Source organism: Nocardia sp. CY41 (genome assembly GCF_009829325.1).
Classification (GTDB): Bacteria; Actinomycetota; Actinomycetes; order Mycobacteriales; family Mycobacteriaceae; genus Nocardia.
Window position 1 is genome coordinate 105,554 of the sequence record NZ_VUOS01000007.1, and the last position, 49,113, is coordinate 154,666.

At 66.2% G+C, this 49,113-nt stretch carries 83 protein-coding genes (1 of these 83 running past the window's edge); 70 read left to right on the plus strand and 13 right to left on the minus strand.

Features of this window, described 5'->3' with window-relative positions; translation table 11 throughout:
- Window positions 1-130 precede the first annotated feature (130 nt).
- On the plus strand, window positions 131-469 hold the full coding sequence (locus GVY64_RS37725; protein ID WP_236566720.1) for an HNH endonuclease: 339 nt from the start codon (window positions 131-133) through the stop codon (window positions 467-469).
- Window positions 470-1,026: 557 nt separating this feature from the next.
- Here GVY64_RS37725 and GVY64_RS09355 read toward each other — a convergent pair.
- Window positions 1,027-1,314, minus strand: a complete 288-nt coding sequence (locus GVY64_RS09355; protein ID WP_159840200.1) for a hypothetical protein — start codon at window positions 1,312-1,314, stop codon at window positions 1,027-1,029.
- Window positions 1,315-1,489: 175 nt separating this feature from the next.
- On the opposite strand from GVY64_RS09355, the gene GVY64_RS09360 reads away from it, so the two are divergent.
- From GVY64_RS09360 to GVY64_RS09515, 32 genes are all read left to right on the plus strand, one after another.
- On the plus strand, window positions 1,490-1,960 hold the full coding sequence (locus tag GVY64_RS09360; RefSeq protein ID WP_236566721.1) for a hypothetical protein: 471 nt from the start codon (window positions 1,490-1,492) through the stop codon (window positions 1,958-1,960).
- On the plus strand, window positions 1,947-3,017 hold the full coding sequence (locus GVY64_RS09365) for a terminase (protein WP_159840202.1): 1,071 nt from the start codon (window positions 1,947-1,949) through the stop codon (window positions 3,015-3,017). The genes GVY64_RS09360 and GVY64_RS09365 overlap by 14 nt, the downstream gene beginning before the upstream one ends.
- Complete coding sequence (locus GVY64_RS09370; protein WP_159840203.1) at window positions 2,995-3,600, plus strand: terminase; 606 nt, start codon at window positions 2,995-2,997, stop codon at window positions 3,598-3,600. Before GVY64_RS09365 ends, GVY64_RS09370 begins: the two co-directional genes overlap by 23 nt.
- 52 nt (window positions 3,601-3,652) lie before the next feature.
- Window positions 3,653-5,041: a phage portal protein gene (locus tag GVY64_RS09375; protein WP_236566722.1), complete on the plus strand. Its 1,389-nt coding sequence runs from the start codon at window positions 3,653-3,655 to the stop codon at window positions 5,039-5,041.
- A complete protein-coding gene (locus GVY64_RS09380; protein ID WP_159840205.1) occupies window positions 5,007-5,987 on the plus strand; it encodes a VG15 protein in 981 nt (326 codons plus the stop codon). The genes GVY64_RS09375 and GVY64_RS09380 overlap by 35 nt, the downstream gene beginning before the upstream one ends.
- 63 nt (window positions 5,988-6,050) lie before the next feature.
- A complete protein-coding gene (locus GVY64_RS09385; protein WP_159840206.1) occupies window positions 6,051-6,593 on the plus strand; it encodes a hypothetical protein in 543 nt (180 codons plus the stop codon).
- A 22-nt stretch (window positions 6,594-6,615) separates the two neighbouring features.
- A complete protein-coding gene (locus tag GVY64_RS09390) occupies window positions 6,616-6,984 on the plus strand; it encodes a head decoration protein (protein WP_159840207.1) in 369 nt (122 codons plus the stop codon).
- Window positions 6,985-6,999: 15 nt separating this feature from the next.
- Window positions 7,000-8,025 carry a major capsid protein gene (locus tag GVY64_RS09395; RefSeq protein ID WP_159840208.1) on the plus strand — a complete coding sequence of 342 codons (1,026 nt, stop codon included), beginning with the start codon at window positions 7,000-7,002 and terminating at the stop codon, window positions 8,023-8,025.
- Window positions 8,025-8,327 (plus strand): hypothetical protein, encoded by a 303-nt coding sequence (locus GVY64_RS09400; protein WP_159840209.1) that lies wholly within the window; start codon window positions 8,025-8,027, stop codon window positions 8,325-8,327. The genes GVY64_RS09395 and GVY64_RS09400 overlap by 1 nt, the downstream gene beginning before the upstream one ends.
- A complete protein-coding gene (locus tag GVY64_RS09405; protein WP_159840210.1) occupies window positions 8,308-8,694 on the plus strand; it encodes a hypothetical protein in 387 nt (128 codons plus the stop codon). Before GVY64_RS09400 ends, GVY64_RS09405 begins: the two co-directional genes overlap by 20 nt.
- Complete coding sequence (locus GVY64_RS09410; RefSeq protein WP_159840211.1) at window positions 8,691-9,086, plus strand: hypothetical protein; 396 nt, start codon at window positions 8,691-8,693, stop codon at window positions 9,084-9,086. Before GVY64_RS09405 ends, GVY64_RS09410 begins: the two co-directional genes overlap by 4 nt.
- A complete protein-coding gene (locus GVY64_RS09415) occupies window positions 9,083-9,259 on the plus strand; it encodes a hypothetical protein (RefSeq protein WP_159840212.1) in 177 nt (58 codons plus the stop codon). Before GVY64_RS09410 ends, GVY64_RS09415 begins: the two co-directional genes overlap by 4 nt.
- Complete coding sequence (locus GVY64_RS09420) at window positions 9,249-9,596, plus strand: HK97 gp10 family phage protein (protein ID WP_159840213.1); 348 nt, start codon at window positions 9,249-9,251, stop codon at window positions 9,594-9,596. The genes GVY64_RS09415 and GVY64_RS09420 overlap by 11 nt, the downstream gene beginning before the upstream one ends.
- On the plus strand, window positions 9,593-10,042 hold the full coding sequence (locus GVY64_RS09425; protein WP_159840214.1) for a hypothetical protein: 450 nt from the start codon (window positions 9,593-9,595) through the stop codon (window positions 10,040-10,042). Before GVY64_RS09420 ends, GVY64_RS09425 begins: the two co-directional genes overlap by 4 nt.
- 40 nt (window positions 10,043-10,082) lie before the next feature.
- Window positions 10,083-10,898: a hypothetical protein gene (locus GVY64_RS09430; protein ID WP_201297959.1), complete on the plus strand. Its 816-nt coding sequence runs from the start codon at window positions 10,083-10,085 to the stop codon at window positions 10,896-10,898.
- Window positions 10,898-11,344 (plus strand): hypothetical protein, encoded by a 447-nt coding sequence (locus GVY64_RS09435; RefSeq protein WP_159840215.1) that lies wholly within the window; start codon window positions 10,898-10,900, stop codon window positions 11,342-11,344. The genes GVY64_RS09430 and GVY64_RS09435 overlap by 1 nt, the downstream gene beginning before the upstream one ends.
- A gap of 23 nt (window positions 11,345-11,367) precedes the next feature.
- Window positions 11,368-11,733, plus strand: coding sequence for a hypothetical protein (locus tag GVY64_RS09440; protein ID WP_159840216.1), 366 nt, complete (start codon window positions 11,368-11,370; stop codon window positions 11,731-11,733).
- A gap of 4 nt (window positions 11,734-11,737) precedes the next feature.
- Window positions 11,738-16,279, plus strand: a complete 4,542-nt coding sequence (locus tag GVY64_RS09445; protein WP_159840217.1) for a phage tail tape measure protein — start codon at window positions 11,738-11,740, stop codon at window positions 16,277-16,279.
- Window positions 16,276-17,214: a phage tail protein gene (locus GVY64_RS09450; protein WP_159840218.1), complete on the plus strand. Its 939-nt coding sequence runs from the start codon at window positions 16,276-16,278 to the stop codon at window positions 17,212-17,214. Before GVY64_RS09445 ends, GVY64_RS09450 begins: the two co-directional genes overlap by 4 nt.
- Before the next feature lie 3 nt (window positions 17,215-17,217).
- Window positions 17,218-19,350: a Gp37-like protein gene (locus tag GVY64_RS09455; RefSeq protein ID WP_159840219.1), complete on the plus strand. Its 2,133-nt coding sequence runs from the start codon at window positions 17,218-17,220 to the stop codon at window positions 19,348-19,350.
- Between the two features lie 9 nt (window positions 19,351-19,359).
- Window positions 19,360-19,944: a phage gene 29 protein family protein gene (locus tag GVY64_RS09460; RefSeq protein WP_159840220.1), complete on the plus strand. Its 585-nt coding sequence runs from the start codon at window positions 19,360-19,362 to the stop codon at window positions 19,942-19,944.
- A 2-nt stretch (window positions 19,945-19,946) separates the two neighbouring features.
- Window positions 19,947-21,656 (plus strand): glycoside hydrolase domain-containing protein, encoded by a 1,710-nt coding sequence (locus tag GVY64_RS09465; protein ID WP_159840221.1) that lies wholly within the window; start codon window positions 19,947-19,949, stop codon window positions 21,654-21,656.
- Between the two features lie 14 nt (window positions 21,657-21,670).
- The gene (locus GVY64_RS09470) at window positions 21,671-21,904 is read left to right on the plus strand and encodes a hypothetical protein (RefSeq protein ID WP_159840222.1); all 234 of its coding nucleotides are present in this window, start codon (window positions 21,671-21,673) and stop codon (window positions 21,902-21,904) included.
- A gap of 41 nt (window positions 21,905-21,945) precedes the next feature.
- Window positions 21,946-22,269 (plus strand): hypothetical protein, encoded by a 324-nt coding sequence (locus tag GVY64_RS09475; RefSeq protein ID WP_159840223.1) that lies wholly within the window; start codon window positions 21,946-21,948, stop codon window positions 22,267-22,269.
- Window positions 22,269-22,433 carry a hypothetical protein gene (locus tag GVY64_RS09480; RefSeq protein ID WP_157227452.1) on the plus strand — a complete coding sequence of 55 codons (165 nt, stop codon included), beginning with the start codon at window positions 22,269-22,271 and terminating at the stop codon, window positions 22,431-22,433. The genes GVY64_RS09475 and GVY64_RS09480 overlap by 1 nt, the downstream gene beginning before the upstream one ends.
- On the plus strand, window positions 22,433-22,840 hold the full coding sequence (locus tag GVY64_RS09485; RefSeq protein WP_159840224.1) for a hypothetical protein: 408 nt from the start codon (window positions 22,433-22,435) through the stop codon (window positions 22,838-22,840). Before GVY64_RS09480 ends, GVY64_RS09485 begins: the two co-directional genes overlap by 1 nt.
- 3 nt (window positions 22,841-22,843) lie before the next feature.
- The gene (locus GVY64_RS09490) at window positions 22,844-23,509 is read left to right on the plus strand and encodes a hypothetical protein (RefSeq protein ID WP_159840225.1); all 666 of its coding nucleotides are present in this window, start codon (window positions 22,844-22,846) and stop codon (window positions 23,507-23,509) included.
- Window positions 23,510-23,523: 14 nt separating this feature from the next.
- Window positions 23,524-23,892 (plus strand): hypothetical protein, encoded by a 369-nt coding sequence (locus GVY64_RS09495; protein ID WP_159840226.1) that lies wholly within the window; start codon window positions 23,524-23,526, stop codon window positions 23,890-23,892.
- Complete coding sequence (locus GVY64_RS09500) at window positions 23,870-25,096, plus strand: hypothetical protein (RefSeq protein WP_159840227.1); 1,227 nt, start codon at window positions 23,870-23,872, stop codon at window positions 25,094-25,096. The genes GVY64_RS09495 and GVY64_RS09500 overlap by 23 nt, the downstream gene beginning before the upstream one ends.
- A 14-nt stretch (window positions 25,097-25,110) precedes the next feature.
- Window positions 25,111-25,527: a hypothetical protein gene (locus tag GVY64_RS09505; protein ID WP_159840228.1), complete on the plus strand. Its 417-nt coding sequence runs from the start codon at window positions 25,111-25,113 to the stop codon at window positions 25,525-25,527.
- Between the two features lie 9 nt (window positions 25,528-25,536).
- On the plus strand, window positions 25,537-25,983 hold the full coding sequence (locus tag GVY64_RS09510; RefSeq protein ID WP_159840229.1) for a hypothetical protein: 447 nt from the start codon (window positions 25,537-25,539) through the stop codon (window positions 25,981-25,983).
- A gap of 3 nt (window positions 25,984-25,986) precedes the next feature.
- Window positions 25,987-27,849 (plus strand): hypothetical protein, encoded by a 1,863-nt coding sequence (locus tag GVY64_RS09515; protein WP_159840230.1) that lies wholly within the window; start codon window positions 25,987-25,989, stop codon window positions 27,847-27,849.
- 155 nt (window positions 27,850-28,004) lie between these two features.
- On the opposite strand, the gene GVY64_RS38685 is transcribed toward GVY64_RS09515, so the two are convergent.
- The 6 genes from GVY64_RS38685 to GVY64_RS38690 are packed head-to-tail and all read right to left on the minus strand — an operon-like array spanning window position 28,005 to window position 29,042.
- A complete protein-coding gene (locus GVY64_RS38685; RefSeq protein ID WP_268895613.1) occupies window positions 28,005-28,133 on the minus strand; it encodes a hypothetical protein in 129 nt (42 codons plus the stop codon).
- A gap of 59 nt (window positions 28,134-28,192) precedes the next feature.
- Window positions 28,193-28,429, minus strand: a complete 237-nt coding sequence (locus GVY64_RS09520) for a hypothetical protein (RefSeq protein ID WP_159840231.1) — start codon at window positions 28,427-28,429, stop codon at window positions 28,193-28,195.
- Window positions 28,416-28,574: a hypothetical protein gene (locus GVY64_RS09525; RefSeq protein WP_159840232.1), complete on the minus strand. Its 159-nt coding sequence runs from the start codon at window positions 28,572-28,574 to the stop codon at window positions 28,416-28,418. Before GVY64_RS09525 ends, GVY64_RS09520 begins: the two co-directional genes overlap by 14 nt.
- A complete protein-coding gene (locus GVY64_RS09530; RefSeq protein WP_159840233.1) occupies window positions 28,571-28,753 on the minus strand; it encodes a hypothetical protein in 183 nt (60 codons plus the stop codon). Before GVY64_RS09530 ends, GVY64_RS09525 begins: the two co-directional genes overlap by 4 nt.
- The gene (locus GVY64_RS09535; RefSeq protein ID WP_159840234.1) at window positions 28,750-28,923 is read right to left on the minus strand and encodes a hypothetical protein; all 174 of its coding nucleotides are present in this window, start codon (window positions 28,921-28,923) and stop codon (window positions 28,750-28,752) included. The genes GVY64_RS09530 and GVY64_RS09535 overlap by 4 nt, the downstream gene beginning before the upstream one ends.
- Window positions 28,920-29,042: a hypothetical protein gene (locus tag GVY64_RS38690; RefSeq protein WP_268895614.1), complete on the minus strand. Its 123-nt coding sequence runs from the start codon at window positions 29,040-29,042 to the stop codon at window positions 28,920-28,922. Before GVY64_RS38690 ends, GVY64_RS09535 begins: the two co-directional genes overlap by 4 nt.
- A 212-nt stretch (window positions 29,043-29,254) precedes the next feature.
- Here GVY64_RS38690 and GVY64_RS09540 point away from each other — a divergent pair, with 212 nt between their 5' ends.
- Window positions 29,255-30,415, plus strand: coding sequence for a helix-turn-helix domain-containing protein (locus tag GVY64_RS09540; RefSeq protein WP_159840235.1), 1,161 nt, complete (start codon window positions 29,255-29,257; stop codon window positions 30,413-30,415).
- A 250-nt stretch (window positions 30,416-30,665) separates the two neighbouring features.
- On the opposite strand, the gene GVY64_RS09545 is transcribed toward GVY64_RS09540, so the two are convergent.
- The 5 genes from GVY64_RS09545 to GVY64_RS09565 form a co-directional block, all read right to left on the minus strand.
- Complete coding sequence (locus GVY64_RS09545) at window positions 30,666-30,941, minus strand: hypothetical protein (protein WP_159840236.1); 276 nt, start codon at window positions 30,939-30,941, stop codon at window positions 30,666-30,668.
- Between the two features lie 29 nt (window positions 30,942-30,970).
- A complete protein-coding gene (locus GVY64_RS37215) occupies window positions 30,971-31,444 on the minus strand; it encodes a hypothetical protein (RefSeq protein WP_201297960.1) in 474 nt (157 codons plus the stop codon).
- A gap of 140 nt (window positions 31,445-31,584) precedes the next feature.
- Window positions 31,585-31,794 carry a hypothetical protein gene (locus tag GVY64_RS09555; protein WP_159840237.1) on the minus strand — a complete coding sequence of 70 codons (210 nt, stop codon included), beginning with the start codon at window positions 31,792-31,794 and terminating at the stop codon, window positions 31,585-31,587.
- Window positions 31,791-31,940: a hypothetical protein gene (locus tag GVY64_RS09560; RefSeq protein WP_159840238.1), complete on the minus strand. Its 150-nt coding sequence runs from the start codon at window positions 31,938-31,940 to the stop codon at window positions 31,791-31,793. Before GVY64_RS09560 ends, GVY64_RS09555 begins: the two co-directional genes overlap by 4 nt.
- Window positions 31,937-32,266 (minus strand): hypothetical protein, encoded by a 330-nt coding sequence (locus GVY64_RS09565; RefSeq protein WP_159840239.1) that lies wholly within the window; start codon window positions 32,264-32,266, stop codon window positions 31,937-31,939. Before GVY64_RS09565 ends, GVY64_RS09560 begins: the two co-directional genes overlap by 4 nt.
- An 88-nt stretch (window positions 32,267-32,354) precedes the next feature.
- On the opposite strand from GVY64_RS09565, the gene GVY64_RS09570 reads away from it, so the two are divergent.
- Window positions 32,355-33,815 carry a recombinase family protein gene (locus tag GVY64_RS09570; protein WP_159840144.1) on the plus strand — a complete coding sequence of 487 codons (1,461 nt, stop codon included), beginning with the start codon at window positions 32,355-32,357 and terminating at the stop codon, window positions 33,813-33,815.
- A 692-nt stretch (window positions 33,816-34,507) separates the two neighbouring features.
- On the opposite strand, the gene GVY64_RS09575 is transcribed toward GVY64_RS09570, so the two are convergent.
- On the minus strand, window positions 34,508-34,837 hold the full coding sequence (locus GVY64_RS09575; RefSeq protein ID WP_159840145.1) for a helix-turn-helix domain-containing protein: 330 nt from the start codon (window positions 34,835-34,837) through the stop codon (window positions 34,508-34,510).
- 177 nt (window positions 34,838-35,014) lie between these two features.
- Here GVY64_RS09575 and GVY64_RS39080 point away from each other — a divergent pair, with 177 nt between their 5' ends.
- From GVY64_RS39080 to GVY64_RS09750, 35 genes are all read left to right on the plus strand, one after another.
- Window positions 35,015-35,257: a helix-turn-helix domain-containing protein gene (locus GVY64_RS39080; protein ID WP_159840146.1), complete on the plus strand. Its 243-nt coding sequence runs from the start codon at window positions 35,015-35,017 to the stop codon at window positions 35,255-35,257.
- Window positions 35,254-35,421, plus strand: coding sequence for a hypothetical protein (locus GVY64_RS09585; protein ID WP_159840147.1), 168 nt, complete (start codon window positions 35,254-35,256; stop codon window positions 35,419-35,421). The genes GVY64_RS39080 and GVY64_RS09585 overlap by 4 nt, the downstream gene beginning before the upstream one ends.
- Entirely contained in the window at window positions 35,418-36,197 is a 780-nt protein-coding gene (locus GVY64_RS09590; protein WP_159840148.1) for a phage antirepressor, read from the plus strand. The genes GVY64_RS09585 and GVY64_RS09590 overlap by 4 nt, the downstream gene beginning before the upstream one ends.
- Window positions 36,194-36,646, plus strand: a complete 453-nt coding sequence (locus tag GVY64_RS09595) for a hypothetical protein (RefSeq protein WP_159840149.1) — start codon at window positions 36,194-36,196, stop codon at window positions 36,644-36,646. Before GVY64_RS09590 ends, GVY64_RS09595 begins: the two co-directional genes overlap by 4 nt.
- Window positions 36,643-36,864: a hypothetical protein gene (locus tag GVY64_RS09600; protein ID WP_159840150.1), complete on the plus strand. Its 222-nt coding sequence runs from the start codon at window positions 36,643-36,645 to the stop codon at window positions 36,862-36,864. The genes GVY64_RS09595 and GVY64_RS09600 overlap by 4 nt, the downstream gene beginning before the upstream one ends.
- A 97-nt stretch (window positions 36,865-36,961) precedes the next feature.
- Window positions 36,962-37,444, plus strand: coding sequence for a hypothetical protein (locus GVY64_RS09605; RefSeq protein WP_159840151.1), 483 nt, complete (start codon window positions 36,962-36,964; stop codon window positions 37,442-37,444).
- A 73-nt stretch (window positions 37,445-37,517) separates the two neighbouring features.
- Window positions 37,518-37,745 (plus strand): hypothetical protein, encoded by a 228-nt coding sequence (locus GVY64_RS09610; protein WP_159840152.1) that lies wholly within the window; start codon window positions 37,518-37,520, stop codon window positions 37,743-37,745.
- Window positions 37,742-38,086 carry a hypothetical protein gene (locus tag GVY64_RS09615; RefSeq protein ID WP_159840153.1) on the plus strand — a complete coding sequence of 115 codons (345 nt, stop codon included), beginning with the start codon at window positions 37,742-37,744 and terminating at the stop codon, window positions 38,084-38,086. The genes GVY64_RS09610 and GVY64_RS09615 overlap by 4 nt, the downstream gene beginning before the upstream one ends.
- On the plus strand, window positions 38,083-38,328 hold the full coding sequence (locus GVY64_RS09620; protein WP_159840154.1) for a hypothetical protein: 246 nt from the start codon (window positions 38,083-38,085) through the stop codon (window positions 38,326-38,328). Before GVY64_RS09615 ends, GVY64_RS09620 begins: the two co-directional genes overlap by 4 nt.
- Entirely contained in the window at window positions 38,325-38,504 is a 180-nt protein-coding gene (locus GVY64_RS09625; protein WP_159840155.1) for a hypothetical protein, read from the plus strand. The genes GVY64_RS09620 and GVY64_RS09625 overlap by 4 nt, the downstream gene beginning before the upstream one ends.
- Window positions 38,501-38,842: a hypothetical protein gene (locus GVY64_RS09630; RefSeq protein WP_159840156.1), complete on the plus strand. Its 342-nt coding sequence runs from the start codon at window positions 38,501-38,503 to the stop codon at window positions 38,840-38,842. The genes GVY64_RS09625 and GVY64_RS09630 overlap by 4 nt, the downstream gene beginning before the upstream one ends.
- Window positions 38,839-39,210: a hypothetical protein gene (locus GVY64_RS09635; protein WP_159840157.1), complete on the plus strand. Its 372-nt coding sequence runs from the start codon at window positions 38,839-38,841 to the stop codon at window positions 39,208-39,210. Before GVY64_RS09630 ends, GVY64_RS09635 begins: the two co-directional genes overlap by 4 nt.
- Complete coding sequence (locus GVY64_RS09640) at window positions 39,197-39,379, plus strand: hypothetical protein (RefSeq protein WP_159840158.1); 183 nt, start codon at window positions 39,197-39,199, stop codon at window positions 39,377-39,379. The genes GVY64_RS09635 and GVY64_RS09640 overlap by 14 nt, the downstream gene beginning before the upstream one ends.
- 2 nt (window positions 39,380-39,381) lie before the next feature.
- Window positions 39,382-39,525 carry a hypothetical protein gene (locus tag GVY64_RS09645; protein WP_159840159.1) on the plus strand — a complete coding sequence of 48 codons (144 nt, stop codon included), beginning with the start codon at window positions 39,382-39,384 and terminating at the stop codon, window positions 39,523-39,525.
- Window positions 39,522-39,725 carry a hypothetical protein gene (locus tag GVY64_RS09650; RefSeq protein ID WP_159840160.1) on the plus strand — a complete coding sequence of 68 codons (204 nt, stop codon included), beginning with the start codon at window positions 39,522-39,524 and terminating at the stop codon, window positions 39,723-39,725. The genes GVY64_RS09645 and GVY64_RS09650 overlap by 4 nt, the downstream gene beginning before the upstream one ends.
- Window positions 39,725-40,084: a hypothetical protein gene (locus GVY64_RS09655; protein WP_159840161.1), complete on the plus strand. Its 360-nt coding sequence runs from the start codon at window positions 39,725-39,727 to the stop codon at window positions 40,082-40,084. Before GVY64_RS09650 ends, GVY64_RS09655 begins: the two co-directional genes overlap by 1 nt.
- Entirely contained in the window at window positions 40,081-40,440 is a 360-nt protein-coding gene (locus GVY64_RS09660; protein WP_159840162.1) for a hypothetical protein, read from the plus strand. The genes GVY64_RS09655 and GVY64_RS09660 overlap by 4 nt, the downstream gene beginning before the upstream one ends.
- Entirely contained in the window at window positions 40,437-40,928 is a 492-nt protein-coding gene (locus GVY64_RS09665) for a WhiB family transcriptional regulator (RefSeq protein WP_159840163.1), read from the plus strand. Before GVY64_RS09660 ends, GVY64_RS09665 begins: the two co-directional genes overlap by 4 nt.
- Window positions 40,925-41,176, plus strand: coding sequence for a hypothetical protein (locus GVY64_RS09670; protein WP_159840164.1), 252 nt, complete (start codon window positions 40,925-40,927; stop codon window positions 41,174-41,176). Before GVY64_RS09665 ends, GVY64_RS09670 begins: the two co-directional genes overlap by 4 nt.
- Window positions 41,173-41,358 carry a hypothetical protein gene (locus GVY64_RS09675; protein WP_159840165.1) on the plus strand — a complete coding sequence of 62 codons (186 nt, stop codon included), beginning with the start codon at window positions 41,173-41,175 and terminating at the stop codon, window positions 41,356-41,358. Before GVY64_RS09670 ends, GVY64_RS09675 begins: the two co-directional genes overlap by 4 nt.
- A 69-nt stretch (window positions 41,359-41,427) precedes the next feature.
- A complete protein-coding gene (locus tag GVY64_RS09680; RefSeq protein WP_159840166.1) occupies window positions 41,428-42,276 on the plus strand; it encodes a PD-(D/E)XK nuclease-like domain-containing protein in 849 nt (282 codons plus the stop codon).
- On the plus strand, window positions 42,273-42,968 hold the full coding sequence (locus GVY64_RS09685) for a hypothetical protein (RefSeq protein WP_236566719.1): 696 nt from the start codon (window positions 42,273-42,275) through the stop codon (window positions 42,966-42,968). The genes GVY64_RS09680 and GVY64_RS09685 overlap by 4 nt, the downstream gene beginning before the upstream one ends.
- Window positions 42,965-43,516 carry a hypothetical protein gene (locus GVY64_RS09690; RefSeq protein ID WP_159840167.1) on the plus strand — a complete coding sequence of 184 codons (552 nt, stop codon included), beginning with the start codon at window positions 42,965-42,967 and terminating at the stop codon, window positions 43,514-43,516. Before GVY64_RS09685 ends, GVY64_RS09690 begins: the two co-directional genes overlap by 4 nt.
- Entirely contained in the window at window positions 43,513-43,878 is a 366-nt protein-coding gene (locus GVY64_RS09695; RefSeq protein ID WP_159840168.1) for a hypothetical protein, read from the plus strand. Before GVY64_RS09690 ends, GVY64_RS09695 begins: the two co-directional genes overlap by 4 nt.
- Window positions 43,879-44,302: 424 nt before the next feature.
- A complete protein-coding gene (locus tag GVY64_RS09700) occupies window positions 44,303-44,995 on the plus strand; it encodes a DNA cytosine methyltransferase (RefSeq protein WP_201297958.1) in 693 nt (230 codons plus the stop codon).
- A complete protein-coding gene (locus GVY64_RS09705; RefSeq protein ID WP_159840170.1) occupies window positions 44,985-45,245 on the plus strand; it encodes a hypothetical protein in 261 nt (86 codons plus the stop codon). Before GVY64_RS09700 ends, GVY64_RS09705 begins: the two co-directional genes overlap by 11 nt.
- On the plus strand, window positions 45,242-46,255 hold the full coding sequence (locus tag GVY64_RS09710; protein ID WP_159840171.1) for a DNA cytosine methyltransferase: 1,014 nt from the start codon (window positions 45,242-45,244) through the stop codon (window positions 46,253-46,255). Before GVY64_RS09705 ends, GVY64_RS09710 begins: the two co-directional genes overlap by 4 nt.
- Window positions 46,252-46,884 (plus strand): hypothetical protein, encoded by a 633-nt coding sequence (locus tag GVY64_RS09715; RefSeq protein ID WP_159840172.1) that lies wholly within the window; start codon window positions 46,252-46,254, stop codon window positions 46,882-46,884. The genes GVY64_RS09710 and GVY64_RS09715 overlap by 4 nt, the downstream gene beginning before the upstream one ends.
- Before the next feature lie 18 nt (window positions 46,885-46,902).
- Window positions 46,903-47,301 carry a hypothetical protein gene (locus GVY64_RS09720; RefSeq protein ID WP_159840173.1) on the plus strand — a complete coding sequence of 133 codons (399 nt, stop codon included), beginning with the start codon at window positions 46,903-46,905 and terminating at the stop codon, window positions 47,299-47,301.
- 172 nt (window positions 47,302-47,473) lie between these two features.
- Window positions 47,474-47,815 (plus strand): hypothetical protein, encoded by a 342-nt coding sequence (locus GVY64_RS09725; RefSeq protein ID WP_159840174.1) that lies wholly within the window; start codon window positions 47,474-47,476, stop codon window positions 47,813-47,815.
- Entirely contained in the window at window positions 47,812-48,102 is a 291-nt protein-coding gene (locus GVY64_RS09730; RefSeq protein ID WP_159840175.1) for a hypothetical protein, read from the plus strand. Before GVY64_RS09725 ends, GVY64_RS09730 begins: the two co-directional genes overlap by 4 nt.
- Window positions 48,099-48,266, plus strand: a complete 168-nt coding sequence (locus tag GVY64_RS09735; RefSeq protein ID WP_159840176.1) for a hypothetical protein — start codon at window positions 48,099-48,101, stop codon at window positions 48,264-48,266. The genes GVY64_RS09730 and GVY64_RS09735 overlap by 4 nt, the downstream gene beginning before the upstream one ends.
- Before the next feature lie 119 nt (window positions 48,267-48,385).
- A complete protein-coding gene (locus GVY64_RS09740) occupies window positions 48,386-48,673 on the plus strand; it encodes a hypothetical protein (protein ID WP_159840177.1) in 288 nt (95 codons plus the stop codon).
- Window positions 48,670-48,933 carry a hypothetical protein gene (locus GVY64_RS09745; protein WP_159840178.1) on the plus strand — a complete coding sequence of 88 codons (264 nt, stop codon included), beginning with the start codon at window positions 48,670-48,672 and terminating at the stop codon, window positions 48,931-48,933. Before GVY64_RS09740 ends, GVY64_RS09745 begins: the two co-directional genes overlap by 4 nt.
- Window positions 48,930-49,113 carry the start of a hypothetical protein gene (locus GVY64_RS09750; RefSeq protein WP_159840179.1) on the plus strand. 197 nt of this gene lie beyond the right edge of the window, so 184 of the gene's 381 nt are visible here — the first part of the coding sequence; it begins with the start codon at window positions 48,930-48,932; the stop codon falls past the right edge of the window. Before GVY64_RS09745 ends, GVY64_RS09750 begins: the two co-directional genes overlap by 4 nt.

Here is a 49,113-nt window from a genome sequence, read left to right on the forward strand (position 1 = left end):
TGATGATGCAGTGGATTAACGGCTTCGGCCTGGAACACATGTCGCCATCGCAAGAGCAGGCGTACGAGGTGATCCGCACCTGTCGGTGTGGGCACGAGTGGGGCCAAGAGCCGATTCGGGGCGAATAGTCGTGGCAAGAGCCAGGCTTCGGATCTGCTCCGCCCCCGGATGTCCCAACGCTCAACCCGAGAGCCGATGCCCTGAGCATAGGGCAGAGCGTGACCGCCACTACCGCAAGACCACGCCCACCAAGGCCACACGAGACCACGCCGAGCGACAGCGTCGAGCCGAAGTCGTAGCCGACCATCGAGCAGCCCACGGTAATTGGTGCCCAGGCTGGCGTAGACCGGCTCACCCATCCGATGACCTCACCGCGGACCACACGCGCGCTGTAGCAGACGGTGGACGCCCGGACGGCCCATTGCAGGTGCTGTGCCGAGCATGCAACTCGGCCAAGGGTGCGAGCTAGACCGACTCGGCAGCCAATGGGTGCACTTTCAGGTGGCAGTGCAACAGTGCCTTCGCCTCATCTGGAGTGCACACGATGTACGTGAAATCGCCGTGTGTCCACGTGAGAGTTACCGACCATTCGCAGTCGACATGAGGGCACGCCTCTTTTGACAATGTTGGGTTGCATGTACTCAAGGCTACGGCTGTGAGTGATGACGACCAACGCTCACTGTTTGGTCAGGGCTTGACACGCGACGAGCTACCGCACTCACGATGTGGCGAGCATCCAGCAAACATCAGACAGGGATGCTGATCGGTAACTGAGTTTGTGAGTGTTGTTCATCAACGCTCACACTCGGCCCGCCCCCAGGGGGGTGACCCCTCGCCGGGCGGGCCGCGCCACCTTCGGGGAGGGCGCTACCCCCCGCGGAGGGTCCAGATATCCGGACCGGCGGTCCAGATGGGCCGGAGAGTGAGCGTTCGTCATCAACACTCACTAATCTGGACAGCACGTCCAGTAACCGTGCGGTAGCGGAATGGTAACCAGCTACCAGACCGGTTGCGCGGCAAACGATCTCACTCCTCGTCGCGGTTGCCGACCCGCTTACGGGGTGTCATCGCGGCCCACATGATGAACGTGCACACCACGATCACCACGCCGAGTATGGCCAGGTAGAAGCCCCTCGGCGAGGGGTCGCCGTCGCGGCAGCGAACGCCGTCCGGCCGGCCGAAGTACGCGGTGTGTGGTGTGCAGATCTGCTCGACGGTGCTGAAGTCGACGATGGCGACGACGATCCCGACCACCAGGGCCAAGGCTCCGATGATGGTCCCGATCCGGCAGGCCATCAGCTGGCTTCGTGTCATGTGCTCTCCCCATTCGGTTGCGAGTGGTCATTGTCCCGGTCCGGCGCGATGCCGGGGCGGGTTTCCGTCCAAGGCGGCGCGATGCTGCCAGGAGGTGATCGTGATGCGTGGTGGTGCACGGAATCGTTCCGGGCCGCCGGTGGATCCGAAGTCCGGTCGCTCGGATCGTCGTGGGTTGGCGTTCGTTGTGTTACCGGCTGAGGGCTACGCCGGCGAAGTGCCGGAGTTCCCGCTGCTGCCGCGGCGGGTGATGCGCTGGGAGCACGGCGAGAAGGGCGCCCGCTGGCAGGTTCTCGACGAGGAGTCCACCGAGGCCGTGCGTGAGCGCGAAGCCGAGCTGTGGGAGTGGGCGTGGGCTACCCCGCAGGCGGCCGCGTGGGCGAAGGAGCCGTGGCGGTGGCAGGCAGTGGCGCACTGGGTGCGCACGAGCGTGATCTGCGAATCGGATGAAGCGTCTGCGGCCGACCGCGGGTCACTGCACCGGTTCGCCGACCAGATCGGCCTGACTCCGGCGGGTTTGCGGGAGAACGGCTGGTCGATCGCCGCTGATGAGGTGGCGACGGCCCGCGAGGAGAAGAAGGCGAAGGCGCCGAGCTCGACACCGCCGGCGCGGCGGCTGAGGGCGGTGCCTGGTGGCGCCGACTGAGGGTTTCGTTGTCGATTTCCCGACCCTCGGCGACATCGGCGAGGCGTGGGTACGGCAGCATTGCCGGATCCCGGACGGTTTCCGCCGCGGAGGCGAGTTCGTCTGGTCGGATTGGCAGTTCTGGTGCGCGGCGAACTATTACCGGATCCGTCCGGGCGTTCAGTGGGTCGCTGACGATGAGCCGCTGCTGAATCAGGCGTTCACCTACCGCCGCGCGCAGATCGTCGCTCCGCAGAAGACGGGCAAGGGTCCGTGGGCCGCTTCAGTGACCTGCATTCAGGCCGTGGGCCCCGCAGAATTCCTCGGCTGGGCGAAAGAGGGCGACGGGTGGGCGTGCTCGGACTGGGGTTGCGGCTGCGGATGGGAGTACGAGTACTTTCCGGGTGAGCCGATGGCGATGCGCCATCCCTCGCCGGTGATCCAGCTGACCGCGACGAATGAGGACCAGGTAGGCAACGTCTACCGACCCCTCACCGCGATGATCAAGCTCGGTCCGCTGTCGGATGTGATGGCAGTGCGTGAGGGCTTTATCCGCATCCTGGGCTCGGTCGGCGACGAGGACTTAGACCGCATCGACGCGGTGACCTCGAGCGCGACCGGACGCGTCGGCAACCCGGTGTCGTGGGTGCTGCACGACGAGACCGGCCTGTACACGAAGACGAACAAAATGGTGGGGATCGCCGAGACGCAGCGCCGCGGCGCGGCAGGCATGAACGGCCGCACGTTGGAGACCACGAACGCGTGGGATCCGGCGGAGAACTCCACGGCTCAACGGACGTACGAGTCGCAGGCGCCGGACATCTGGAAGTTCTTCCGGATGCCTCCCGCTGGCCTGTCGTGGGGCAACAAGAGGGACCGCCGCAAGATCCTCCGCTACGTCTACGACGGCTCCCCGTGGGTGAACCTGGACTCCATCGAGGCCGAGGCGTTGGAGCTGAACGAGACCGATCCCGCGCAGGCGGAGAGGTTCTTCGGCAACCGACTCGTCTCCAGGGCGGGTACGTGGCTGCCGGATGGGCTGTGGGACAGCTGCTATGCCGAAGCTCTGGCTTCCTAACCCGCCGAGCGGCACAGCGATCTGTGTCGGCTTCGACGGTAGTGAAAACAATGATTTCACGGCGCTGCGCTGCGAAACCCGTGACGGATTCCAGTTCACGCCCCGCTATGGACCGGACCGTCGCCCGACGATCTGGAATCCGGCCGAGTGGAACGGCCGTATTCCCCGCGCAGAGGTGCACACCGCGGTCGATGAGGTGTTCAACACCTGGGACGTCGCCCGGTTGTACGCGGACCCGCAGGATTGGCGCTCGGAGATCGGCGATTGGGCACTGAAGTACGGCGAGGAGCACGTTTTCGAGTGGGCGACCAACCGGATCAGCCAGATGTACTCGGCGATCCGACGGTTCGAGACCGATCTGAAGACCAAACGCATCTCCCACGACGGGTGCCCGATCACCGAGACGCACATGGCGAACTGCCGCAAGGTGCCGAAGCCGGGCGACAAGTACGTGCTCGGCAAACCTACTGACCATCAGAAGATCGACGGTTCGATCGCGTCGATCCTTGTCCACGAAGCCGCCGAGGACGCCCGGGAAGCCGGGTGGGAAGAAGTCGACGGCCGAATGTTCTGCTTCAGCTGAGGAGGTGAGCGTGGTCGTACTGCGCACGAAGCTCACCGACGACGAGCAGAACATGGTCAACAAGCTGAGCGGCCAGTTGGGCAACCTGTCCCGGCAGGACAAGCTCCACAACGCCTACTACGAAGGCGCTCAACGTTTGAAGCACATCGGTCTCGCTGTCCCGGAGGAGTTTCGGATCTTCGAGCTGGTCGCGAACTGGCCGCGCATGTATGTGGACGAGGTCGCGCGCCGGCAGAAGGTGAAGGGCATCTACCGGCCGGGTCAGGGTAAGGCGGATCCGGACCTGCAGGAGGCGTTCACCGCGAACAACCTCGACGCTGAGATCCCCATCCTGGCCAAGGAAAACATGATCTTCGGCCGGATGTTCGCCACAGTGGGCACGAACGAAGACGACAAAGACCATCCGCTGATCACCATGGAATCGCCACGGCAGATGGCTTGCCTGGTGAACCAGCGCCGCCGCCGCATGGACGCGGCGATGCGGAAATTCCAGGAGCAGGACGGTACGCAGGTAGCGACCCTGTTCCTCCCGGACAAGACGATCCAGCTGGTGCAGTCGAGCGACGGCTGGGACATCGACATCGTCGGCGACGACACAGGCGTCGACCCGCACAACCTGGGCAAAGTGCCGGTGGTGCTGTTCCTGAACCGCAGACGGCTGGGGAAGTGGCACGGAACCACGGAGATGGCCGACGTCATCCCCCTGACCGACGCCTGCGCGCGCGCATTGACGGATCTGCAGTACGGCGTCGAGACGGTGGCTATTCAGAAGCGGTTCGCGATAGGCGTTTCCAGGGGAGATTTCGTCGACAAGGACGGCAACCCGCTGCCGGCGTGGCAGTCCTACTTCAATGCCCTGTGGGCGACGCAGAAGTCCCCGAAGGACGTCTCGATCGGTCAACTTCCGGCCGCGGACCTGTCGAATTTCCACAACACGGTGAAGCTGTACGCCGAACTCGCCAGCTCGGTGACCGGATTGCCGTTCCGCTACTTCGGCGCCAACACTGCCAACCCGGCGGCCGAAGGTGCGATCCGTGCGGATGAGTCCCGGATCATCTCCAACGCCGAGGAGAAGAACGCGCATTTGGGCGTTGGGTTGGGCTGGACGCTGGCGCTGTACGAGCGGCTCCGCACCGGTGAATGGCCGGAGGCGGGTGAGCCGTTTGCGGTGGATTGGCGCAACCCGGCCACGCCGACGAAGGCGGAAGAAGCTGACGCGATCCAGAAGCTGAACGGCGGCACGCCGGTGTTGTCGCGTGAGGGCTCCTGGGACGAAATGGGCTGGAACGAGGCCCGGAAGATCCGGGAGCGCGCCTACTTCGACGACGAGGCCCGCGATCCCGCGCTGGAGCAGTTCCAACGCGACCTCAACCAGCAGGGCAACCAGAATCCCGTGACGGTCCCGGATGCCGACGCAGACCCCGCCGCAAGCGGCGATTGATTTCGACGCCGAGCAGCGTCGGATCATCGTTCAGACGATCGAAGAGGTAGCCAGGCAGTGGGGCACCCTGCCGCCGGGTGACTTCGATGCCTGGTTCGGGCGCAACGCCGACCGACTTGTGCGGGCGGTGACCGCCGCGCAGCGCGCTGCGGTCTCCGGAGCCGACCAGTATGTGTCCGACGTCCTGGAGGAGCAAGGGACACCAGCGCGGAGGCTCGCGACTCCGAATCCGGAGCGACTGGTGGGTGTCGCCTCCGACGGCCGGACGATCGACGGCCTACTACAGCAGGCGATCGTGGGCGCGCACCAGCGCGTCGCCGCGGGCGAGCCGCCGTACAGGGCATGGCAGGCCGCCGGGCTGGACGCGCGGCTGTACATCCAGACCCAGGTCGCTGATGCCGGTAGGGCGGCGACAGGAGTCGGGATCACGTCCCGGCTGGGTGTCGGGTACACGCGGATGCTGGTCCCGCCCTCCTGTTCGCGCTGCGTTGTCCTGGCCGGGCGGTATTACCACTGGTCGGCGGGGTTCCGTAGACATCCGGGCTGCAACTGCAAGCACATTCCCTGCCGCGAAGACCATTCCGGGGACGTTCGGACCGAACCGCGGGCGTACTTCAACAGCCTCACCCCGATCGAGCAGGCGCGCACCTTCGGCGCGGCCGGCGCGCGGGCGATCCGCGACGGCGCCGACATCAGCCAGGTCGTGAACGCCCGTAGGGGTCTGGAGATCGTCGGCGGGCGCGCGGTTCGGCAAGAGGTATACGGCCGGAGTCTTCTCACTACCCGCGAGGGCGTCACCCGCCGCGGTGTCGCAGGCCGAACGATCCGAGCTCGAGGCCGAAACGCTCGCACCACGCCCCGCTTGATGCCCGAAGCGATCTACGAGATCGCCGAAAGCCGCGAAGCAGCGATCGAGCTGCTGCGCCAAAACGGCTACGTCCTGTAGCCCCACAAACTTCCGTCCGGCGCGAGGCCGGCCGGTATTTCCCCCGCGATGGAGGACCCAGTAATGACGGCACCTGCTACCGGAGCGCCCGCGCCCGCGGAATCCGGCACGACAGAGCCCACCGCGCCGCAGGCGCCTACACCGGCAGCAGAGCCCGCGACGGGCCCGGCCGACGGTGAACTCGGCGACGCCGGAAAGGCCGCGCTCCAGCGAGAGCGCGACGCCCGCAAGGCCGCCGAGAAAGCACAGAAGGCCCTCGAAGCTCGCGTCAAAGAGTTCGAGGACGCGCAGAAGACCGAGGCGCAGAAGACCGCCGAGCGCATTCAGAAACTCGAGCAGGACGCCGCGAAGGCGCTCCGCTACGAGGCTGCCGAGAAGGCCGAGTTGCCGCTGTCTCTGGCTGCTCGCCTGAAGGGCGACACGCTCGACGATCTGATCGCCGACGCCGCAGAGCTGAAGCAACTTCTCGGCGCTACCGCGCCCGCTGCTCCGGCTGCGCCCACAACGCCCAAGCCGGATCCCCGGCAGGGCGGTGGCCAGGCGGATGTCGGCGGAACGATGGCCGCCGGTGCGGCGGCGTACGAGGCGCGCAAGAACCGCAAATGACCCCCAGTAAAGGAGGGGAGTAATGGACCTGAATCTCAAGACCGAAACGTTCGGCCAGGACGATCAGTCGTGGCTGGCGTCGGCCGAGGGTACCGATCGTGCCCGCACGATCACCCTCGACCTGTCCACCTTCGTCGCCGGTGACTACTCCGACGGCTACCTGAAGTCCGGATGGACCCTGCGTCTGCTCGGCACCGGCAAGTACGGCAAGCGCAGCAACGGCGACACCGAAGGCATCGCCGGCCATCTGCTGACCGCGGTGCGTGTCCCTGCGGGCGCGACCAAGGTCGCCGGTGCCCTGTTGTGGCACGGCGCCGTCTACGCCGCGAAGGTTCCCAACCCGCCCAACGCTGCAGGCCAGGCAACGGCCGTGGCCGTCAGCTACTTCTGAGAGGAGGCGTAACCAATGGCACTCGTCATCAACTCTGATTACGTCACCCCCGCCGAGCTGACAGGCTACGTGCGTACGGCACTGGCGGATCAGCCGATCAACGACCTGTCGCTGATCGACAACTTGCTGCCGGACACGATGGTCGACGACGTCGAGTTCCGGGCGAACATCACCCAGCAGGGCCTGCGGCGCGCCGGTCGGTTCCGCAGCTGGGACACTGAGGCCCCCATCACCGGCCGTAAGGGCGTGACCCGGATCTCCGGTGAGTTGCCCCCGCTGTCGGAGAAGCGGCGCCTCGGTGAATACGACCGGCTGCGGTTGCGCAAGGCCGACACCCAGATCCGCGACCTCATCTTCAACGATGGCGTGGAACTGGCGCAGGCGCTGCGGACCCGCATTATCATGGCCAAGGCCGACGCCCTGGTGAACGGCAAGGTCACCCTCGCCGAGAACGGCCTGGACCTCGTCGCGGACTTCCAGCGGCTGGCCGGCCACACCGTGACCGCGTCGACCCTGTGGAACGTCACCGGCGCTGGCGCGGCGGACCCGATCTCCGACCAGGAGTCGTGGTTCTCCACCTTCCGGGTGACGAACTCCGGCAACCCGGTTCGGGCGATCACCTCCCAGCGGGTGATGTCGACGCTGATGCGTAACGACAAGATCCGCGCCTACGCGCTGCCCCCGGGATCGACGCAGGGCATCGTCACCCGCGAGCAGGTCAACGCGCTGTTCACCAGCTTCGGTCACCCCGCGTTCGAGATCTTCGACGCGCAGGTGGAGGACGCCAACGGCAACGCCACACGCCTGATCCCGGACGACCGGATCCTGTACGTCGGTTCGTCGAAGATCGGTGAGACCCTGTGGGGCACCACCGCGGAGGCGATCGAGCCGGAGTACGGTATCGACGCCAACCAGGCACCGGGCATCGTGGTCGGCTCCTACATCGACAACGACCCGGTGGCGCGCTGGACCAAGGCGAGCGGTATCGGCCTGCCGATGTTGCTGAACGCCAACGCCACGTTCATCGCGAAGGTCCTGTGATGAAGAAGCTCAACACGTTCGTGCACGTCCACAACGACGACGGCACCTCGCACGTGTTCGGCCCGAACGACACGGTCCCGGGTTGGGCGGTCAAGAAGATCACCAACCCGGGCGTATGGGCCGACGAGCCCGACGCGGAGCCTGAGCTCGAGGGCGAACCGTCGGAGTCGTGGACGGTCGCGCAGCTGCAGGCGTTCGCGAAGTCCAACGACATCGACCTCGGCGACGCGACGAAGAAGGCCGACATCCTCGCCGCGATCCAACTTGCCACCGAACAGGGCAATGGCGACACCCCTGCTTGAGCCGGCCGACGTCCAGGCGATCTCCGGCGAGACGTACGAGGGAGCCGAAGTCACTCAGGTGAATCGGTTGATCACGCTCGTCTCAGCGAAGCTGCGCAACCGTGTCTCCGGGCTCGATGAGCGGATCGCCGCCGGCACCCTCGATCCTGATCTGGTCAAGGGTGTCGGTGCGGTGATCGTCATTCGCTCCTTGGACACGCTGCGCCGCGGGCTCGGCGTGAAACGCGTCGAATACCCGGAGTGGTCCACCGAATACGCGTCCGCGAGCGATTCCGGGCGCCTGGTGTACATCACCGACGAGGACATCGCGGACCTGATCGACACCGCTGACACCGGTGACGCGTTCACCATCCGGGTTGGGCCGTGAGACTGCCCGAGCGTTGGACTCTGCTGCGTCCGGGGCCGGTCACCCAGGACCCGGTGACCGGTAACCGGATCCCCGGCACCCCAACCGAGATTCCGTGGTTCGGGCTGCTTCAGCAGCGGATCATCACCGACCCGACGGTGGACGAGTTCGAAGACGGGCATGTGGGTCAGCGATTGACCCTACTGCTCGAGCCCGGCCTGCCGGGCGGGACTACGCGCCGGGACGTGTGGCGGTTCGACGGTCCCGCCTCGGTGTCGGATCTGGTGGCCGTCAACGACACCGTCACCGTGCAGGGCACACCGCGGACCCGCCGGCCCGCGATCGGGTCTCGCCGCCCTGCCTACATCGCCGCCATCGTGCGGCACTCCAGCGACATGAGGGAGCCATCATGATCAAGTCCTGGACCGACTCGCACGGCGTGAAGAACTACGCCGACGAGCACTCCAAGGCATACCGCGACCGCGACGAGGCGAAGCCCGCCGAGCGCAGCGAGCCCGAGGAGGCGAAGCCCGAAGAGGCCAAGCCGAAGGCCCGCACCGTCACGTTGAAGACGGATGCCCAGTAGCAACTTCGTCGGAGGCGGCCGGGCCCGGCTGGAGATCTTCGAGGCGCAGACCTACCGGGAAGCCCGACGCGGGTCGACACCGGACCGCATCACCATGGCGCACCAGGCTGCCGCGAAGGCACGCCAGATCGCGCCGGTGGTGTCCGGCGCCTACCGCGACGGCGTGGATGTCGAGGTGGACGGCGACAAGGTGTTCCTCGTCGACAACGACCCGGACGCCTTCTACAAGGAGTTCGGCACCGTCGACACGCCCGCGCACGCCATCCTCACCGATGCCGCGCGGACGCTGGCCCGCTACAACGACCGCGGCGCGTTCCGCCGCAACACCGGGCTATGACGACCGCCCCGCTGCCGTTCATGCCCGGCGCGATCCGCGTGTTCCTGATCGCGCAACCGTCGTTCACCGAACTTCTTCCCGCTGAATCGTTGACGACACGCGATGTGCCGGATTCGATTGGCGGGCCGTTCGCGACGATCCGGGCACCCGGGAATGTGGGCGTGGACCCGCTGCTGCGGTCGCCGATGATCCAACTCGACGCGTGGGTGCCGAAGATCGAGATCCTCGGCGGCCTCACCGACCCCGAAGAACTCGCCTGGGATATCGCCGCGATGGCGGGCCAGTTGCTCGGCAGAGCCAGAGCGCAGGAGTTCCGAGGATCCACCTGGAAAGCGCGCTGGACCGATGGCCCGATCACCAGCGTGGACAAGACCCGCGGCGCAGACCAACCGCTGTTCCGCGCAACGGTGCGCTTCGAGGTCCACGTGCGCGCCCCCCGTACCTGAACTCTCGCTCTCTTGAGCACATCCCAGTAATGGAGGAAACGTGAGCACTCACGCCGATCCTGACAAGGCCTACGTGTGGCTGGACGGTGACGCCTACCGCGCACCGGCCGGCACCGGCATCCCCACCGACCCGTTCGCCACCGCCCCGGTCACCGGTTCGGTGAACTGGGATGCGTTCGGCGGTATCGAGGCCGGTTTCGAGCTGACCCCGACTCGGGACGTCACCCCGAAGCGGGTGTGGAACCGGCGCCTCGCCCCGTACAAGGTGATCAAGTCGCCGTCGGAGGAGCGAGTCAAGCTGCGGGCGGTGGACTTCTCGGTCGCGACCGCGCTGACCACCCTGCAGGGCGGCTCGATCTCCGAACTCTCCCCGGGGGTGTTCCGGTGGAACGCCGGCGACGATGAGGACTTCGCTGTTCTGCTGGCCTTGCGTGACGAGGCCGCGAACCAGGTGTTCTGGTCGCCGCGGGTCACCCTGACCACCCCGCCGCCGCGGACCTTCGGCCAGGAAGAGCTGGACGGGTTCGAGTTCGAGCTGCTCGCGTTGGAGCCGTTCGTTCCGCTGACCTCGTTCAACCCGCTGCAGGTCGCCTACACCGTGACCGTCCCGGCGGGCACCACGGCCGGTACGTTCCCGCTGACGTTCAACGGCCAGACCGCGAGCGGCATCGCCTACAACGCGGCCACCAGCGCCGTGCAGTCGGCACTGGCCGCGCTGTCCACCATCGGCAGCGGCAACGTCACCGTGACCGGCACGCCGGGCAACTACAACATCACCATCACGGTGCCCGGAACCCTGTCGTCCACGGGCGCGTCGCTCACCCCCGCCGGTGAAGTGACGGTGAGCGCCGCCTGATGGCAGCTACCGCACCGAGGAAGGCAGCCGCGCGGCGTACCGCGCCCGCGGCTGCCCGCCGCCCGAAGCTGGCGGCCGTACCCGCACCAGAGCCGGTGGACATCCTCGCCGAGTTCGGCACCCAGGAGAAACCGCCGGTGCCGATCAAGGTCGGCAAGGTCGAATGCGATGTGCTGCGCGGGTTCTCCGGCGATCAGGCGGTGGAGTTCCACCGCCTGGTCGGGGAGACGAAGTTCGAGGACCTGCTGAACCTCATCACCACCAACGGCTCGGCGCTGTGGCAGGTGATCGGTGAGATGACGCCGGACTTCGCGTCGCGGGTGCTCAACAAGCTCATCAACCTGAGCGAGCTGTACGAGGGAAACCTGCTCGCGCCCTCGCCGGGCTTCGGGATGAATCCCGCTGGGGCGCAACCTTCGCAAGAGTCCACCGCCACCACGGAGTAAACCTCCGGGTTGCGCTCGCGACCATGCCATACACGGACGTCGCGGCTCTGATCGAGGACGCCGAAGCCCGCGACCAGCAAGCGGCGAGGGACTCCGAAAACCTCGCCATGCTGGTCGACCGCGTGGACTTCGAAGTCGGATTCGAGTACGTCTCCGGCGTCACCGACCCCGACGACCCCGAGATCGCGCGGGAGCGGGCGCTGCGCAAGAAGCACGGCATCAAACCGCCCTCGATGCCGATCTACGCGCCGGTGGCGCAACGCGCCCCGGAGATCACCGCGGAACTCGTCGAACGGTACCGGGCCGCGCAGAAGCCCTACCAGATCCCGGAACCCAAGCAATCGAAGCTCGACCTGCTGAACAGGTCACGCGCAGAAGCGGGGAGGTGAGCCCATGGCCGGTGGCCGCATCGACATCCTCGTAGCACCCGATCTGCGGCGTTTCGTCCCCGAGATGCGCGCAGGACTGCAACCCGCGGTCGGTGTGGCGGGGGCGATCGGCGCGAGCCTCGGGCTGGCCATCGGTGGGGCGGCTGCCGCGTTCGGCAAGGTGATCGAGGTCGGCAACGAGTTCACCACCTCGATGAACACCATGAAGGCGGTCGCGGGTGCGACTGCCGACGAGATGGCGAGGGTCTCCGAGCGCGCCAAGCAGCTCGGTAACGACGTCACCCTGCCCGGCACGTCCGCCAACGATGCCGCCGCGGCCATGGCAGAGCTTGCCAAGGGCGGGTTCAACGTCCAGCAGTCCATGGACGCCGCGAAGGGCTCGCTGCAGCTGGCGGCGGCCGCGCAGATCAAGGCCGCTGAGGCGGCGACGATCCAGAGCCAGGCGCTGCAGGCGTTCGGCCTCGGTGCGTCGGAGGCCACTCGTGTCGCCGACGTGCTCGCCAACACCGCCAACGCTTCCAGCGCGGAAATCAAGGACGTCGCCTACGGCCTGCAAGCCGGTGCCGCGGTCGCCCACCAATTCGGGCTCACGGTCGAGGACACCGCCACAGCGCTCGGCCTTTTCGCCAACAGCGGCATCCAAGGCTCCGACGCCGGTACCCTGCTCAAGTCCGCACTGTTGGCCCTCACCGACACCGGCAAGCCCGCCCAGGAATCGATCAAGCAACTCGGCCTGACGATCTACGACAACAAGGGCCAGTTCACCGGGCTGCGGAACCTGTTCGTGCAGCTGGACGCCGCCGCCGAGAAGATGACGCCCGAGATGTATCAGGCCGCGACAGCGACCCTGTTCGGCTCGGATGCGATGCGTCTGGCGGCCATCGCCGCGGAAAAGGGTGCCAGCGGCTTCGACCAGATGCACAACGCCATGAGCAAGCAGGGCTCCGCCGCCGAAGTCGCCGCAGCGAAGATGCAGGGCCTGCCCGGCGCGATGCAGATGGCGCAGAACGCCGCCGAAAACCTGGCCCTCGAGGTGTACGACCTCGTCAAAGGCCCCATGGAGCAGTTCGCCAAGGGCGCGGCCGAAAACATCGCCGCGGCAACCCCGAAGGTTGTGGCCGGACTGCACGGGGCCGCTGACGCTGCGGTCGACGCCGGGCGCGCTATCGCACCGGTCGTGAAGTGGTTCGCTGACCTCCCCGGCCCGGTGCAGGCGGCCACTGCGGCGGTGATCCTGTTCCGCACCACTGCTCTCGGCGCCGCCCTCACCACTGCCGCAACGACCACCACGGCAGCGCTTGGCAGCTTCGTCACCCAGGCCCGCGCGGTGGCGACCGCGACCGGCGGTGTCACGACCGTGGCCGGGATGGGTTCTGTGGCCATGGGCCGCTTCGGTTCCGCGGTGCAGCAGCTCGGCACGACGGTGCCCGTGGTGACGCGGATGCAGGGTGCGTTCATGAACACCGCAGCCAGTGCTTCGGTGTTCGCGCGCACCCAGGGCACGATCGCCGCCGCGGCGACTGGTGTGCGCTCGGCCGCGGGCAGTGTGGTCAGCCTGCTCGGCGGCCCGTGGGTGGTCGCTGTCGTCGCCGCCGGCGCTGCGCTGTTCCAGCTGTGGAACGAGATGAAGAAGGGCGAGGACCACGCCAAGGCGATGCAGGCCGCCCTCCGTGAGATCGGGGCTACCCGTAGCGAACTCGCCGAACTGTTCGCCCTGAACGGGGGCGCGTTCGACGCCCAGGCTATCTCGAACGTGACCGCGCAGGTCGGGATCATGAAGAAGTCGCTGGACGACGCGGCGAACTTCAAGCCCGGATTCCTGGAGCGGAACTTCACCCCGCCGTGGATGGACTCCGCCCGCAACAAGCAGTGGTACGCCGAGCAGTGGGAGGGCGCGAAGAAGGTCATCGATGACCTGAAGCTGTCCGACCAGCAACTCGCCGAAACCCTCGCCGACACCAGCAAGTTCAACGATCTGGCGGCGAAGCTGCGGACGATGGGCACCCACGGCCGGTTCGCCCTCTCCGAGCTGCAGGCGATGCGCGACGAGATCGTCAAGACCCAGGAGGTCGCGCGCAACACCACGCCCGGGTTCGCGACCCTCACCCAGGCGGTGAAGGTCCTGTCGGATGCGTCGTCCTCGGCGGCCGACCGGATCGACGCGATGAAGACCGCGCTGGACGTACTGTCGGGCAAGCCGATCGCCGCACAGGAGGCGCTGAGCAAGTACAACCAGGCTGTCCGCGACACCGCGCAAGCCACCTCCGAGGCGTGGGACGCCTCTCAGGGCTTCGGCGCCGCGCTGATCGGGCAGAACGGGCAGGTCAACACCGCCACCTCCAACGGTCAACGGCTCATGGACGCCCTGATGCGGATCCGGGATGTCACGATCACCGCCGCGGAAGCTGGCGTCGACATGGGCCCGATCCTGGCGAAGAACGACCAGCAGTTCGCCGACCTCGCCCGCTCCGCCGGGTTGACCGCCGACCAGGTGCAGCAGATGGCCGCCCAGCTCGGCTACCTGCCCAAGGACATCACGATCCTGGCGAACTTGAAGAACGCCGACTCGGTGGAGCAGAAGCTCATCGTCATCCAGGGTCTGCTGCGCACCAACGCACAAGGCGCTGACATCCCGGTCGAACTGCTGGGCGAGGAGGCCAAAGCAAGGCTGATCGAGATCGGCGCAAAGGTCGAGCAGGTCAACGGCAAACCGGGTGTCGTGCACATCTCCGCCCCGGACGCGCCCGCGGTGATCGCCGAGCTGGACAAGCTGATCGCGAAGAACCTTCCGCCGAAGACGCAGAAGGTGAAGCTGGAGTACGACACCTCTGGCTATTCCCTGCCACAGAATGTGCGCGAGCGGCTGCACGAGAACATCGACGACATCCCCATCGCGCCTCGCGCTGAAGGTGGGCTCTCTGGGCCGCTGCCGTCTCAGGCGACGATCCAGGCCCCGCAGTCACGGCTGTACCAGTGGGCCGAGCCAGAAACCGGTGGTGAGGCGTTCATCCCGTTAGCGCCGTCGAAGCGGTCCCGGTCGGTGAATATCCTCGGGCAGGTCGCCGGCATGTTCGGCATGGCTGTCACCCCAATGGCCGACGGCGGCGTCGCGCTCAACCGCGCCATGAACTTCCTGCGCGGCCAGTCCGGCAAGGCGTACCAGTACGGCGGCGTCGGCAATCCCTCGTGGGACTGCTCCGGGTTCATCTCCGCCGCCTACGCCTTGCTGAAGGGTTTGGACCCGTTCACCCGCTGGTTCACCACCGAGAGCAACTTCCCCGCCCTCGGGTTCCGCTCCGGCCTGGACCCGTCCGGCCGCGGCCTGTCGGTGGGTATCTACCGCGGCGGCGGCGGCCAATACTCGCACATGGCTGGCCTGCTGGCCGGTACGCCGTTGGAGTCGGGGGCCAACGGCGTGCGAGTCGGATCCGGGGCGCAGTCGGCCACGAGCGGCAATCTGCCGCTGAAGTACTACCTGCCCGTCTCCTCGTTCAACCCGCCCGGCACGAGCGCCGGAAGCGGTGTCAGCTCGCGGTCGCGGTCCACGGAGAAGAAACCCACCTGGGACGCCGGTGACGACCTGGAGCTGGAGTCCGCGCGGATCAGCCTGAACAAGGCCAAGACTCAGCGCGACGAGGAGCTGAAGGACCCGAAGAAGTCCGCCGACGACAAGCGGCAAGCCCAGATCGACGTGCAACGCGCGGAGTTCCGGGTGCAGGAGCTGGAACGCAAGAAGGAGCAGGCCAACACCACCAGCGGACCCGTGCCGGAGGCGCCGCCACTGGAAGGTGAGCTGTCCGACGACCAGATCCGCCTCGAAGAGCTGCAGATGGCGATCCGCCGCGCCCAAGAGGACCGGGACCTCGTCTACGACGACCCGGAAGCCACCGACGACGACCGTCGCGCAGCGGACCTCGACCTACGGAAGGCGATGAACGCGCTCGTCGCCGAGCAGAAGAAGCAGCGCGAAGAAACCAAGGGCGCGAGCGGATCCGGCAGCGACTACAGCAGCCCTGTCGAACTGCTGGGCGATGCCGCAAAGGCGTTCGTTACCGGACAGCTGTCCGACGTCTTGAACGTCGTCGGCCTTGGTGGGGACATCAAGGGCGTCACCGGTGCCGCCATCGGCATCGCGGCTGACCAGTTCCAGAAGGCGCAGAAGGAGAAGGACAAGAAGAAGCCTTCCCCGGCCAACCCCAGCCAGGACGAACTGGCCAAGCAAGGCCCCGTCGTCCCCGGCACCGCGAACTGGCTCGAGGAGATGATGAAAACCCTACGTATCCCCGCGGTGATCCGCGACCAAGGCGGACCGCTGCCGCACGGTATGGCCGCCATCAACACCTCCGGCGAAACGGAATGGGTGCTCAACGGGGCTCAGTTGCGCGCCGCGGCCACCGCTCGCCCAGCCCAGACACAGACGATCGACAACCGGATGGTGATCGAGAACCTGCACACGGGGATGTCTGAAGGGGAGTTCAACCGGGCGCTGCGGATGCAGCGGATCGAGCAGCAGGACCGGGCTCGGGCGTGGGTGCCGCGCATATGATCGAACCACCCGAGGACGTACTCGTCGAACTCGAAGAACCCAACGGCCGCCGGTGGACCCTCGCCGGTCCGGGTCAATGGGATCAAAACGTGTGCCTCGCCGACGAGGAAGAAGGCACCGACTTCGACGGCATGTACGACGCGCCGTTCACCGCCATCTACAACTCCACAGCCTTCCAGGTCGGCTCCACCTTCGGCGGACTCCGCGAGGACCACTACGACTTCATCTTGGCCGTGCATATCTTCGGCACGAAGGATCGGCCGTGGCGCCATGTGGATTCGGAGTTCCGCAAAGGCCTCTCGGCTAAGCGGGACTCGAAACTGTGGGTAATCACCCAGGATTCGGCGCGGCATCTTCCCGTGCGATTGGGCGGGAAGGTGAAGATCAAGGCGGTCAACGACCCGATCTCCGAGCAGTACGGGAAGGTGCTGCTGCCGCTCATCGGTGCCTACCCGCGGTGGATCGGCACCCCCGAGATCTCGGAGTTCGTCACCACCACCGACACCACCAGTGGCGGTGACGAACTCGGCTACGTGTGGGTGTCCAACCCGCTGCCGGAGGACTACGAGATCTACCCGCAGTGGCGGATCCAAGCTTCCGCAGAAGGCATGGTGGTCACCCTCCCGGACTACTCGTGGGGCAACGACGAATACGAGCGCGCCGAAGAGGACGCCCTCCGACGCATCGAGCTGGCGCCGCTGATGCTGGGTGAGCACCTGTACATCGACACCGACAAAATGGCGTTCAACGGCCAGTTCAACACCGCGCTGAAGACCGAGTACCCGCAGCGCATGAACGGCGTCAGGTTCAACTACCCCATCCCAGGCAACACGCCCCGCACTCAAGTTCCCGTCACGGTTTCCGGCGCCCCGGCGGGGACCGGAATCCAGGTGATCTGCCCGCGGCCGTGGCCGCGCCCGTGGGGTCTGGAGTAAGCGATGACCTCTGTCGAAACGATCGACTTCGACGCCGTATTCGGCGAGATCGTCGAGAACCTGCGCAAGGACCAGGAACGCCGGATCAAGCGGCCGCTGGTGCGGCTGTGGGACGGCAACTGGAATTTCATCGGCGAGGTCCACAACGAGATCTCCGCGAAGTTCACGCTGCCAGAGAACGAAACCGGCGTCGGCACGATCGAACTCCCGTCCCGCTACTACCTGTCGCGGTGGCTGACCGACCACGACGGCCGCTCCACCGCCAACGTCCACATCACCGTCGACAAGGACGGCGCACGTTGGGGCGGGATGCTCGACGACCTGTCGCAGCGCAAGGACGAAGACGGACAACGGATCGTCAAGGCCACGTTCAAGTCGGATTACGAGCACCTCAAGCACATTCTGGCGTACTCGAATCCGTTCCTGCCGCCGGAGATCCAGTTCCCGCGGTTGTGGATCCTGTTCGGGCCCGCGAAGTGGGCGCTGAAGCTCACGCTGTTCCTGAACATCCTGCGGCTCGAGGCGAACCTGTGGACGCTGCCGGACGACCCGATGGACCCGTCGCAGTGGCTCAACCTCGACCAGTCCACCTGGTCGCAGGTCGTCGCACCTGACCCGATCGGCGGCGACTCCAGTCAGTTCGCCATCGTCCACTCCCGGTTCAAGTACATGCACGACGTCAGCAAGCGCATCGTCGCCGACGCGCAGCTGACGTGGGAGCCGCGGCGCTACCTCGAAGGCGACCCCGATCCATGGCCGGGCGCTAACCTGCGTCCCGGAACGCTGGTGTGGGACCTGGTCGACAACTCGGGCGCTTTCCAGGAAACCAACCTCGGCGGTGACCTGTTCAGCGGCCTGGTACGTGGGTTCACCGGCATCGGGGCCGACGGCATGACGCAGGGCGTCAACGTCATCGACGACCCCACCTTCCCGCCGGAGTACTCCGAACCCGGGTACAGGGGCACCAACCCCCGGGCTCCGGGCATCATCCTGCGCGACGGCGACCGCACCGGGATCAAGTCCAACGAGTTCCACTGGAAGCCCGCGACAGACACCGAGTTCGTCACCGGCGGACACTCGATGCCGGGCGTGAACGAGCTGATCTCAGCCTGCGTCGCAGGTGAGACCATCATTCATGGTCCCGACGGGGACGAGCGGATCGACGTACTGGCTGCTCGTGGCGGGCCCTTCAGGGTCTGGGCTCTGACCCCGGACGGGCGGCGCGTCGCTGCCACGGCATCGAGGGCCTTCCTGAAGGGGCAAGCAGAGCTATTCGAGTACGTGCTCGACGACGGCCGATCCATCAAGACGACCAACCTGCACCGGTTCCTCTCGCGCGAGGGATGGAAGCGGGCTGTCGAGGTGGAGGTCGGTACGGCGATTGCCACAGTGGACCTCACCGGGCCGCCGGATGGCGAGTTCGACCAGCGGTCCCGAGAGATCGACGACGACGAGTACCAAAACCTCCCGGAAACCAGGTCTCTGATCTTCCGCGAGGTGGTGGAGATCCGCCCGCTCGGCACCGCCGACTACTACGACATGACCGTTCCGGGTCTGAAAAACTATGCGGCACAGGGTGTTTGGAACCACAACACGGTGAACATGCTGGGCGATCTGATCGCCGCAGCTTTGTTCGTCCCGCCCATTGGCGGCATGGTTGACGCCCTGCTGAAACCCCTGTACACCGACGTCTTCCTGGCGTTCATGAAGTGGCAGGACATACCTCGAGCCCAAAGGTTGGGGTGGTCGCACTACCTCGAAACCTGGTGTGAGGGCAGCGACCGCGCCTACACGCTGTCCGCTCTCATCGCACTCCGCACGGGCATGTGGCGGACGAGGGAGCAAACCACCCACTCGGTCACTGTCGCCGACGGCGTGGAAAACCTGCGGATCGGGCAGCGCGGCAAGGGCAACGCGTGGCTCGGCACCCGCATCGGCACCACCGTCCAGGACTGGGGCCCGCCCGGGAAGGTGTACGTCGACCGCATCACCGAACTCGTCCTGTGGTGGGACCGCAAAACCACCCCGCACTGGGACATCACCGTCGGCCACCGCGAACCTGAAGACCCGGTGATGAAGGCGCTCGAGATGTTGCAAGAGGTCATGTCAATCGCCCGCGATCTGGGCGTCGCGTAGGGAGCGTGTGTGGGGAAGATCTGGCGGATCGAGGACATCGACCCGAACAACCCGGAGGAGCGGTTCCTCCCGGCCCTGCAGTTCATCCCGGTGGGGTTCGGTAGTGATTCCGGCGGCCGCAACCGGATCGTGTTCCCGGAGGCGCTGGCGCGGGCGATCTCCAAGCATATGACCGAAGCCGGTTGCCCGCCGATGGATCCCGCCCTGGCGACGAAGAAGGTGATGCGCCCGTACCGCGGTGAGCAGCACCAGCTCAACGCCATGGGCACGTGGGTGCCGGTGGACGAAGAGGAACCGGAGCCGGTGGTGATCCAGGACCCCGCCACGATGACGGTGCGGGAGCGGGAGGCGCAGATCGAACGCCTCCGGTATATGGGCTACCGCATCAACGAGCCCGAGGAACCGCAGCGCACCGCGCGGGTGGTCGACGCCGTCGACGAGCCCCCGCAGTTCGACCCGACTACGCACACGGTCACCGAGGTCAACGCCTACCTGCGTGACTCGAAAACGAGCGACCTCGAGCGCCGCCGCGTGCTCTACGCCGAGCGCAAGAACAAGGCGCGACCCGGAATCCTGAAACGCCACCAGGGGTGAGCATGAAACTGCTGGACTTCTCCGCCGCGCTCATCGACCCCCAGGCGATCAAGGATGCCGGATACAGCGGGGTGGTCCTGTACATGTCGGACCGGCGTCCGGGCGCGGAATGGATGCTCGCCAAGCCCGCCACCCGCGAGTACTGCGATCGGCTGCGCGCCGCGGGACTTGAGATCGTCAGCAACTACCAGTTCGGGAAGGGCGAGACCTCGGACTGGTACGGCGGCTACGACGGCGGCGTCCACCACGCGGAGATCGCGCTGCGCTACCACCGTGCGGCCGGCGGACCCGACCAGCGCCCGATCTACGCCCCTGTAGACGCGAATCCCACGTTGGAGCAATGGAACCAGTTCATCGCGCCGTTCCTGCGGGGCTGGGCGTCGGTGGTCGGGCTGGAGTGGACCGGCATGTACGGCAACTTCCGGTGCATCAACTGGGCGCTTGAAGACGGTGTCGCGACGTGGTTCTGGCAGCACAACTGGTCCGGCGGGTTCGCCAACGACGACCACCCGGCCGCGCACCTGCATCAGATCGAGATCGACAAACGCAAGGTCGGCGGCGTGGGAGTGGACGTCAACGTGGCTTTGAAGCCGGACTACGGCCAGTGGTCGGTGGCGCCGGCCCCTCTACTCGAACGGGAGACCATCACGGTGACCAAGCCGGACTATCAGGAACTCGACCGCATGGGCGACTCGGCGTCGTCCCGCCACGGTGCGCGCATCGAGAACTTTCTGCTCCACACCCAGGAAGGCAATGGCACTGCGGAGAGCCTGGCCAACTACCTGAACAACCCCCGCAACGGCGTGAGCTACCACTACACCGTCCGCGACGGGGTAGTGGTCGACGTGGTGGACACCGACCTGGCCAGTTGGTCGGTGCTGGACGCGAACTCGTCCACCATCAACCTCTGCTTCGCCGGCAGTCGTGCGGGATGGTCACGTGACGAATGGATGGCCATCCGTGATGACCTCCGGATCGCTGCGTGGCTGGCAGTGCAGGATGCTCAGAAGTACGGATACGACCCGCTCGTCATCGCGCCACCGTACGAGCGCCGCTCCGGAATCTCCGACCACCGATACGTGACCGACTGCCTCGGCATCGGCACACACACCGACGTCGGCCCCAACTTCCCGTGGGACATCTTCGAGGCCGACGTGTGCGAGTTCGCCACCGGCGCGCCCGCGGGCCCGCCGCCCAACGCGATCAACGACGTCGAGGCCGCGACCCCGTGGCTTGGCGCACGGCGCACAGTCGGTGAGAACGCCACCCCCGACGGCATCGGCAGGTACGCAGAGTTCGACAACGGCCACATCTACTGGCATCCCGCGACCGGCGCCCACGCGATCCCGGCGAGCTTGTTCGGCAAGTACTCCGAACTCGGCTGGGAGCAGGGGCCGCTCGGCTATCCGACCACTGAGTGCACCGTGCTGCCCCAGGGTGAGGTGCAGGGATTCCAGGGCGGCGCGCTGTATGGGAAGGACGGTGACAACCGGCCGCCCGTCTGGGTGCACGGCGCGATCCGCGACCGCTGGCACCGCAGTGGCTCGGAAACCGGCCCGTTCGGCTGGCCGCTTGCCGATGAAGAGGAACTGCCCGGCGGGGAGGTCCGGCAGCGCTTCGAACACGGCCAGATCATCTGGCCCGGCCGCCGCGACACCGTCGCCTTGCTTGACACCGAAGGTCCGGACACCCCTGTCCCGGACCGCGACTGATGAAGGGATAGACCATGAGCAAGCTGATTTCCACCCTGCGTACCGAGCCCATCCGCGCTCTCCTGTGGCCCGTTCTGGTCGGCATCGCTGGCTACCTCGTCGTGCGCGGCGTTGTGGATCAGTTCTCGGCGGACATGATCCTCGTCATCGTCGCGGCCGTCCTCGGGATTCCCGCCGCGGAGGTGGCGCGCGCGAAGGTCACACCGGACGAGAAGCTTCGCGCGGGGATGCCCCGTGAGCGCGGGTAGTGCTCCTGCAGCTATGGGCGGCCGAAGCAGACGGTGAGTCGGTGCCCATCGGCACCGACTCACTGCTGCAGTACGGGGCCATCGGCGCGATCGCCGCGATCTGCATCTACGCCGTCTACAAGCTGTTCAACTCCCTCGTCTCCTCTCATGCGGCGGAGATCGACCGGATCACGGCGTCGCATCATGACGCCATCGCCCGCGCCGACGCCGCCTACGACAAAGAGGTCGCCCGCGGTGATCGGCTCGAGATCGAGTTGCGAGAACTCAACAAACTCATCAACGACAAGCTCGCCGGGGAGCTTGTGCGAGCAACTGACGCCATTCGGGAGGCGTTCGAAACCATGCACGAGCGACGGCGGCTGTGATGCCGGACAAATACATGCGTGATAACGACAGCATCGAGAACACGCTGCGGCAGACCCACGAAACCGTGGGTCGGCTGCGGACTCTGCTCGATGACCTGGCGCACCAAATCAACGATCTGGAGTCGGAGATCAAGCAGCCTCGCGAGAAAGGGCCGCAGCCGTGATGGATCAGACGAAGCTTGTGGAGGCGGTCGACGCGCTGACCTCGGAGGTGGGCACTCTCTCGCAGCGAGCCGACACTACCCAGAAGGTTCTCGAGCGCATCGAGAAGGTCGCTGCGGACAACAGGCGCAACCGGGTGGGGATGGCAGTTCTGCTGGTCCTGATCGGTCTGATCGTCTACCTGTTCTTCCGACTCGAGGCGACCACCCGTGAGGTGCGGGAAGTCCAGGAGCGGACGTCCTCCGAGATTCTGTGCCCTCTCTATGAGGTGTTCGCGACATCCATCAAGGTGAACCCGCCGAATCCGAATCTGACACCGGATCAGGCGAAGGCGCGGCAACACGCTGCGGACACGATCCTGGCGGGACTCGACACGCTCGGATGCGGTGATTCTCCGGTCGGGAAGTAGTCCGTGACTACTCCCAATATCCCGGAGATCCCCGACAACGCGTTCGTTTTCGGCTCGGACTACGGGTCGAACCTCAACGAGGCATCTATCCAGGCCCTCGCCACCGGTGGGGCGAAGGTGTCATTCACTGGGGTGCAGGGCGCGGTCAACTCCCAGGTGCGGACGCCGCTGGACAACACCCGTCTCATCGCCGAAAACGCGAAGGGATCAGCGGACATCGCGGTGTCGACGTCGCAGGCGGCGGCCAACGCCGCCGCGGCCGCCGGCGAGAAAGCCGACATCGCCTACGACAACGCCCATTACTGGTCCGTGGAGTGCGTCGTGGCTTCGGCCGAGGTGCGGCTCGGCGTTAACGAGCTACTCCTCGGCCCAGTTTTGAACGTGCCGGACGGTCTAGAAGCACTGCTGACTGACGTCCACTTCGCGCTTATCACTCAACCGGGCGGCTGCACGATCGAGGTCAAGCGGTGGAATGCCGCGGGGGTTTCGGCGGACGTGATCCACACCCAGGTCCTCGGGGCGAACGTCACCCGCTACAACGCCAACGCGCTCGCCATCGAGGCATTCGACAAAGAGCGCTTCTTCTACAACGTCACGAACGTCGTCGGCACCACTGCTCCAGTTGTGCTCCAGATCAACGTTTCCGGCGTGTACATCCCTGAGCCCTGATCCGAGAGGAAGCCGTGAAGGTTTTCCACTGCGTCGCAGCATCCACGAATTACGAGTCGCACTGGCAGATCCCCGACTACCGCTGGGCATTGTGGTGCGCGGCCTTCCAAGTGAAATCGCTCGACGGGTACTTCGACCTGACCCCGGCCGAGTCCGCTATCCAGGTGCTGACGTGGGCGATCGACCGGTTCGACACCGACACCGAGACGTTGCGGAAGCTGCACTCGCCCGAAGATCGGCTCGACCTGCGAGCGAATAAGCGCCACTTGCAGGGCATCAGAAAATTCCTGATCGCCAATGGCGGCACGATCTCCGGCGCCATCGACGAGAGCGAGCTGACGCCACCAGAAGGAGACACGGTTGTCGTTCTTGATTCGCCGTAACCTGCCCTGGGCGTGGGCTGGGTGGATCGACGACTTCAACAGGGCGCCGGAGAATCCGATCAAACAGCCGTGGGGGCACTTCGGTGACGGCAGCAAGGCCGACCTCAACGGCTCGGCGGAAATGCACATGCCGGCCAACTACTCGTCGGTCGTCGGCGGTGGTGAGTCCTACGAGTTCCAGCCCTTCACCCCGAATTTCGGGATGGAGTGGGAGATGTGGTGGCCGGTCGAGGGACTGGTCGCGCAGTACTTCAACCTCTGCATCATGGAGAACTGGGCCAAGGTGGGCCCGTCGTTCGCCAACTCGGTGCTGATCCGCTTCCGTCACGCCCCCGTCGTCTCCTCCGATGACGTGCACATCATCGAGTTCGACGGCCTCATGTCCTCCGGCAACGACCTGGCCGGGAACACCTCACCCGTCCCGTACTACGGCAACTACGTCACATGCACAGTTCTGATCGACAACGACCAACTCTGCCGGGTGTACATCAACGGCGTCGCCCGCTGCCAGGCGCAGCTCACCCCCACCCACCGCCCGCACCCGGGTAAGCGGGGGTTGAACTTCTTCAACAATGCCCTGTGCGACGCCTGGATCCGGTGGGTGAAGATCTACGACCGGCCCACCGACTTCCCCCTGAGCACGTCGTGGAACAGCGTGCTCTACGACGACTTCAACCGCGCCGACGGTCCGCCCGGCAACGGGTGGACGCAGTTCGGGACGAACGCGGGCATCGTCAGCAACTCGTGGTCGGCCACCGGAACGTCCAACAGCAGCGCGGGACTGATCCGCGACACCGGCATCACCAACGGCAAGCAGCGCGTCGAAGCCATCGCCGGCGGGAACAACAACCCCAACTCCAGCGCCGACAGCGGCCTGATTCTGCGCTGCAACTCCGCAGGCACCGAGGGGCTGGCCGCGAACATCCTCTCCGGCCACGTCTACCTCGCCCGGTTCACCGGATCACTGTCCAGTCCGACGTTCGCCAACTACGCCCACACCCCGGCCACTGTCGCCGCGGGCGACAAGATCGCATTCTCCACGGCTGGCGATTACGCGTGGATCGAAGTCAACGGGGTCGTTATCTGCCAGGCCCAGTTGTTCGGTGCTGTGCCGTCCGGCAACTCGTGGGCGGGGCTTCGAGTGGAGCGCAGCGGGTCGAACTCTCATTCGTGGAATGACGCCCGGATCTACTCCGGCGTATAGCAGGAGGCCACTACGTGACCGTCATTACTGAAACCCTCACCGACCTCGCGGGCACGCCGCACACCGACGAGGTGTTCTTCTCCAGCTACATCCTGCGGGAGAACGACGACGGCGACGCGATGATCACCACGTCCGTCCGCTCCTACACGCCCGTGAACGGGGTGATCACCACCGAGGACCTCGACCCCGGGCCAGCGCGGGTGCGGATCGGGATGGACACCTACAACATCACGATCCCCGAATCCGCCACACCCGTTCGGTTGTGGCCGTTGATCGAGACCGGGCTGCCCGCGCCGCCCACCCTCGTCGGCGCTTACGTCGTGAACGGCGGCGGCATCGCGCGCGTGCAGAAGCTCACCGAAAGCGAGTACGCGGCACTCACTCTCCCCGATCCGGAAACCGAGTATTCGGTTGTCCCCGACCCTGAATAGGAATCCTTCATGGCCACGTTCACCGGCAAGTTCTACGGGCTGTTCTTCAAGTCGCTCTTGAACAAGGAGATCGACTTCGACACCGACAACATCAAGATCATGCTGTGCACGAACTCGTACACGTTCGATCAGGACACCCACCAGTACAAGAGCAGCATCACCAACGAAGTGTCGGGCACCGGCTACACCGCGGGTGGGCAGACTCTCACCTCGGTGACGGTCACCTACGACGCGCCGACCAACACGATCAAGCTCGACGCCGCAGACCCATCCTGGACCGGATCCACCCTTACCGGTGTGCGGAAAGCCGTCATCTACGACTCGACCCCGGGCACGGACGCGACTCGCCCGCTGATCGCCTACCTCGAGTCAGATGCGGACCTGTCCACCACCTCGGGCACGCTGTCCATTACGTTCGACGCGGCCGGAATCGCTACCGTGACGGTCGCCGCGTAAGCCATGCCGAAGTTCACGCGCGGCCAAGAGCCGGTCGCGATCCGCATCGGCACCGAGCCCGTACTGCGCAAGTACATCGGCGACCGGCTGATCTGGGACGGCACCCGCTCCGTCGTCGCGCAGGCCCAGCGCGCCACCGCGACAGCGAGCGCCCGTCCCGGGACCGTGTCGACAACGGTGACAGTGCCCGCGATCGTCGCCACCGCTGCGGCCGGCGCGTTTCCCGCCGCAGTTACGGCGACCTCCAGTGGGCAGGCGACAGCGGCCACGGCCACCGCACTGGTCCCCGCCCACGCTGTCCATGCGGACGCGCACGCGGCGGCCGTGGTTGCCACTGCGGGCGCTTCGGTGCTTGCTGCGGTGGGGGAGCAAAACTTCGACGCGCAGGCCAACGCCACCGCGGCGACAGCGGCGTTGAACTCGTCCCCGACTGCGGCCACGGCTTCGGCGGACGCCGCAGCGGGCGCCGTGGCGGCGACGGCTTCCACGCTGGTGTACGACGCGATCGGGCAGGGTTCCAGCTTCAACACCGCCACCCCGGCTACGGCCACAGCTGCTGCGGTGAACGCCGAGATCTCCACGAGCGTCGCCGTTCCCGCCCTGACCGCGACGGCTGCAGCTGCAGGACGTACCGCCACGCCGTCGGCTACCGCCACCGCCGCGGCGACCACTGCCACAGCGACGGCGACAGCGGTCAACGCGACCGGCACAGTGGTGAACCTCGCCAACTACACCGACGACTTCAACCGGGCCAACAACACCAGTCTCGGGTCATCGTGGACCGAGACCGGCGGTGACCTCGGCATCATCTCCAACCAGCTCGCAGTCCAAGGCACCACCGCGAACAGGCGCGCAGCGATCTACAACAGCCAGACCGTCACCCCATATCAGTCGGTGGAGTTCACGATCGGCTCGGCGCCGAACGGTACGGCGGTCGCCGGTGCGGTGCTGCGCTGCAACTCGGCCATGACCGAGATGGTCATTCTGGGCACGTACAACGGTGGTTGGAATCTCGGCCGGATCACCGGTATCAACGGAACCTACACCGCCATCGGTTCCGGCACGGTCACCATCGCCACCAACGATGTGATCCGGTGCCAGGTCGATGAGAACAATGTGTACTCCGTCTACATCAACGGTGTGAAAAATGGGTCGTCGTATCGAGATACGACGTGGGGCGACTCCAGCCACCGGTATCTCGGGTTGTTCGTGCAGCGCGTCAGCACGACCAACAGTCACTCGATCGACAACTTCGTCGGCAAGGACGTATCGCCCTACGTCCAGTTCGCCTCCGACGACTTCAACCGGGCGAGCCTTGGCAGCAACTGGACCACCAGGTTTGGGCCGCTGTACCTGGCGTCCAACGAGCTGTCAGCCGTCGGGCTGGCGTCCGAGCCGATCAGCTTCGGATTCTGGAACGCGGCAACGTCGCCGTCGGCCGACATGGCAGCCCAGGCTCGGATCCGCTGGAACGGTAGGAATCCTCAGCACAGCTCGATGTCGGTGTGCGTGCGCGCCGACCCGGCGAGCAACCACGCTGGCGTGCACTACTGGCGGGTCGCGGACAAACACGGCATCTGCATGTACTCGTGGGACGGGACGACGTTCACCTCTGCTACTGGCCTGGCTGACATCATCACCACCACGAAGGCCGCGGAGGGCGCCGTGATGCGCATCGAGGCAAGAGGGACGGTGTACACGGCGTTCTTGGACAACGTGCCGCAACTTCAGGGAACGTTCACGACGGCGCAGGTTCCGCTGACCAACCGGTATGCGGGCGTGCACGGCGAGGACGACTCTGGGGTAAGTGGCGGTGGTGAGCCGCCCGCGAACTTGGACGACTGGGCGGCCTACTCTCTGCCCTGATCCACCTCAGCGACACAAAGCCGCCCCGCGGTTTCGCACCTGCGGGGCGCTTTTGTCGTGTCCGGACACCAAACCGCCCCGACCTACGCATCAAGGTCGGGGCGGCCTCCGCCGTGCCTGCGGTGTTTACACGGCGAAGATTCTGTGGGTGACGCTCAGTCCACGGCCTTGATCAGCCGGGGGTCTTCGGTGATGATCCGCTTCCGGGGGGCATCCTTCCCGCGAGGGTCGACATTCCAGTTGTCGTTGGCGGGGCCGTCCGGACCAGGGATCTTCTCCTGCACGCGCTCTCCTTCGATTCGTGTATCTCCTGAAATCCCCGACGATCGCCGGGGAAGACTGATCAGCGCGCGTACTCGCGGTACACGGGCTTGCGGGCCAACGCCCTTCCGGCGCCGGTGAGGCAGTAGCCGCGGCCGGTGCCCTGAGCGAGGCCGGAACGCTGGAGTTCGGCGGCGTCCTGGGCAGCGACCCGCTCGGACAGGTCCGTAATTCTGGACAGCTCACGGACGGGCAGGCGGCGGTCGGACTCGGCGAACAGCGCGCCCAGCAACTTGGCTTGGTTCTCACTCAGCGGCATCGGCGAACCCATCGAGCAGTTCGTGGGCGTGGTCGATCGCCCGGTCCTCGAGGAGGTCCGCGTATTCCTCAGCGGTGTACGAGTACCCGTCGTCACCGACGATGTAAACGGTCCCGTCGATGGAGGATTCGAGGTAGCCGATCACCGGTCGGCCCACTCGCGGATGGCTACGGCGAAGCGCAGCAACTGCTGTGGCGACTGACCGGCGTTGGCCTTCGCCACGAGGGTCAGGTACTGCTCGACGGTGTACGGCAGCCCGTCCGGGCCGACGACCATGGTGCGGCCCTCCAGACGTTCTTGCCAGGCGGAGACAGCGTCGTTCATCCGAGCACCACCGACAGGCGCTTGAGCGCGGCCATGAAGAACTCGCATCCGCCGTGCCCGCCATGGAGGTCCATGCCGAAGCGGGCGTGCTCGATGGACTCGATCATGGCGTTGGTGCAGGGTTGGGCCCGCCACCGGTCGAGGGTGTCGGGTGCCGCTACGGGGCTCACCGGGCAGCCTCGTAGCGATGGGGGCCGGGCTCGGGCCGAACCAACGCGGCGTAATAGACCGCGGCGGCCAGTAGCGCGATTGCTACACCGACGACGAGAACGGGTAAATACTCGGGCATCTGGTACCCCCTGGCGCGTTGTGTGTTCTGTTGGAATGGGCACACGGTGCCGGAGAGCTCGTAACCTCCCGAGGGGCGAGAGGCTACGAAACGAATCGCCTGGTTCGGGGGTCCAAGCTCGGATCCGGCACCGTGTGCTAACTTCACGTTAAGTGCAGGCCAACAGATGAATGCTCCCTAATTGCTCCCTCTTTCGGTGCTACGGTGGGGGTATGCAGAAGAACGAGGCCGTCGGCGAACGCATCGCGCGTATCCGCAAGACCCGCGGCCTGACCCAGCACCAGCTCGCCTCCCTCGCCCACGTCGGGCGCGGATACCTCTCCCGTGTCGAAGCCGGGATCGACTCACCCACCTCCATGTGGGTCGGCGGCATCGCGTCCGCCCTGGGCGTCGATGCGTCGATCCTGATGGGCGCCGAAAGCGAAGCCGCGAGCCTCGACCGCATCGTGCCCACCGTGCGCCAGGTCGTTGCCTCGACCGACCCGCTGGCAGATGTCGATCCGCTACCGCTCGACATCCTTCGGCTCCGGGTCGATGAGGTCGCGCGCTGGCGGCATGAGGGCGCGTACTCGAAGATCGTCGAGGGCCTTCCCGATCTCGTGGACCACCTGCTCGTCGCCGGGCAGCGCGATGGAGCGGCGGCCTACGAACTGCTCGTCACCGCCTACCGGGCAGGGAACACGCTGGCGCACAAGACGGGCCACTACGACCTGTCAACTCTGGCCACCGACCGCATGGTGTGGGCGGCCGGGAACGCCGAGGATGAACTGCTTCTGGCCACGGCCCAGTACGTGAAGACCGCCGCTCTCGCCCGTGTCGGTGCGATGGAACGCGCGGTGCGGTTGACCGATCGGACGATCGCGACCGTCGAGCCGTACGCCGACGACGAGATGGGCGCGGCGGTGCTGTGCGCTCTCCACATGCGCCGAGCGGGCCTGGCATCGACCGCTGGGGACGCTGAGACCACCGACACTCATTTCGCCGAGGCCTACGGCTTCGCGGAGAAGATCGGGGACCGGCAGGCGCACGGCACGGTGGTGGGCCCCACGAACGTCAAGCTGTTCGAGCTGTCGGCGGCGGTCGATCTTCGCCAGGTGGGCAAGGCGAAGGAACTCGCGGAGCAGACCCAGATCCCGACCGACTACCCGCGCGAACGCAAGGCGCACTTCTACCTCGACGTGGCGCGAGCGCACCTGAGCGCTGGCGAGCCGGACGCGGCCGTCGATGCCCTCGTCGACGCGAAGGAGTCGGCGCCGGAGTACTTCCGCAAGTCCCGTTCGGTGGAGACGGTGATCAAGACGACCGCGGCGCACGAGCGGCGAGCGTCGAGCAAGCTGCGGGCGCTCGCGCACTACGCGGGGATTCAGGACTGATGCTGCCAACCGAACCAGGGGTGTACCACGATGCCCGCGGCGATGAGTGGGTCTTGCACGAGGATGGGCGGTGGCAGTGGACTGGCCGGCGGATGGGGGATGGGTCGCTGTGGCCGGTGAACGACCATCCGGGAGCCTCGACGGAGGCGCTGGCCTCCGCTACGCCGAGCGAGGCGATCCTCCCGCTGACGCGGGCATCGCTCCCGGACTGACGCAAGCAAAAGCCGCCCCGAATCCGGGGCGGCTTTCGTCATGTCTGGGGGTGTTGGCCGTCGTCGCGCCAGCAATGCTCGTCCAACGGCGGCGTGTAGACCACTCCGTCGCAGGCGTGGCAGCGGTGGGTGCGGTGCCCGTTGCGTCCCTCTACCCGGCAGGGCAGCCAGACGGGGGTGAAGGTGCCGTGAGCGAGGACGTGACCGTTGGGGCAGCGGACCGGCCGCGTCTCCGCAGCGCGTCCGTCGGAGAGCCGCACGAGTTGCCCAGGCTCGCCGCGGCGTCCGTCAGGTCCTACGTAGTGCTGCCGCATCCACTGATCGTGGCACACCCGACCGACAGCTACTTCCTGCCGAGGATCCAGACGAGGAGCCAGATCGGTGCCCACATGCCGCACGTCACCAAGGTCATGAGTGCGTGAAAGCCATGGTTGGGTCCGACGCGATACCCGCCCACCCGCGCGGAGGCGTTGACGACGACATTCTGCATCACCTGCGGCGGCGCGGGCGCGTAAGTGGGCTGTGGCTGCATGATCGGATACGGGGCGGTCGGCGGCTGATGGATCGGGGCGTGCTGCTGGACGGGGACGGGTGGGGGCGTGAACGGCACCTCGGGCAGGGGGACGTCTCCGCCGGAGTTGATGAGGTCCCGCAGCGTCCCGTCGACGAGCTTCATCAGCCCGGTGTGGGCCTCTTCCGGTGAGTAAGCCTCCCAGCTGAGGTTCGGGAACTCGGCGCATCGGGCGACGAATTTGTCACCGTCCCGCAGCACTCGGTAGGTGTAGCGGTCAGCAGTTGGGTACTGCGGTCCGGTCATGAATGTCCCCTCGGGGTCGGGCAGGTTCCCCCTGCGATTGGAATGCCCTGCGCACAGGCTGTCGGGCTGCTCATCGTGAACAACCGGGTCGTGTTACGCGGGTCACAGCGTGTCTGGTGTGGACACGCTGTGAGCGGCGCTCAGGAGTTGAGTCCGGCCAAGAATTTGCGCACCGCGTCGGTGAAGTCGTCGCACTCGGCGCAGGCCGCGATGTTCCCCAAGGGGATCACACCCGTCTCGGCGAGCCCGGTGATGGGCAGGGTGCACAGGCAGATGTGGAGGCAGCGCGGGCAGAGCGCGATGCCGGTCGGATCGCCGACGGATACCTCCACCCGCATGGCGTTGCTCATGCCTTCGATCCTCCCATCTGCATCCCGCCGCCGTGGCGTTCGAGCCATTCGACGAGCGGCTCCATCCCGTACCGCAGCAGCTCGAGCTCGCGGGTGAAGGTCTCGCGGCACTGCTCGGGTACGTCGAACGCGAGGGTGATCGTCACCGGATCACGCCGAGCATGTCCGGGCACGACACGTCCACCATGGTGCCGAGGGTGTAGCCCAACTGGTGCGGGTAGTGGTCGACGGCCAGGTGCTCGAGCGCGGCCCGTTTCCCGGCGGGGGTGGGGTCGGCGCGCAGGATCCCGCACACCTCGTTGGCGGTCTGGATGATCTCCGGCTGGAACTGGCGGTTGACGCCGCCGAGCAGGAGGCGGACCTCCATCTGCTGACCGTCGGTCCAGCCGGGCCACGGGGCGGCGTTGGCCGGCGAAGGGGTGAGCGCGAGCGCCGCGGCGGACAGGGCAGTGATATCGATGCGGATTCGCATGAGGATTGCTCCGTGGAGGTGGAAGTCATGTACCCGGCTATCGTCAGATATCTCTAGATATGTGTCAATAGCGGGGTATATTTCCTGCGTGACCGAACGTGTACGTGCGGCGAAGAGGGCTCGCCTCGAGACCGCTGCTCAGCTGCGCGCTGTCATCTACGCGCGAGTGTCGAAGCCTGGCGAGAAGTCGGTCAAGGACCAGGAGAAGGTGGGGCGTCGCGACCTTGCCAGCATAGGCGTGGTAGTCGTGGCCGTGTTCAGCGACAAGCTTTCCGCCAGCCGCTACCGCAGGGTTCAGGAGCGGCCTGGCTTCATTGAGACGAAGGACTTCATCAGCGCTGGCAAGGCGGAGATGCTGTGGACGTTCGCGAACAACCGTGCCGCAAGGGACCTCGACGACTACGTTCCACTGAGGCGCCTGTGCATCGAGACAGGAACGCTGTGGCGGTACGGCAACCGCACCTACGACCTGTCCAAGGCGGCCGACCGGCGAGCGGCGAACGCTGACGCGCTGCGCGCCGAGGAGCAGTCCGACGACATCAGCGAAAACGTCAACCGCGGCGTGCAGGAGGCGCTCGAGGAAGGCAAGCCACACGGCAAGCTGCCTGCGGGATATCGGATCATCCGCGACGAAGAGACGGGTAAGGCGATCAACCGTGAGCCGATCCCGGCACAGGCGGAGATCATTCGGCTCGCCGCTCAGCGTGTGCTCGATCACGAGTCGCTGAGGTCTGTCAGCGCTGATCTCGCGCCGCGATGGGCAGCAGCCAAGGGAAAGGGGACATTCGACGCCCGATCCCTACGGCGGTTGCTGATCAACCCCACGTATGCGGGGATGCGCACCTACTACGGCAAGATATCGGGCCCCGGAACCTGGGAGCCCATCATCACGCCGGACCAGCACAAGCGGCTGCGTAGCGCACTGATGCACCCGCAGCGCGTTACGTCACGGAGTACGGAACCTGTTCATCTGCTGAGCTTCATCGCTCGATGCGGTGTCTGCCAGACGCACATGCAGGCTAAGACGCCCTCGCCGGGCGGGCCGAAGACCAAGCCGTATTACTGCTGCCCGCAGTGGCATTTGAGCCGTGCGATCGAGCGTGTCGACGGGCATGTGGAGGAGCTGTTGATGCAGCTGTTCGAACGGCCGGACACGCTGGCGTTGTTCGCTGCGTCCGCCACGAAGGACGAGATTTCGGTCGAAGACGAGCTGGCGACGATCGTCCAGCTGCGCGCCGACATCGAGGCGTACGTCAAAGACGCGGCGCGGACCCGGATGTCGGCTACGGCGGTCTCTACGTACGTCGAGGAGTTGGAGCGACAGATCCGCGAAGCGCAAGGTCGTATCGACGCAGTGGCCGCAGCGGCAGACCCCCTGGTCGCCGAGAGTGTCGGGCCGAACGCGCGCAGTGTCTGGGCGCGGCGGGATCTTCGCGAGAAGCGTGATGTCATAAGGCGATCGATCGCAGTCAGGATTAACCGTGTCGGCAGTCGGGGCGTGCACAGTGAGATTGGGGTAGAGGTGCGCCCGCTGTTCGCTGCCCCATGAGATGCATGGCGTTACTCACGACACGGTAACAATTCGGATTTTCCGGATTATTTGCTGCTGCAGCACAATCAGTAAACTGCGCATGACATCTGTATGAATCCCTTTTGGCTGAATAGCGTCATATCGTGGCCATTGCTAGCGCTAGGTGTAGCCATCTCCATGCGATGGTGGGGAAAACCCCCATGTGTGCTGGAAGTTAACTCATGATCTCTCTTGTTATCGCATGAAAATGCTTGAGGGATTGACCTTGAAACCTATAGGCGTCACGACCAGCGCTCACTATGATCTGATGCACAGTTGACAAGTGAACGATCAGGGCGGGGCCTGGTAGCTGAGGGGTGACGACGTGAACGCGGATGAGGCAGGCTCGTTATCGGGGGGAACCCTATGACCAGCATGGAACCTGAGCTAGGTTCGGCCCCGGAGGATCTCGCTCGGCTGATCGGTATCGAGATTTCCCCGCCGTGCGGAACAGTTGCCGTTCAAGGCGACTGGGCGATCGTCGGCTCGGTCGTCGTGCACGTGCACGGGAGGCCGGTGGAAGCTGTGCCAAGGGAAGGTGTCCACGATGACGAGAAGCAATTTCTCTTGATGATGGCGACGCGGGTCTGCTGCAGGGGACGGGCCGCGCTGTCTGGCTGGAGGTACAACTCCGAAGTCGGCTGGGCGACTGATGTGAGAGTCCACCGCAACTACGAGGACCGGTTCCGCCGCCGGAGTTCTTCCATGTGCTCGTCCGAGGGCGGCACTGTGTTGGCGATGGCCGGATTTACCGAGCCGTCCTGCAGGTAGATCGCGTCACGCTGCTTCTGCGCCTCGGCGGTGCGCCGAGCTGATGCCATGAACGCTTCCGGGGTCATCCCGAACGCATGAGCGAGCCTGTCGAGCTGCTCCATGTCAATCGCGACGAGCCCTCGCTCCATCCTGCTCAGAGTCGGCCGAGGGATGCCGGCCAGATCAGCGAGCTTCTTTTGGTCGAGCTTCTTCGCCGCGCGCTGTACGCGCACTTCGGTAGCGACCATCAGAGTTAGTTCTCCGACGCCGCGAGGGTTCGTAGCCACCCGTTGAGAGTAGGACAGGGTGTGCCAAATGGAAAAGAGGCGACTTCCAGCGGCGGTAAGGGTGTCCTAGCAGCAACACAACGCAACATTGCGCGCAGCACCCTTGCGAATGTGCCAAATGAGCGTATCGTGATTCATATGGCACATCAGCCCGGCTGGTCTCAGCGAGTAGCGACCGGCCTCCGAAGCGCAATCGCAGCGTCCGGCCTATCGGTCCGATCGCTCTCTGAGATCACCGGGATTCCTCTCTCGACGCTCAACAGGCGCGTGCGGGGCTTAGCCCCTTGGGACACGGCGCAAATCGAGGCTGTCGCTGAAGCCATTCAGTGCGACCCAAAGGATCTCATACCTTCGGACGACTCGGAAGCGGAGGCGTCGTGAGCAAACCTCGTCCCGCCGTCGACCCCGCTATGCAGGCGTGGATCGACGAGCAGATGAAGCACTTCCCCCAGGGCTCGATGGCTCCGGCCGTTCAGATGCTGGTCGCCTTCGAGCGTTCCGACTGCGATCGGGCCGCTGCCGCACAGAAGGGAGCGGCGGCATGAGCGCCGACCTGATGCCGTTCACCAACGGCGAGTTTCAGTTGGAAATCCGCCCCCACGAAACCGACGGGTTCCGCGTGCTCGCGCCGAGCCTGGCGCGATCCCTGGGGTTTCGGGAGGCGTACGACCTGTTGCGCTCGATCCCACTGGGGGAGAAGGGGTCCGATCTGGTCCGGACCCCTGGCGGCGAGCAGCAGGTGGGTTACTTGACGGAGGCCGGGTTCTATCGCGCCCTCGGCCAGCGGCAGGCGGCTCGCATCGCCGACGAGTCCATCCGGGCTTCGGTCGAACGGTTCCAGTCGTGGGTCTACGGCGAAGTCCTCCCCGCGATCCGCAAGACCGGTTCGTACTCGACCGCCCCCGCGCTGACCGATGACGAGCTGATCCACCGTGCGCTCGAAGTCTCCACCCGCCGCGTCGCTGAACTGACCGCGAAGACTGAGCAGCTGGAGGCGAAGGTCGAGGCCGACGCCCCGAAGGTCGAAGCCTACGAGCAGTTCATGGAAGCCGACGGCACCTACCTCGTCGGCACCGTGGCCCGCATGTTGGGCACCTCGCAGAACAAGCTGTTCGCCGAGCTGCGCGAACGGGGCGTGTTCATCGCGAAGGGGTCGATGAAGAACACCCCGTACCAGCGGTTCATGCAGCACTTCGTGGTGAAGGCTACGCATTTCGAGCGGTCGGACGGTAGCGAGGGTGTGTCGTACACGACGCGGGTTCGGCCGTCGGGTGTGGATTTCATCCGCCGCCGCCTGAACATGCAGGTGGTGGCGTCATGACCGACCTGACTCACCGCGTCACCCTCGACGAGTACATGGTCGTCCTTCAGCAGCGCGCCGACGAGTGGCTGGCTGGGCAGAAGAGCCCGAACCTCCGCTTCCCTCCGCTGCTGGAGTGGTTCGTCCTCGACGGCGACGAAGCGATGGTGGATCTGCCTGAGCCGGAGCAGAAGCCGGACAAGCCGAAGCCGCAGCCTCGGCGCTACCGCCCCGCGTCGTACTGGCGCGAGCGGATCGCTGCACTCGAAGCCCAGATGGCGCCATTGACGGAGCCGCTGATCAACGACCGCGCGGCGGCCGGTGGCGTGGCCCTCGGCGTCAAGCGCACTCGGCGTATCCAGGCTCGGGAGGACTCCCGGTTGCAGCGGTACGTCGAGTTGCGGAACCAGCTGGAGCACGCGCAGTCCATGCTGCGCCGCGCCGAATCTCGGGAAGCGGGTGCGGCATGAGCAGCGGCCAGAAGCCCCGCGTCCGTACCTTCTTCCCCCGCATGAAGGTGCGTCGCCCGCACCGCCCCCGTCAGCCGTTGACCGTCTTCTGGGACGAGAAACTCCAGCCGGTCTGGTTTACGCGCGACAAGGACGTGGCTCGGAAGGCCGTGGGCGTCTACTTCGGCAACTACGGCGGTGCCATCACCCTGACCGGGCTCAAGGGCGGTGCCCTGTGACCGCCTTCGTCATCGTCTGCATCGGTTCCATCCTCGCCACTCCTGTCCTGGTGTCGGTGGATCACGCTGTGCGCGCCGCTACTCGGGGGAGGCGGAAGTGAGCAACCCGTGGGTCCTGACCGCGATCAACGTTGCCGCGTTCGCTTTCGTCTTCGCCTTCGCGTGGTGGTGGGGCAAGCGGCAGTCAAACTCCCTCGGCGCGGTAACCCCCCCGCCTGCTGCCGAGGTTGGGCGTCCCGGCGGTGCGGACGCGGCTGGCCCCTCGGCCGCGCCCCGCCGGGACACGCCCGAAGGCGATGGAGTCAGCACGCACGCTCCGGTCGAGTGGGAGACGGCCAGCCGATGGCGGGATGCGCTTCTGTTGATCGCTGACAACCCGTGCTCGAACGGCGATCCGGCAGTGGCCTGCCCTGATGAGTTCGGCGACGACCGGAAGCGGTGGTGCAGCTACTGCATCGCCGCCGATGCCCTGAATCCCTCGGATTCCTCACCACAGCCTGACCCGCTGCGTAGTGAGGCTGCACCCTCGGCGTCACGTGACGTCAACCCCGGCGCCGAGGGTGCCTCCCACGTCCCTTGAACAAGGACATGGCCGCCGAGGTGACATCTCGACGGCCATTCAATCCAACACAACGAGAAGAAAGTCTACCGCAATGGTCAAGCACTCCGCCGCCTACGAGGCGTATGTGACCCAACTCCTGGCCACCCCACCCGATTCCGCTGATCACCGCATGGCCGAGGTTGTCGCCGCGATGCGTGACGACGACGCCCTGCTGACGTTGCTGTTCGAGATCTACACCGAGGACCCGGTGAACACGCGGGAGTTCGCTCTCGCCGCGCACCTGCTGTCCCTGCTGTTCGGGTCGGCGGTGACGGCATGACCGAACTGAAGCTCGAACGCCGCAGCCAGCGCGACGAGGGCATCGTCTCTGCCGGTGTCGCGATCACCCCGCCCCTCGATGAGGACTACTGGGCCTACCGCGTCCGTCTGAGCGATACCCAGGCCATCCTCGGCTTCCCGAAGTTCTTCACCATCGGCATCGGCTTCGCCGTCGAGGAGGACTGGAACACCAACCTGCCCTACACGTCCGATGCTGCGGACATCTTCCTGCACATCCGGCACAACAAGGGCGACGACTCGATCGCCGACTCTGATGTGGTTGACGCGATTCGCATGGTGCAGGAAGCGATCCGCGCCGATCTTGAGGCGGTGAAGTCGTGACCCCGCTGGAGTACACGGACTGGACGAACCAGATCCTCCGCTACGTCGGTGGCCTACTGGTTGCCCCGGAGTCCTCGACGTCGTTCGAGATCGGCCGCACCTTCGCTCTCCTGGCCGACGCTGACCGTCCCCGCTACGTGGAGATGTTGATGCGGGAGAACCGTCCGGGGACGCGGGAGTACGAGATCGGCTGGGATCTGCGGGCCCTGCTGATCGGCTGGCCGGAAGCGGGTGTCGCATGAGCCGCCTGCACAACCCGTTCCGCCGCCGCGAGTCGGAGCTGGAGACCACACAGCCCATGTCGCTGGCCGAGTTCCAGCGCGTGATCGTGCCCGACGGCCACGACTGGCCGGAGTGGCACTACGCCGACGCCAAGCCCGATTGGGAAGACCGAAACGACGAGGGGGAGACCCGATGAGCCTGAACGACACTGCTCGGATTGCCGAGCTGGAGCATGAGGTCGCCCGCCTCCGTGCCGCAGGGAAGGACGTCGGCGAGTACATCAAGGCGCTCAACCAGACCGCCCTCGACGCCACCGGCATGCACGACGTGATCAACGAGAAAGGCGACGGGGACTGGCAGGCCGTGTGGGAGAACGTCGCCGACCTGGGTGAGCGCCTGCGCCAGGCGGAGAAGCGGATTGCGTTCCTGCGCCGCGAGTACCGCGACCTGCACGTCCGGTGCGAGGAGTTGGTTGGCGAACGCAACGAATTGCGCGCCCGTGTCGCTGAGCTGGAAGCGCAGGTGCAGCGATGACCGCGCGCGAGATACCGGCGCACACGGTTCGCTTCGAGATCGGCCCATTCGGGGTGTCGGCGGTGTTCAACTGCTACGCCCGCGTCGGGGAGCCGTTCTGCCGCTTGACCTGCCCCACGGCCATGGGCTGCGAGTCCACTGCCGAGTGCCGCGAATCCGGGCACGAGCCGGTCGATTACGGCCGCTGCATGTTCGTGGAGTGGATGGATGCCGATGACGGTATCGATGCGTTCTCCGGTGACCGGACGGCACTGCGCGGCGGGCACATCGTCCCCGAGTGGCAGGGCGACCACTGGACGTGGAACTACGCCACGGCCACGGGGCGCATCCCTGATACCGCCGGGGAGGTGCCCAATGTCAGCGCGTGAGCCCTGGTTCCACCCCTACGAGGCAGCCGCCGAGCGGGCCAAGATCGCCGACACCGAGGAAGTCGACATGCACGAGTTGGCCTTCGCCATGGAGGCCGCTGGCTGGTTCGGTGCCCGCCGCTCCCTTCCGCTGCTCGACACCGCCATCGAAGCCCTGGAGGAGTGGTGACGATGCGTGAGAAGTGGTTCGAGCGGGTCGAGTCCACCCAGGAGCGCACGGGTTTCCAGATGCGGGTGATCCCCCACGCCCCCAGCTGCCTGTGCTCCCACTGCCACGCCGAGAAGTTCGAGCGAGCCGCGGAGGAGGAGTTGTGATCGCGTTCTGGCATGACCTGCTCGCCTACGCATGGGAGTTGATCGCCGCGGGGTTCATCGCCGGCATCCTGGCGTGCATCTGGCTCGGGCAGGGCAGGGACTACTCCGGCGCCCCCGCCGAGGACGACGGCGAAGAGGTGCCCTACGACCCCGACCGGTACAGGGATTGGCAGTACGCCGACGAAGTGGAGGCGTACTGATGGCCCGCAAACCCCTGCTTTCGGACGACGCTGTCCGCGAGATACAGCGTCTGCACGCCGACCGGTATCCCGTCGCCGAGATCGCCCGGAAGTACGACCGCAGCCTGGACGCGATCTACAACCTCCTGCGCGGCAAGTCCTACCGGGACGTGACCGCCTCCAGCCACGGCACGCGGACTTGTGCGTGTGCCGACTGCGCTACCGACCGCCGGCGGGACGAGAACGTCCGCCGCGGCGACCTCATCGCAGCTGTGGCGGTGTGCGTCCGCTGCGGGGAGGACTTCACCACCAAGGCCACGGCGATGCTCGCTCGCCCCGGCTACATGGTCTGCCCGTCATGCCGAGAGGAGAGGCCGTGACCGACACCAATCAGCTAATTGTGAACTTCCGCGGCGGTGTCGGGGAGCTGAAGCCCGACAACCCGGAGGAGCAGGCGAAAGCGCGGCGCACCGCAGCCCACTACGCCGAGAACGCCGACGAGTTGCGGACGTTCCTGGACATGCTCGGCCTGCGCGATCACCCCGTGAAGAAGCAGAAGCGGCCGAAGCATGTGCCCGGAAACCTGATCCGAAACCCCGGCATCTGCCGCAAGTGTGGGGTGCAGATGGTGTCGCGTGAGTCGGCGCAGCCCGGTGACGTCCGCTACGGGGGACTCGGCCTGTGCGTTCGCGACTACGCCCAGCACCGCCGCGCCGCGCTCAAGGAGGCGCGGTGAGCGACAACGAATGGCGGAAGAAGGCGTCCTGCCGCGCGTACTCCTCCGAGCTGTGGTTCCCGGAGCGCAGCAACAAGGCCAAGACCGCGGTGGACATCTGCCACGCCTGCCCGGTGCGGCGGGACTGCGCGGAGGACGCGATCAAGCGTGACGAACGCTGGGCCATCGTCGCCGGTTTCCGGTGCGGCGAGAAAAAGGAACGCGACGCACTGAAGGCATGGCTGGACGGCGATGTCGCCCAGGCGCCGAAGCCGCGCCACTACGTGCGCTCCCGCAGCGCTTGCGAACGCATCCCGGCCGGGCCGGCGAGCGAGCACCTGAAGGCGCTGGCCGAGGTGATGCGCTACGACGAACTGATCGCCATCACGGGGCTTACGGCTGGGGTTGTGAGCGGCCTGCTGTATGGGCGCCGCGGGAAGCCGCGGCAGACGATCCGCAAGGAGGACGCCGAGAAGGTGTTCTCGGTGCAGCTCGAGGTGAGCGCATGAAGCGCTACGGCCCGTATGTCGACTACGACAAGCTCGCCGACGGCGCAATCGCCCTGTGCGAGCAGGTGCGTGATGTCGAGCCCGCTGTGACGTTCGCCGAACTCGCCGACCGGTGTGTACGGGATCCGCAGCGGATGGCGCAGTTGCTGATGTGCCTGGCGGTGTGGGTCGACATCGACGGTCCGGCGTCCGCGTTGACCGCCCGTGCTGAAGCGGTCGCCCGCGGGCGCGTTCGGAGGTCGGCATGAGCATCCGCACCTGGAAGGACGGCCTGTCCCGCTTGGACATCGAGCAGGACCCGTCCGGCCGGATCCGCTTCGGCCTGCACGGAATCAATCAGGCGGGCGAGGTCATCGAGTACGGCTTCGTCGCGTCCTTCTCCGCGTCCGCGCGTGAGGAGATCGCCCAATTCATCAAGGAGGGCATGTGAGTACCCACGACTGCCCGTTCTGCCGTGGCGCTGGCTGCGTCCACTGCGGTGGCGGGGAGGTGGACGACCGTGAGCTTTGATCAGCCGCCCACCACCCCGGACCTGTACTACGACCTGCCCGAGGCGATCTACCACGCCGACACCGAAAGCCTGTCGAGTTCTGGCGCCCGAACACTGCTTCGTCCCGGCGGGCCCGAGCTGTTCAAGTACCAGCGTGAGAACGGCAGCGGACGCTCCGAGCACTACGACTTCGGACTCGCCGCCCATGCCCTGCTGCTCGGAACCGGCGCGGAGGTCGTCGAGATCGAGGCCAGGGACTGGAAGACGAAGGCGGCGCAGGAGGAACGGAAGGCCGCCTACGCCGAGGGGAAGGTTCCGCTGCTGTCGGCGACCCTGCGCCAGGTCGAGGAGATGGTCGCCACGGCGCGCCGGCATCCGGTCGTGTCCGAACTCCTGGTCGGCGGGAAGCCGGAGGTGTCCGCCTACGCCCTCGACGAGGAGACGTGGACGATGCTGCGCGCCCGCTTCGACTACCTGCGGGAGGAGTCCCCGCAGGAGTACCTGTTCGTGGACTACAAGACGACGTCCGCGGACGCGGCGCCCGCGGTGTTCGCGTCGTCGTCGGCGAAGTTCCGCTACCCGATCCAGGACGCCTTCTACCGCATCGTTCTGCGGCTGCTCGGCTACCAAGTCTCCCGGTCGCTGTGGATCGCGCAGGAGAAGGAACCGCCGTACCGGCTCACGGTGAACGAGCACCAGCCGGGCGACCTCGCGCTCGCCGAGCAGCTCGTGCGCAAGGCCATCGACATCTACGCCGAATGCGTCGCGGCCGACCACTGGCCGGGCTACGGCACCGACATCAACCCGATCACCATGCCCGCATGGGCGATCCGCGAATGGGAGGCCCTGCTCGCATGAATCCGATCGTCATGCCCGACGTCGAAACGACTGTCGGGATCGACTTGAGAGCGCAGCTCGAGACCCTGGCGAAGCTGCGTGAGAAGTTCGAGAAGCACCAGATCGGCCTGCTTCCCAAGCCGTACTCGAAGGATGCACAGAAGGGGAAGTGCGGGGTCTGCAAGGGCTTCCACGGCCTGCCCGCGATGCACGTCGACTACGTCGGCCACGCCGCGGTCACCGACCGCCTGCTCGATGTGGACCCGCTGTGGAACTGGGAGCCGGTCGGCGTCGACCAGAACGGCCTTCCGGTCCTCGACAACAACGGCGGCCTGTGGATTCGCCTGACCATCGCCGGCCTGACTCGACTCGGGTACGGAGATGCCCAGGGCAAGCGCGGCGGCGACGCCGTGAAGGAAGCCATCGGAGACGCGATCCGTAACGCCGCCATGCGCTTCGGTGTCGCCCTGGATCTGTGGCACAAGGGCGATCTGCACATCGAGTCCGAGGAGCAAGCCGAGGCGCCGGTGGACGAGGACCCGATTCTGCGGGCCCGCCGCGACCTGAACGCCGCCATCTCCGCGCGCGGAATCAGCCCCAACAAGGCGAAGGCGCGCTTCGCGAAGAACGGCCACGGCCAGTTGGGCGCGTCGACCGATGTCAAAGCCATCCGCGCCCTGGTTGAGCACTACCGCAACGGGGGTGAGGAATGACCGCCGTACAGCCCGGACAGCCCACATTTCAGGCTGCCCAGGAATGGCCTGCTGTAGATGTGCGGTGGCATGACGACCGCAACTTCGAGCGCCTGGTGAACGCCGACCTCCGTGACCCCAAGGGCATCGGACCGCAGTACGCGATCCTGCGTCGCAAGGAAAACCGGGTCCGCTGGTTGCAGATGCTCGTCAGCATTCAGCAGTCGATCATCCAGCAGAACGCCCTCGCCAACGCCACCCTGAAGTCGCATCCCGATCGTCCTGCGCCGGGGGAACTCACTCCGCAGTCTTACCTCGACGCCAAGCGGGAGGTGGAGGAGCGCAAACGACCGCGGGAACGCGCGCTGCGCGCGGTGAACGAACGCCTCGGTGAGGCTCGCCGCCTGATCGGCTCCGACCCGTTGGCGAACTCGACGGCCGGCCGCGTGGTGGCCCACCTCGCGGAGGTGGACCTGCTGCTGCGGGAGGGGAACGTCGACGACGCGCGGCGCAAGGTGCGGTCGTTGATGTGGAACCTCGGTTCGGGCGGCGCGGAGGTGGAGTCGTGATCGAGGACCCGTTCAACCTGATCGAGATCGAGCAGGGCTTGCGCGAACTGGAATCCAGCGGTGGACAGGCGGCCCTGGATTTGAAGCGCTGGCGCGACGACCTCGCCCTGAAACGGAAGCAGCTGCGGGACGCGAAGACCAAGGCCACGTTCAACGCCCCGGACGGCACGGTCCAGATGAAGAACGCTTACGTCGACCAGGAGACTACCGACCTGCAACTGGAGTACGACCTCGCTGACAACCAGGCCAGGTACGGAGCCGACATGGTCGACGAGCGCAGGTCGACCCGTTCGTCATTGCAGACCAGGGCGAAGCTGGCCGTCGAGGCGATGAAGCTGGCCGGATACGGCGGTGGCGCATGACCGTCCATCCATCCGCCAAGAACCTGGCCGCGGACATGGTGCGCCGGTTGGCGAAGCACCAGCCCCGAACCAAGCGCCCGAAGAACCCCGGCGAGAGCTGGACCCGGGAGTTGCTCGCCGCCCGTTCCGGTGGCCTGTGTGAGCGCTGCGGTATAGCCCCCGCACAGTCGGTACACCATCGCTGGAAGAGGGGGCAGGGAGGGCCGTGGTCGGCCTCCAACTGCGTCGCGCTTTGTGGGGACGGTGTTCGCGGATGCCATGGGTTCGCTGAGCACAACCCGAACGCCGCAGAACCCGAAGGGCTGCATCTGCGTCCGTGGATGACTCCCGCCGAGTGCCGGTTCCTGTACCGCGGCCGGTGGGTGCTGCTCACGGATGACGGACGCGTCGATCCGATCGGGGGTGAGGCATGAAACCCATCCTGTTGGACACCTTCTGCAAGGCTGGCGGCGCAGCAGTGGGGTATGCCGCGGCGGGGTTCGAAGTCGTTGGTGTGGACATCGAGCCGCAACCGAACTACCCGTTCACCTTCTATCAGGGCGACGCCCTGGAGTTCATCAGAGACCGCGGCCACGAGTTCGACGCCATCCACGCCTCCCCTCCCTGCCAGGGGTATTCGGCGATGAAGGACATGCCCGACGCCCGTGAGCATCCGAAGCTGATCGGCGAAGTCCGTGACCTCCTGAAAGAACTCGGTCGGCCGTACGTGATCGAGAACGTCGTCGGCGCCCGCGCACACATGATCGACCCCGTACTGCTGTGCGGGACCATGTTCGGCCTCGGCGACGCCGGCTTCGAACTTCAACGTCACCGCCTCTTCGAGACCAGCTTCCCCGTTCTGCCCCCCTCGGGGTGCAAGCACGAGCTTCCCGTGATCGGGGTGTACGGCGGGCATGTGCGGTGCCGGTCGACGAAGTTCTGGCGCAACGGCGGCCGCGACTTCCCTGGCTACGACAAGAAGCAGCTGGCCATGACCGTCATGGGCGTCACGCATCGCATGACCATGAACGAGCTTTCCGAGGCCATCCCTCCCCAATACGCGGAGTACGTGGGTCGCCAGCTGCTCGCAACACTCAACCCCGCCCTGATCACCGAGAGGTCCAGCGATGACCAGTGACCGCGACCAGCTCGCCGACGATATCGAGGCTCGGGTGATCACCGAACCAACCGAACTCGACGCGCTGCCGATCATGAGCCTGGTCCTCGCCTATGGGGTCGCCCACCAGGCAGTACCCGCAGAACGCGGCGACGCCCCCGTGTGGCTCAAGCCAACCGGAGTGCGCGCGCAGACCAGCGTCGAGCTTCTGGCCGACACCCGTGGCGCTGGCGTCACTGTCCTCTACGCCCCGAATGGGGGTGAACAGTGATCGACTGGATCGACCTGTTCTCCGGCGGCGGCGGTTCGAGCGTGGGGATCCGCCGCGCCGGCCAACAGGTGAAGGCGTGCGCCAACCACTGGCCCGTCGCGGTGGCGACTCACCAGAAGAACCACCCGGACGTCGAGCACTTCACAGCGAACCTGTCGGAGACCGACTTCCGCACCTTCCCCCGCACGACCGCCCTGTGGGCTTCCCCGTCGTGCGTGTGGCACGCCCGCTCCGGCGGCCGCAAGCAGCCTCCCGCGGAGGTGGAGCGGCTGCGGCAGGACGCGGGCGCGATCGACCGGGCCACCGCGTTCGCGGTGATCGCCGCCGCGGAAGTTCACCAGTACGAGGCGATCGTGGTGGAGAACGTCGAGGAGTTCACCCGCTGGAGCTTGTTCCGGTGGTGGCTGGACGGTCTCGCTGCCCTCGGGTACCGGCATCAGACCGTGGTGTTGGATGCCGCGGCGGTACCGGGTGCGGTGGCTCAGGTGCGGCGCCGCTGGTTCGGGGTGTTCACCCGCGACGGGGGCGTAGACCTGTCACTGCCCGCGGTGCAAACCCCTCCCGCTACGTCGATCCTCGACCCAGATCCGGGCCGGCCAGTCACGCGGCGGCTGTATGTGTCCCCGCAGATCGAGCAGATCACCGAACCGGGTGTGCCGCATCTGGTGATGTACCGACGCAACGCCAAACCCCGACGGGCGGACCGGCATCCGCTCGCCACGGTGACCGCAGGCGGGAACCATCACGCGGTCGCCACCGTCACCGCCGAGGGCGTGTTCCACCGGATGCTCACCAACACCGAGCGCGCACGGGCGCAGGGATTCCCGGACTCCTATCAGTGGGTGGGGAACCGAGCGGAGGTCCTCAAGCAGGTGGGCAATGCCGTGGCTGTCCCGGTCGCCGAGTTCCTCGCTCGCCGGATCGCCGCGCATCTCGAAGGCTCCACCGTCCCGTCCGAGTGCGGTGATCAGTACGCGCTGGCCATCAACCCGGAAGGAGAGGAGGGGTGAGCACCGACCTGAAGGCGATCATGGACCGCGACGAACGCCGCCGGCGGATGCTGAACGACCCCGACCTGACCGGCGACCTGCTACTGCTCACCCTTGCCCTGGACGAGTTCCTCGTCTCTCGCAACGAGCAGGGACGCAAGAAGTTGCGGAACTGGGCATGGGAAGTCGCGCACCTGACGCACGGAAACAGCGACTACCACCTGCGGTACTGGACCAAGAAGGTCATCGCCGATGACCTCCCGCGGTATGAGCCGATCAAACCGAAGGGGCGCGGCTGCGTGGCGCCGATGGTGCGACGAGAAGGCGCGTGCGGCAACGCCGGTACGACCAGCCGGGTCGACCGCGATCCGTTGACGGGTGACTCCAGGTGGGTGCACTACTGCGCCCGGCATAAGCACCTAGCCGGACCCGTAGAGGCACGGATCCGGGAATGGGTCGAGAACGGGAAGCCGTCCCCTCCAGCGAACACGGGCGGCGTCCTGCGCCGCTACTTCGACGCGGACTGGGACACGGTCTACCGGTGGGCTTCTGGTCGGGAACCGATGGAGGGCGGGCGTGAAGCGACACCGCCGCGGCCGAAGCTGCGCCTGATCACCGGCGGCGCAGAGCAATTGGGCGGGGATTCATGATGCGGGGAGGTCTCGGGGATGCGGAAGGCAGGCGTCATGGCCTCGGTGGAGGACACGCTCGTGGATATCTCGGATCCGATTCCGGTGGACCGGTTCGAATGGGAGCGCATCATCCGCCGGGTCCGGATGTCCAAGGGCACCAAGTATGTCGCGGTGATGCTGGCTACGTACGCGGACCGGGACGGAACCAGGGTGCGGCCGGGTGTGGATCGGCTGGCGTTGGTGATGTGCGTGTCGGAGCCGACGGTGAAGCGCGGCATGTCGGAGTTGCGGGCGATGGGGCTCATTCAGCGGGTGAAGCAGGGCAACCGGCACGCGAAGAAGGCGGACGAGTACCGGTTGACGATGCCGTTGAATCTGCTCGATCTGCCGATGCTCGGGCCGGACGAGGACGGAATGTCTGGGGATCACTCATGATCCGTGGACTTATCGCTGACGCACCGAGTCTGGAGATCACCCATGATCCCCAGAAAGTTATCCACAGGCAATGTCTAGGGATCACTGGTGTGCCCCAGACATTGGCGCCCGCAGAAAGTCTGGGGATCATTTTGAAGAAGTCTGGGGATCATTTTGGGCGAGTCTGGGGATCATGGGTGATCCCCCACCATTCCTACCAACCACAACCATTCCAAGAGACGTGGCTGGTTTGGGAACGGAACTCACGACCGCGCGCGAGCCGACCGCATCCAATTCCCCCATCGATGGCAGCGGTGAAGCGATGAGCCCGGACCGCTACGGCGAACCCACCGACCGCCCTTGCCGGGATGCCCGATGCCGCCGCGGATGGATCGGCGCCGACGACGAAGGCCGGCCCATTCCGTGCCTCGCCTGCAAACCGCATCTGGCGAAGACGACCACCACCAACGACTGCGCCGAGTCGATCCCGTCGACCAAGGCGCAAGCAGCAATCGACAGAGAGGCCCGCAGATGAGCGCGAAGCCCTTGCGGATCATCCGGGTACCGCAAACCCCTCCCGGTCCGTCTACGGCCCATCTGGAGCCCGAAAACCCCTATCCCACTCCGACCGCCTGCCCGAGGTGTGGGGCGTGGGTTGCGGATGAGGAGCTGCACGCCGAGTTCCACGGCAACTTCGCCTCGATGGGGCGGTGGATGCGGCGGGCGGCCGACCTGCTGCGGCAGGTGATCCGGGAAGACCTTCCCGCCTATGACGAACTTGTTCCCAGGGATGGGGACATCAAGCAAGGAGACAACCAGTGACCGAGACCCGAACCTGCGCCGGCTGCGGCCGCACCGGCACTCGGCAGTTCACCCGCGTGAGCAACCCGGAGACCGGCGCGGTGGAGTGGCGGTGCCTTTCGTGGGCGGCGTGCCGGGATCGTGCCGCGGCCCGCGATGAGTCTGAGGGCGGTGAGGCGCTGTGAGTCCTCAAAACGTCCGGAGACACCAGACCCCCACCGTTCGGCCCGCCACGGGCAAGCCAGACGGCCGCATGGGCGGTCCCGTCCCGCACTCCCAGCACCCCGCAGGGTGGTACCGCACCATGGACCGCGGGTTCGCCGTCGACCACTTCGGGTTCCCCGCCCTCCCACGCCGCGGAGAACGTCACACCGCCCCCGACGGCAGCGTGTGGGAGTTCGACCTCACCGGCACCGACTGGTGGGAGCTGGCCGAGTACTCGTCTGCCGAGTGGCTTCTGGATCGCTTGTCGCACGCCTTGAAGCGGGCCGGGGATGCCGAGTCCACGTTTCAGTTCAACCTCCGCTACTGGCGGCCCGTCGCCGAGCGGCTCCTCGAAGAGTTCGACATCACCGAAAGGCCCAGCGAATGAGCGCAACCAGCAAGCCTTCCTGGGCTTGGTCGTCTGTCGATGATCCGGACCCGCACTACCCGAAATGCGACCGGTGCGAAGCGTTCGCCCGATGGGCGGTAGCCCGCGCCGAAGGAACTTTCGACATACGCGGCGACCTTGAGTTCATCACCCGATGGTTCGCCTGCGGCACACACCTCAACCGAATCCTCACCGACGAAGAGTGGCAGCTCGACGTGGTGCACGTGTACGACCTGACCAAACCACCGGAGCGGGCATGACCGACAACAGATCGAATGACCGCGAGACCCTCCGGCTAATCGACCGTGCCCTGTGGGTCGACCACGGTGACGGCAACCTCGACGCCCTCACCTTCGAACTGCCGATCTGGGCGGACGAGTGGGCGGAACGCATCGTGGCAGCCGTCAACGGGCGCCCGGTGATCACCACCGACGAGGAGC

Excerpts from the sequence above, each read along its gene's own strand:
- GVY64_RS09355 (WP_159840200.1), bottom strand. The coding sequence starts at position 1,314 with ATGACACGAAGCCAGCTGATGGCCTGCCGGATCGGGACCATCATCGGA.
- GVY64_RS09370 (WP_159840203.1), top strand. The coding sequence starts at position 2,995 with ATGCCGAAGCTCTGGCTTCCTAACCCGCCGAGCGGCACAGCGATCTGT.
- GVY64_RS09375 (WP_236566722.1), top strand. The coding sequence starts at position 3,653 with ATGGTCAACAAGCTGAGCGGCCAGTTGGGCAACCTGTCCCGGCAGGAC.
- GVY64_RS09380 (WP_159840205.1), top strand. The coding sequence starts at position 5,007 with ATGCCGACGCAGACCCCGCCGCAAGCGGCGATTGATTTCGACGCCGAG.
- GVY64_RS09385 (WP_159840206.1), top strand. The coding sequence starts at position 6,051 with ATGACGGCACCTGCTACCGGAGCGCCCGCGCCCGCGGAATCCGGCACG.
- GVY64_RS09390 (WP_159840207.1), top strand. The coding sequence starts at position 6,616 with ATGGACCTGAATCTCAAGACCGAAACGTTCGGCCAGGACGATCAGTCG.
- GVY64_RS09395 (WP_159840208.1), top strand. The coding sequence starts at position 7,000 with ATGGCACTCGTCATCAACTCTGATTACGTCACCCCCGCCGAGCTGACA.
- GVY64_RS09400 (WP_159840209.1), top strand. The coding sequence starts at position 8,025 with ATGAAGAAGCTCAACACGTTCGTGCACGTCCACAACGACGACGGCACC.
- GVY64_RS09405 (WP_159840210.1), top strand. The coding sequence starts at position 8,308 with ATGGCGACACCCCTGCTTGAGCCGGCCGACGTCCAGGCGATCTCCGGC.
- GVY64_RS09415 (WP_159840212.1), top strand. The coding sequence starts at position 9,083 with ATGATCAAGTCCTGGACCGACTCGCACGGCGTGAAGAACTACGCCGAC.
- GVY64_RS09420 (WP_159840213.1), top strand. The coding sequence starts at position 9,249 with ATGCCCAGTAGCAACTTCGTCGGAGGCGGCCGGGCCCGGCTGGAGATC.
- GVY64_RS09425 (WP_159840214.1), top strand. The coding sequence starts at position 9,593 with ATGACGACCGCCCCGCTGCCGTTCATGCCCGGCGCGATCCGCGTGTTC.
- GVY64_RS09435 (WP_159840215.1), top strand. The coding sequence starts at position 10,898 with ATGGCAGCTACCGCACCGAGGAAGGCAGCCGCGCGGCGTACCGCGCCC.
- GVY64_RS09440 (WP_159840216.1), top strand. The coding sequence starts at position 11,368 with ATGCCATACACGGACGTCGCGGCTCTGATCGAGGACGCCGAAGCCCGC.
- GVY64_RS09445 (WP_159840217.1), top strand. The coding sequence starts at position 11,738 with ATGGCCGGTGGCCGCATCGACATCCTCGTAGCACCCGATCTGCGGCGT.
- GVY64_RS09450 (WP_159840218.1), top strand. The coding sequence starts at position 16,276 with ATGATCGAACCACCCGAGGACGTACTCGTCGAACTCGAAGAACCCAAC.
- GVY64_RS09455 (WP_159840219.1), top strand. The coding sequence starts at position 17,218 with ATGACCTCTGTCGAAACGATCGACTTCGACGCCGTATTCGGCGAGATC.
- GVY64_RS09465 (WP_159840221.1), top strand. The coding sequence starts at position 19,947 with ATGAAACTGCTGGACTTCTCCGCCGCGCTCATCGACCCCCAGGCGATC.
- GVY64_RS09470 (WP_159840222.1), top strand. The coding sequence starts at position 21,671 with ATGAGCAAGCTGATTTCCACCCTGCGTACCGAGCCCATCCGCGCTCTC.
- GVY64_RS09480 (WP_157227452.1), top strand. The coding sequence starts at position 22,269 with ATGCCGGACAAATACATGCGTGATAACGACAGCATCGAGAACACGCTG.
- GVY64_RS09485 (WP_159840224.1), top strand. The coding sequence starts at position 22,433 with ATGGATCAGACGAAGCTTGTGGAGGCGGTCGACGCGCTGACCTCGGAG.
- GVY64_RS09510 (WP_159840229.1), top strand. The coding sequence starts at position 25,537 with ATGGCCACGTTCACCGGCAAGTTCTACGGGCTGTTCTTCAAGTCGCTC.
- GVY64_RS09515 (WP_159840230.1), top strand. The coding sequence starts at position 25,987 with ATGCCGAAGTTCACGCGCGGCCAAGAGCCGGTCGCGATCCGCATCGGC.
- GVY64_RS09520 (WP_159840231.1), bottom strand. The coding sequence starts at position 28,429 with ATGCCGCTGAGTGAGAACCAAGCCAAGTTGCTGGGCGCGCTGTTCGCC.
- GVY64_RS09530 (WP_159840233.1), bottom strand. The coding sequence starts at position 28,753 with ATGAACGACGCTGTCTCCGCCTGGCAAGAACGTCTGGAGGGCCGCACC.
- GVY64_RS38690 (WP_268895614.1), bottom strand. The coding sequence starts at position 29,042 with ATGCCCGAGTATTTACCCGTTCTCGTCGTCGGTGTAGCAATCGCGCTA.
- GVY64_RS09540 (WP_159840235.1), top strand. The coding sequence starts at position 29,255 with ATGCAGAAGAACGAGGCCGTCGGCGAACGCATCGCGCGTATCCGCAAG.
- GVY64_RS09545 (WP_159840236.1), bottom strand. The coding sequence starts at position 30,941 with ATGCGGCAGCACTACGTAGGACCTGACGGACGCCGCGGCGAGCCTGGG.
- GVY64_RS37215 (WP_201297960.1), bottom strand. The coding sequence starts at position 31,444 with ATGACCGGACCGCAGTACCCAACTGCTGACCGCTACACCTACCGAGTG.
- GVY64_RS09555 (WP_159840237.1), bottom strand. The coding sequence starts at position 31,794 with ATGAGCAACGCCATGCGGGTGGAGGTATCCGTCGGCGATCCGACCGGC.
- GVY64_RS09565 (WP_159840239.1), bottom strand. The coding sequence starts at position 32,266 with ATGCGAATCCGCATCGATATCACTGCCCTGTCCGCCGCGGCGCTCGCG.
- GVY64_RS09575 (WP_159840145.1), bottom strand. The coding sequence starts at position 34,837 with ATGGTCGCTACCGAAGTGCGCGTACAGCGCGCGGCGAAGAAGCTCGAC.
- GVY64_RS39080 (WP_159840146.1), top strand. The coding sequence starts at position 35,015 with ATGGCACATCAGCCCGGCTGGTCTCAGCGAGTAGCGACCGGCCTCCGA.
- GVY64_RS09590 (WP_159840148.1), top strand. The coding sequence starts at position 35,418 with ATGAGCGCCGACCTGATGCCGTTCACCAACGGCGAGTTTCAGTTGGAA.
- GVY64_RS09595 (WP_159840149.1), top strand. The coding sequence starts at position 36,194 with ATGACCGACCTGACTCACCGCGTCACCCTCGACGAGTACATGGTCGTC.
- GVY64_RS09600 (WP_159840150.1), top strand. The coding sequence starts at position 36,643 with ATGAGCAGCGGCCAGAAGCCCCGCGTCCGTACCTTCTTCCCCCGCATG.
- GVY64_RS09610 (WP_159840152.1), top strand. The coding sequence starts at position 37,518 with ATGGTCAAGCACTCCGCCGCCTACGAGGCGTATGTGACCCAACTCCTG.
- GVY64_RS09615 (WP_159840153.1), top strand. The coding sequence starts at position 37,742 with ATGACCGAACTGAAGCTCGAACGCCGCAGCCAGCGCGACGAGGGCATC.
- GVY64_RS09625 (WP_159840155.1), top strand. The coding sequence starts at position 38,325 with ATGAGCCGCCTGCACAACCCGTTCCGCCGCCGCGAGTCGGAGCTGGAG.
- GVY64_RS09630 (WP_159840156.1), top strand. The coding sequence starts at position 38,501 with ATGAGCCTGAACGACACTGCTCGGATTGCCGAGCTGGAGCATGAGGTC.
- GVY64_RS09635 (WP_159840157.1), top strand. The coding sequence starts at position 38,839 with ATGACCGCGCGCGAGATACCGGCGCACACGGTTCGCTTCGAGATCGGC.
- GVY64_RS09640 (WP_159840158.1), top strand. The coding sequence starts at position 39,197 with ATGTCAGCGCGTGAGCCCTGGTTCCACCCCTACGAGGCAGCCGCCGAG.
- GVY64_RS09645 (WP_159840159.1), top strand. The coding sequence starts at position 39,382 with ATGCGTGAGAAGTGGTTCGAGCGGGTCGAGTCCACCCAGGAGCGCACG.
- GVY64_RS09655 (WP_159840161.1), top strand. The coding sequence starts at position 39,725 with ATGGCCCGCAAACCCCTGCTTTCGGACGACGCTGTCCGCGAGATACAG.
- GVY64_RS09670 (WP_159840164.1), top strand. The coding sequence starts at position 40,925 with ATGAAGCGCTACGGCCCGTATGTCGACTACGACAAGCTCGCCGACGGC.
- GVY64_RS09675 (WP_159840165.1), top strand. The coding sequence starts at position 41,173 with ATGAGCATCCGCACCTGGAAGGACGGCCTGTCCCGCTTGGACATCGAG.
- GVY64_RS09685 (WP_236566719.1), top strand. The coding sequence starts at position 42,273 with ATGAATCCGATCGTCATGCCCGACGTCGAAACGACTGTCGGGATCGAC.
- GVY64_RS09690 (WP_159840167.1), top strand. The coding sequence starts at position 42,965 with ATGACCGCCGTACAGCCCGGACAGCCCACATTTCAGGCTGCCCAGGAA.
- GVY64_RS09705 (WP_159840170.1), top strand. The coding sequence starts at position 44,985 with ATGACCAGTGACCGCGACCAGCTCGCCGACGATATCGAGGCTCGGGTG.
- GVY64_RS09720 (WP_159840173.1), top strand. The coding sequence starts at position 46,903 with ATGCGGAAGGCAGGCGTCATGGCCTCGGTGGAGGACACGCTCGTGGAT.
- GVY64_RS09725 (WP_159840174.1), top strand. The coding sequence starts at position 47,474 with ATGGGTGATCCCCCACCATTCCTACCAACCACAACCATTCCAAGAGAC.
- GVY64_RS09730 (WP_159840175.1), top strand. The coding sequence starts at position 47,812 with ATGAGCGCGAAGCCCTTGCGGATCATCCGGGTACCGCAAACCCCTCCC.
- GVY64_RS09740 (WP_159840177.1), top strand. The coding sequence starts at position 48,386 with ATGGACCGCGGGTTCGCCGTCGACCACTTCGGGTTCCCCGCCCTCCCA.
- GVY64_RS09745 (WP_159840178.1), top strand. The coding sequence starts at position 48,670 with ATGAGCGCAACCAGCAAGCCTTCCTGGGCTTGGTCGTCTGTCGATGAT.